This window comes from Phytohabitans sp. LJ34 (genome assembly GCF_052068095.1).
In the GTDB taxonomy this organism is placed as follows: domain Bacteria; phylum Actinomycetota; class Actinomycetes; order Mycobacteriales; family Micromonosporaceae; genus Phytohabitans.
Genome location: NZ_JBQHDG010000014.1, coordinates 1 through 56,985, shown reverse-complemented (window position 1 = coordinate 56,985; position 56,985 = coordinate 1). Strand labels below are relative to the sequence as shown.

The window sequence follows — 56,985 nt, the reverse complement described above, 5'->3', positions numbered from 1 at the left end:
ACGCCGAGGCCGTACGGCGCACGGTCGGCGACGTCGCCGCCCTCCTCGCCCAGCGGGAGTCGGGCGCGCCGGTCGACGGCCACGTCTTCCTGGTGGTGGACGGGTGGGCCACCCTGCGTGGCGACTACGACGACCTGGAGCCGATGGTCACCGACATCGCCACCCGTGGGCTCTCCTACGGGGTACACGTCGTGGCCGCCGCCTCGCGCTGGATTGACTTCCGGCCGCCGATCCGCGACCTCTTCGGCTCCCGCGTGGAGCTGCGGCTGGGCGACCCGACCGACTCGCTCGTCTCCCGGCGGGCCGCGCTGACCGTCCCGGAGAAGGTGCCCGGACGCGGCATCACGGCCGAGGGGCGCCACCTGCTCACCGCACTGCCGGCGCTCTCCGCGCTCGACGGCGACCCGGCCGCACTGGTGCGGGCCATCGCGGCCGGCTGGCCCGGGCCGCCCGCGCCCCGGGTGCGACTGCTGCCGCCGGTCCTGCCGTACGACGACCTTGACCTGTCGAGCGGGGCCGGCCTCCGGTTGCCGATCGGCATCGCCGAAGCCGACCTGCGGCCGGTCGATGTGGACTTCGGCAGCGACCCGCACCTGCTGCTCTTCGGCGACGCGGAGTGCGGCAAGTCGTCGTTCCTGCGGGCGCTGGCCACGTCGATAACCCGCCGCTTCGCGCCGGAGCAGGCCCGACTGATCCTCGTCGACTACCGGCGCAGCCTGCTCGGCGCGATCGACTCCGATCACCTGATCGGGTACGGCACGACGGCCGCCACCACCGGCCAGCTGATCGAGTCGGTCGACGGCTACATGCGGCGGCGCCTGCCCGGGCCGGACGTCACGCCGCAGCAGCTGCGCGACCGGTCGTGGTGGACCGGGCCGGAGCTGTTCGTGCTGGTGGACGACTACGACCTCGTCGCGGCCGCACCGGTCAACCCGCTGCTGCCGCTCGTCGAGCACCTGCCCCAAGCGCGCGACGTCGGCCTGCATCTCGTCCTGACCCGCCGGTCGGGCGGCGCGTCCCGGGCGCTCTACGAGCCGGTGATCCAGCGGCTCCGCGAGCTTGCGTCACCCGGTCTGGTGATGTCCGGCGACAAAGAGGAGGGTGCGCTGGTCGGCGGCGTGCGGCCGGAGCCGCTGCCGCCGGGCCGCGGCCGCCTGGTTACCCGCCGCGAGGGGGTCCGGCTGGTGCAGCTCGCCTACCTACCGACCGTTCCGTGATCCTTTGTGTCAGCCTTAGATCTTTTCGGGGTGGACCCAGTGGACACATCGACGCGGTAACCTGCGTCGTACGACTGCGCCCGGAAGAGGGACAGCGACTCGGCGGCGGCTGGCTCGTTGTCCACAACTGGAGGCCACACTGCCATGAGCCTGTCGCGCCATCAGCGAGGCGCCGCTCCGAGGTTCGCCGGGGCGGCGTTGGCGACTGTCGCGGCACTGGCTGGCGCCCCCGCTCCGGCGGGCGCGGCGGCGGCATCCCCGGCCCCCGGGGCGGCGGTGGCGGTGGCGGAAGGCCAGGCGCCGATCCCGGCCACGGCCTCCGGTGCCGGCGGCGGCGTCCCCACGACCGTGGTGCGGCGCGACCAGGTGCGTGAAGAGCAGTGGCAGCTCGGCGAGCTGCGGGCCACCCACGCGTGGCGCCACTCGACCGGTGACGGCGTGACCGTCGCGGTGGTCGACTCCGGTGTGGACGCCGGCCACCCCGACCTCACCGGCCAGGTGCTGCCCGGCATCGACCTGGTCTCCGGCGGCGACGGGCGCAACGACCCGGTGGGCCACGGCACCACGGTCGCCGGGCTGATCGCCGGCCGCAATGACGACGATGACGGTGTGGAGGGCCTCGCCCCGCACGCCAAGATCCTGCCGGTGCGGGTGCTCGACGCGGAAAACCGGTACGACGACGCACTCATCGTGGCAAAGGGCGTGCGCTGGGCGGTCGACAACGGCGCCCAGGTCATCAACCTGTCGCTCGGCGGCAGCGGCACAAGCCCCGCCCTCGCGGCCGCGCTCGACTACGCCTTCGCCCGCGACGTCGTGGTGGTCGCCTGCACGGGCAACCACTCGGCCGACCCGGCGCCAGCGGCCGGGCAGACCCGCCCGGCCACCGAGGTGTGGTACCCGGCTCGCGAGCCCGGCGTCCTGGCCGTCACCGGCCTGGAGCGCGAGACCGAGGGCCTCTGGTCCGGCTCGATCACCGGCTCCGCCACGGTGCTCTCCGCCCCGGGGACCGGCCTGGTCGGCGCCCGCCCCGGTGGCACGTGGAAGGTGCAGGGCACAAGCTTCGCGGCCCCGCTGGTCAGCGCGACGGCGGCGCTCGTCCGGGCCAAGTGGCCTCAGATGTCCGCGGCCACCGTCGTCAACCGGCTGATCACCACCGCTAGCGACCTCGGTGCGGTGGGCCGCGACGACCGCTACGGCTACGGCCTGGTCGACCCGGTCGCGGCGCTCACCGTCGGGGTGTCCACCGTGGAGCGCAACCCGCTCGACACCAACGCCCCGCACGGCGTGGCCGGCTTCGGCGCGGCGCCCGGCGTGGCGGCGACGACGACCGGCGAGACGAGCGCCGACCAGCCGGTCGGTGGGCGCGCGCAGGGCGCACACACCGACTGGCAGGCCCAGCCCGCCAGCGAGCCCGAGCACTCCAAGCGCGGCTGGGCGATTGCCTTCGGCATCCTGGTGACGCTGGTCGCGGCCGCCGCGGCCATCACCTTCCGCCGCCGCGTCCGCTCCTGACCCTCGCTTTTGACAGATTTACCCGGGTCCGCGTCACTTACGGACCGCCGCTCCCGCCGGAGACCGCGGCGGCCGGCGGCGAGCTGGCGCTCACCGAAACCCCCGACCCCCGCTGCCACCTCCGCGCGCCCAGCCCCCAAGAGGGCAGCCCTCTTGGGCGTGGCATGGGTCTGGGCCACGACGGACGTCGCGGTAGCTCAAGTCTTCCGTCTTGTTTGGAACTGGTTTACGTGCAGTCGCCTGTCGTGGTGGCGCGGGTGCGGCTCTGGCCGGCCGTCGCTACCGGGGCGGCTTCCTGGGCGGTCACCGCGAAGCCGGTGTTTCGGTCGTCGGCCGCCGCCGCGAAGATGACGCCCAGCACCTGGCCGTTGGTCGCGACAAGCGGGCCGCCCGAGTTGCCGCTGCGGACCAGCGCCCGGATCGTGTAGATCTCCCTGGTCACGTCGCCGGCGTTGTAGATGTCCGGGCCGGTGATGTCGCCGACGTCGCGTACCCGGGCGGACTGGGCGTTGTAGGGCCCGTCCAGCGGAAAGCCCAGCACGATCGCGTCCGCGTTGGTCGGGGCCTTGCGGGGCGCGAACGGCATGACCGGCGCGTCCAGGCCGGGCACGTAGATCACCGCGAGGTCGCGGTCGGGGTCGTAGACCGTGACGCGGCCGTCCAGCCGCTCGTCGCCGAGCTCGATCGTCACCGACCTTGTGCCGGCGACCACGTGGGCGTTGGTCATGACGCGTTCGGGGGCGTACACGAAGCCGGAGCCCTCGATGCGCCGCGAGCAGCTCGGCGCCGAGCCGAGCACCTTGACCACCGACTGGCGTGAGTTGACCACCACGCGCGAGTTGGCCAGGCGGGGGTCGGGTGCGGCGACCTCGCGGGCGCGGGTGGGCGCCAGGTTGCCGAAGACCTCGGGGAAGCCACGGGTGTCCACCGTGTTTCGCAGGGCGTCGGAGAGCGCCTGGGCCTGCTGCGGCATGACCCTGTTGACGCCGTCGAGGAGGGCGCTGTTTCGCACCGAGCTGGCCAGCCAAGGCAGCGACGACGAGCCGAGCGGCACCGCCACAAGCCAGGCGACCAGCAGCACCGCGACCACCGACACGAGCGCACCGCCGGCGTCGTCGAGCTTGCGGCCGGTGGGGCTGGTGATGGCGTGGCGCAGGTGCGTGCCCAGCCAGCCGGCCAGCGCCTGTCCCAGCACCGCGAGTCCGAAGATGGCGATCAGCGACACGACGACGCGCACGGCGTCGTCCGCGAACTGCCGGGCCACCAGTGGGCCGAGCTGTAGGCCGATCAGCGCGCCGCCGAAGAAACCGGCGAAGGACAGTGCCCCAATCACGAATCCCTGTCGGTATCCGCTGATCGCGAACAACACCATAAGTAGGACAAGAGCGACATCGATGGCGGACACCCGTCAAGGGTACGGGGACCCGGCCAACGCTGAGCACGACTCGCGGCCAATGCGGCGCGAACCCGGGGGTCAGCCCCAGGGCCGGCAAGGCCCGAGTGACGAGGGCCCTCCGGGGCGCCCAGCGTGCGCAGCCAGCTCAGCCGACGTCGTCTCCGGCGGACGGCGTGGGCTGCGGCGCGGGCGCGGGCAGGTCGGCGATCCGGTCGCGCGGCCACGGGCGGGCCCAGCCGCCCATCTCCAGCAGCGCCGACAACACCCCCGCGGTGAACCCCCAGACGAGCATCCCGCCCACCTGGAACGCCGGCCCCATCCAGCCGCTGGGGTGCCGCAGCATGAGCCTGTTGTCCGGGTCGACGAGCTCGGCCACCGGCAGGCGGGCCACCCGCGCCACCTCGGCCGGCTCGCGCGGGTGTACCTCGTGCGGGGTGTGCCACCAGGCGAGCACCGGCGTCACCACGAAGTCGCTGACCGGGATCCACAGCGGCGGGAGCTGGGCGAGCACGGTGACGCTCTCCGGCCGCAGGCCCACCTCCTCGTCGGCCTCGCGCAGCGCGGTCGCGGCGGCGTCGACGTCGTCGGGATCGCTCGCCCCGCCCGGGAAGGCCGGCTGGCCGGCGTGGGTGCGCAGCGTCTCGGCCCGCTGGAGCATGAGCACGTCGGGCTCGCCATCCTGCTCACCGAGGAGCACGAGCACGGCGCTGGCCCGGCCGCCCTCCTCCGGCGTGGGCAGCCGGGTGAAGTCTTCGACCCGGGCGGTGCCGAGCCGGTCGAGCAGCGGCTCCAGCCACGCCGGCGCCCCGTTGGGCTCGGGCGGGGCCGCCGGGGAAACGTGGAGCGAAGCGGAGCGTTTTTTCGGGGTGCTACTCATGGCAGCGTCACCCCGAGGTGTTTCGCGGCCAGCGTCGCGAGGGTCGCGTCGTCGAGCGCGCTGGAGTTGTAGAGGTGGCGCAGCCGGCCGTCGCGGTCGACGAAGAGGGTGGCCGGCAGGACGGTGATCCCGAGCTCAGCGCGGAGGCGCTCGTCCTCGTCGAAGAGGTTGGGGTACTTGACCCCGAGGTCGGTGGCCAGGCTGCTCGCCGCCGAACGCCTGTCGCGGGTGTCCACCCCGACGACCGTGACCTTGCCGGCGGCCCGCTCGGCGAAGCGCTGGAACGCGGGCAGCTCCTCCCGGCACGGGCCACACCACGAACCCCAGAGGTTGACGACCGCCGGGCCGCGGATCGCGCTCACGGTCACATCCTGCCCACCGGTGAAGCAGGGCAACGCCACCTCGGGCAGCGCCTTACCCTCACCGGCGAGCGTGACCGGCACGGCGGCCGGCGGAGGCACGGTCAGCGCGGCGCAGTCGGCGAAGGGCGGCGGCTCGGGGGTCGGCGGCGCCTCGTCTGACCCACCACATCCGGCGACAGCCAGCACGAGCGCCAGGGCTGCCGCTTTTAGAGAACCCCTCACGGTGTATCCGGTGCCACCATCGCCTGGGCGGGCACCAGCTCCGGGTCGACGCCGGCCGCGACGGCGAGCTCGCGGGCGCGCGGGCCCTTGAGCAGCTTGGCCGCGGCGACCGCCTCGGTCGGACCCGTCCCATACGACGGGCAGAGCTTGGCCAGCGTGCACGCGCCGCAGGCCGGCTTGCGGGCGTGGCAGACCCGCCGGCCGTGGAAGATCACGCGGTGGGAGAGCATTGTCCAGTCGCGCTTGTCGAAGAGCGCGCCGATCGCGTGCTCGATCTTGACCGGGTCGCTCTCCGCGGTCCACTCCCAGCGCCGCACGAGCCGCTGGAAATGCGTGTCGACCGTGATGCCGGGCACGTCGAACGCATTGCCGAGGATGACGTTGGCCGTCTTGCGCCCGATGCCGGGGAGCTTGACGAGCTCGTCGAGCGTGCGGGGCACCTCGCCGCCGTGCCGCTCGACCAGCGCCTGCCCGAGCTTCATCACCGAGTCGGTCTTGTTGCGGAAGAAGCCGGTCGGCTTGAGCAGCTCCTCCAGCTCCGCCCGATTGGCCGCCGCGTAGTCGGCGGCGTTGAGGTAGCGCGCGAAGAGCTTGGGCGTGACCTCGTTGACCCGCACGTCGGTGGTCTGCGCGGAGAGGATCGTCGCCACGGCGAGCTCCAGCGGGGTCTCGTGGTCGAGCTCGCAGTGTGCGTCGGGGTGGGTCTCCTCCAGGATCCGCCCCATCTTGCGCGCGCGACGCTTGCGCGAAAGGTCACTCTCTTCACGGGCCACGCGCGAAGCCTACGCCCGCCCACCGACAGCTCAGGCCGCCCCGTGCGGGGTGATCTTTCCGGTGCCGTCCACGCTCGCGCCGGTGGCCGGGAAGTCGGCCGCGCTCAGCCGGGCCACCGCCACCGCGCCGCGGTGGTCGTTGTCGATGGCGGGCTTGCCGCCGGAGTCGAGGTAGGTCGAGATGAGCTGCCCGCCGCCCCAGCTGCCGTTGGCGGTGAGCGAGACCTTGAGCACCCCGCCCAGCCCCAGCACGCCGGTCTTGTTGAGCGTGCCCGCGCCGCCGGCGAAGTTGCCCAGGCTGTACGCGATCAGGCGCCCCTTGTAGAACTCCATCGCCCGCAGCACGTGCGGCCCGTGCCCCACGATCAGGTCGGCTCCGGCGTCGACCATGGCGCGGGCGAACTTGATCGGGTCGCCCCGGTTTTCCCCCAGGTACATCTCGGTGCCCGGCTTGACGTGGGTCATGGCCGCACCCTCGGCGCCCATGTGGACCTGCACGACCACGATGTCGGCCAGGCCCGCGGCCTTCTTCACCACCTCGGCCGCCGCCTCCACGTCGACCAGCGGGTTGGACCACGGATACGAGGAGAAGCCGGCCACGCCCACCCGCACGCCCTCGACGTCCATCACGGTGATCTCGTCGGGCGCGCCGGTGTGCTCCAGCCCGTGCTCCTCCAGCGCCCGCTGGGTGTTGCGGAAGCCGGCCGGCCCGTAGTCGTGACCGTGGTTGTTGGCCTGGTTGAGCAGCTCGAACCCGGCCTCCTTCAGGTGCCCGGCGTACGCCGGCGGCACCCGGTACTGGAAGCACTTGTTGGACGTCGGACCGCACTTGCCGGCGCCGGTGTCTTCGGTGATCGGCTCCTCGAGGTTGCCCATCACGAGGTCGGCCTTGAGCGCCCCGCGCACTGCCGCGAAGAAGCCCTTGCCGCCGTTGGGCGGGAGCCTTCCGGGCGCGTTGCCCATGATGATGTCGCCGGTCGCGGACATCGAGATGGTGCGGGGCGGACCCTCGCCGCGGGGCGCCGCCGCCCGGCCGGAAGGCTCGGCGAGCGCGCTGTCCCGCCACTGCGGGGCGGGCGTGGAGTCGCCGGTCACGACGAGCGCGAGCACCCCGCCGCCGAGCAACAGCGCCCCCATCGCGAGCACGACGACGAGCGGCCACAGTCGGCCGCTCGCGGGAGTTCGCTTTCGAGGGGGCATCGCCCCGCGACCATACCCTCCCCGCGCCAGCCGGACGACCTACCGAAGCCGGTCTGACCAGGGCATTCCGGACCCCCGGCCGGTGCCGCCGCCGGCACGTACCGCCGTGTGGACGGCTCGGGCCAGCGGCGCGCCCCACTCCGAGCGCGGGCCGCCGTAGGCCGCCTCCGGACCGTCCGGCGGGCAGAGGACCGAGACCGCGTCGGTCGAGGTGCCCGTGGCGGGCAGGCCGAGGTCCCACAGTGCCTGCGCCTTCGCCTCGGTGGCCGTGGCGACGGCGTTGACGAGTGCGGCGGGCGAGAGGCGGACGGGCAGGCACACGACGATGTTGACGGTGCCCGGCCCGGACGCCGCCGCGGCGGGCGGGGCGGCCGCCCAGATCGGGTCGCCGAGCCCGACCGTGGCCCACACCCGCACGCCACCCTCTTCGGCGGAGACGACCTCGGCCACGTCCACGCCGGTGAGCAGCCCGACGCCGGGGCCGCCGAGGCGCTCCCGCGCGGCGAGCTCGGTCAGGTGGACGTCCGGGTCGTCCCGGCGGTACGACATCGGCACCGTCGCGTTGACGATCCAGTGACGCACGCCGATCCCGCCGCCGAGCGGGGCGGACGAGATCGCGAGCAGCGGCACGGCCAGCCGCCACACCAGCAGGGGAATGTCCAGCCCGTCCTCGCGGCGGGCGGTCAGCGTCGGCTCGGCGGACATCCATCGCACTCTACGGCTCGCCGATCAAGTTTCCGGGGGTGCACGCCCGATCCCCGCCCTGGTGCGCCTAGACTTACTGCGCGCGTCGACACGCTGGCGAGGCCGCTGGCGGGTGTGAGTATGCGCAGGCGGAGGTGCGGCGATGGATGAGGTGTTGGCCCGCAGCGGGATCTTCCAGGGTGTCGACCCCGAGGCGGCGGAAGCGCTCGCCAAGGAGATGGAGACGATCGAGACCCGCAAGGGCGAGGTCGTGTTCAACGAGGGCGAGCCCGGCGACAGCCTCTACATCGTGCTGTCCGGCAAGATCAAGCTCGGTCGGCGCGCCGCCGATGGTCGGCAAAACCTCATCTCCGTCATGGGTCCGTCCGACATGCTCGGCGAGCTGTCCCTCTTCGACCCCGGCCCGCGCACGGCCACGGCGACGGCGGTGACCGACACCCGCCTGGCCCGGCTGCGCAAGCAGGCGCTGCGCCCCTGGCTCAACAACCGGCCCGAGATCGCCGAGCAGCTGCTGCGGGTGCTGGCGAGGAGGCTGCGCCGGACCAACGACGCGCTGGCCGACCTGATCTTCACGGACGTCCCCGGTCGCGTGGCGAAAAACCTGCTCCAGATGGCCGGCCGCTTCGGCACCCGCGACGGCGGCGTGCTGCGCGTGACGCACGACCTCACCCAGGAGGAGCTGGCCCAGCTCGTCGGCGCCTCTCGCGAGACGGTCAACAAGGCGCTGGCCGACTTCGCCTCCCGTGGCTGGCTGCGGCTCGACGGCAAGAGCGTGATCATCCTCGACCCGGAGCGCCTGGCCCGCCGGGCCCGCGTGTAGGTACGGCCCCCGAGCCTCCTCGCATGGGGTAAGCGGAGCCAAAACAAGCAGGCTTGACTGTTTGTTTGGTACCGGGCAGGCTGTGGGTGTGCCGGTACGCATGCCGCAGCAGGAGCGCAGTCGCGCCACCCAGGCCCGCCTTCTCGAAGCCACCGTCGACTGTCTCGTCGAGCGGGGCTGGTCCGGCACCACCACCACGGTCGTGGCCGCGATGGCGGGCGTCTCGCGGGGCGCGCAGCTGCACCACTACCCGACCAAGGCGTCGCTGGTGATGGCCGCCGTCGAACACCTTGCCGAGCGCCGCGCCGAGGAGATCCGCACCGAGGCGGCCGCCCTCCCACCTGGTCCGCAGCGGCTCGACGGGGTGGTCGACATGCTGGCCGCCGCGTTCACCGGACCGCTCTACGTGGCCGCGCTCGAGGTGTGGATCGCCGCCCGCACCGACCCCGAGCTGCGCGCGGCGCTCGTCCCACTGGAGGCGCGGGTCGGCCGGGAGATGCACCGGCTGACCGTCGAGCTGGTCGGCGCCGACGAGCGCACACCCGGCGTGCGCGAGGCCGTGCAGGCCACCCTCGACCTGCTCCGCGGCCTCGGCGTGGCAAACCTGCTCTCCGACGACACCGCGCGGCGCACCGCGCTGCTCGCCGCCTGGAAGCGGCAGCTGGCCACCCTTCTGTGACGCGGAGGCACGCATGTCCATCCTCGCCGGACTCCTCGTCGACCTCGCCGACGAGTCGGCCGATCTCGACGCCCGGGTCGGTCCGCTCCCGGAGGCGCACTGGACGCGGCTGACCCCGGCCGACGGCTGGACGATCGCCCATCAGATCGCCCACCTCGCCTGGACCGACCACATGGCGAAACTTGCCGCCGCGGATCGCGACGCGTTCTGGGCGGTGCTCAACAACACCGCGTTCCAGGATCCGGAGCACTTCGTCGACCGCGGCACTGAGAGCTTCCTCGCCCCGCCGGCCGAGCTGCTCGACCGGTGGCGGACCGGGCGCGCGGCCCTCGCCGACGCGCTCGCCGCCGCGCCGCCCACCGCCAAGCTCCCCTGGTACGGCACGTCGATGTCGCGCGCCTCCATGGCGACCGCGCGGATCATGGAGACCTGGGCGCACGGCCAGGACGTCGCGGACACGCTCGGCCACCGCCGACCGCCGACCGAGCGGCTTCGGCACATCGCGTACCTCGGCTTCCGTACCCTTGAACACAGCTTCCGGGTGCACGGCCGGGAGGCGCCGGCGGTGCCGGTCCGGGTCGAGCTGGTCGGGCCTTCGGGCGTGTGGGAGTTCGGGCCACCGGAGGCGACCGACCGGGTGGTCGGGCCGGCGCTCGACTTCTGCCTGCTCGTCACGCAGCGGCGACACCGGGCCGACCTGGCACTCGTCGCGACCGGGCCGGTGGCCGACGAGTGGCTGGACATCGCGCAGGCGTTCGCCGGCCCGCCCGGCACCGGTCGCGAGCCCACCGGCGCCCGATCATGATCCGCATCGGCAACGCCTCGGGCTTCTACGGCGACCGTTTCTCCGCCTGGCGGGAGATGCTCGAGGGCGGCCCGCTCGACGTGCTCACCGGCGACTACCTGGCCGAGCTGACCATGCTGATCCTCGGCCGCGACCGGCTCAAGGACCCCGCGCTCGGCTACGCGCGCACGTTTCTGCGTCAGATGGAGGAGTGCCTCGGCCTGGCCGCCGAACGGGGCGTGCGCATCGTGACCAACGCCGGCGGGCTCAACCCCGCGGGGCTGGCCACCGCGCTCCGGTCCCTCGCCGCCCGGCTCGGCCTCTCCACCACCATCGGGTACACCGAGGGCGACGCGCTCGACCATCCCGGTGCGCTCGCGGCAAACGCGTACCTCGGCGCGTTCGGCATCGCCTCCTGCCTCGACGCGGGCGCCGACGTCGTGGTCACCGGCCGGGTCACCGACGCCTCGCTGGTGGTGGGGCCGGCGATCGCCCACTTCGGCTGGACCCGCGACGACCTCGACGCGCTCGCCGGCGCGACGGTCGCCGGGCACGTGCTGGAGTGCGGCGCGCAGGCGACCGGTGGCAACTTCGCGTTCTTCACCGAGTTGCCCGACGGCGGGCGCCGGCCGGGCTTCCCGATCGCCGAGGTGCACGCCGACGGCTCGTCCGTGATCACCAAGCACCCCGGCACCGGCGGCGCGGTCACGGTGGAGACGGTCACCGCCCAGCTCCTGTACGAGATCGGCGCACCGGCCTACGCGGGCCCGGACGTGGTGACGCACCTCGACACCGTCCGGCTCGCACAGGAGGGCCGGGACCGGGTGCGGGTCACCGGGACCCGCGGCACGCCGCCACCGCCCACCCTCAAGGTCGGCGTGGCCAGCGTCGACGGCCACCGCAACGCGATGACGTTCGTGCTCACCGGCCTCGACCTCGACGCCAAGGCCGCCCTGGTCCGCACCCAGCTCGAAGACGCGGTCGGCAAGGAAGGTCTGACGTTCACCCGAACCGGCGACCTCCTGCACGCGGCGATCCACGACGCCGACCCGAAGCGGGCCGGCCGCGCGTTCTCCAGCGCCGCGGTAGAGCTCGCCCTGGCCTCCTACCCGGGTTGCACCCTGACGTCGCCACCGTCCGACGGCACCCCCAACACGGTCTTCTCCGCCGCGGAGACTCCGCAGGCTCCTCATTGGGCGATCCACCCCGACGGCACCCGCGTGGAGATTCCTCCGCCCGCGAACACTCGGGAGTTGATCAAGGAGACGGGGCGCGTACACGACCTCACCGATCCACCGCGCGGGCCGCTGGGCACGCGGTCGGGCGACAAGGGGGCCGACGCCAACATCGGGGTCTGGGCCCGCCACGCCGAGGACTATCCGGCGCTCATAGGGTGGCTGACCAGCGAGAAGCTCGCGGAGCTCCTGCCCGAAGCAGCGGGGCATCCCATCGAGCGATACGAAATGCGTAATTTGTGGGCAGTCAACTTTGTGATCCGCAGCCTCCTCGCGCGCCGGGATCCCCTTGATCCACAAGGGAAAGCGCTGGGAGAACGGTTGCGGGCCCGGATCCGTGTCGCAGCGGGTGAGCCACTCGTTACGACGGAAGGCAGTAACGACATCGCGAGACAGATGGGGGTCTGAGCCATGGCCGTCCTGGACACCGCCATCGACCCGCGCAACCCGTCGTACTTGGAAAATCGCAGCGCGATGCTGGAGCGGCTCGCGGAGCTCGACACCGCGCTCGACGCCGCGCGGGGTGGCGGCGGCGAAAAGTACGTGACCCGCCACCACGCGCGCGGCAAGCTGCTCCCCCGCGAGCGGATCGAGCTGCTGCTCGACCAGGACGCACCCTTCCTGGAGCTGTCACCGGTGGCCGCGTGGGGCACCGACTTCCCGGTCGGCGCGAGCGTGGTGACCGGCATCGGCGTGGTCGAAGGCGTCGAGTGCGTGATCATCGCGAACGACCCGACGGTGCGCGGCGGCGCGGTCAACCCGTACACGCTGAAGAAGACCCGCCGGGCCGGCGAGATCGCGCTGGCCAACCGCCTCCCGATGGTCAACCTCGTCGAGTCGGGCGGCGCCGACCTGCCCAGCCAGGCGGAGATCTTCATCCCGGGCGGGCAGGTGTTTCGCGACCTGACCCGCCTCTCCGCGGCGCGCATCCCGACGCTGAGCGTGGTGTTCGGCAACGCGACGGCCGGCGGCGCGTACGTGCCCGGCATGTCCGACTACACGATCATGGTGCGCAACCAGGCCAAGGTCTTCCTGGCCGGCCCGCCGCTCGTGCGCATGGCCACCGGTGAGATCACCGACGACGAGTCGCTCGGCGGCGCCGCGATGCACGCCTCCCGCTCGGGTCTGGCCGACTACATCGCCGAGGACGAGCGCGACGGCATCCGGCTGGCCCGCCAGTGCGTACGGCGGCTGAACTGGCGCAAAGCCGGCCCGGCCCCGCGGATCGCCGCGCCGCCGAAGTACGACCTCGACGACCTGCTCGCGGTGCCCAGCGCCGACCTCAAGGTGCCGTTCGACCCGCGCGAGGTGCTGGCCCGGGTGCTCGACGGCAGCGAGTTCGACGAGTTCAAGCCGGCGTACGGCACCGCGCTCGTCACCGGCTGGGGCGACCTGCACGGCTATCCCGTCGGCGTGCTCGCCAACGCGCGCGGCGTGCTCTTCTCCGACGAGGCGCAGAAGGCGGCCCAGTTCATCCAGCTCGCCAACGCCTCCGACACGCCGCTGCTCTTCCTGCAAAACACGACCGGCTACATGGTCGGCACCGAGTACGAGCAGCGGGGCATCATCAAGCACGGCGCGCTGATGATCAACGCGGTGGCCAACTCGACCGTCCCGCACGTGACCGTCAACCTCGGCGCTTCGTACGGCGCCGGAAACTACGGTATGTGCGGCCGGGCCTACGATCCGCGCTTCCTGTTCAGCTGGCCCAACGCGAAGTCCGCGGTGATGGGACCGGCCCAGCTCGCCGGGGTGCTGTCGATCGTGGCGCGGCAGGCGGCCGAGGCCAAGGGTCAGCCGTACGACGAAGACTCCGACAAGGCCATGCGCACGATGGCCGAACGCCAGATCGAGTCGGAGTCGGCCGCGCTGTTCCTCTCCGGCCGGCTGTACGACGACGGCGTGATCGACCCGCGCGACACCCGGACCGTGCTGGGGCTGTGCCTCTCCGCGATCCACAGTGGACCGATCAAGGGCGCCGAGGCCTTCGGCGTCTTCCGGATGTGAGGTGGCCGTGATTCGACGACTGTTGGTCGCCAACCGGGGCGAGATCGCGCGGCGCGTCTTCGCCACCTGCCGCCTGATCGGGATCGAGACGGTGGCCGTCTACTCCGACGGCGACGCCGACTCGCCGCACGTGGCCGAGGCGGACTACGCGGTGCACCTGCCCGGCAACGCGCCCACCGCCACGTATCTGCGGGGAGACCTGCTCGTCGCGGCGGCGCGCAAGACCGGCGCGGACGCGGTACACCCGGGTTATGGGTTTCTCGCGGAGAATGCGGAGTTCGCGGCGGCCGTGGCCGACGCGGGCCTGACCTGGGTGGGTCCGCCCTCCAAGGTCATCAAGATGATGGGCTCGAAGATCGAGGCCAAGACGCTGCTGGCCGACGCCGGCGTGCCGATGCTTCCCACCTACCTCGACCCGGACGAGGTCACCGAGTTTCCCGTGCTGGTCAAGGCCTCCGCGGGCGGTGGCGGCCGCGGCATGCGGATCGTGCGTGACGCCGAGTCGCTCGGCGAGGCGGTCGCCTCGGCGCGGCGCGAGGCGGCCAGCGCGTTCGGCGACGGCACAGTCTTCCTGGAGCGGTACGTCGACAGGTCCCGCCACGTCGAGGTGCAGATCTTCGCCGATACGCACGGCAACGTGGTGCCGTTCGGCGAGCGGGAGTGCTCGATCCAGCGGCGGCACCAGAAGATCATCGAGGAGACGCCCTCGCCGGCCGTCACGCCCGCGATGCGCGAGGAGCTGTGCGCCGCGGCGATCTCGGCGGCCCGTGCCGTCGGATACGTCGGCGCCGGCACCGTCGAGTTCCTGCTGGCGCCCACCGGCGAGTTCTACTTCCTGGAGATGAACACGCGGCTCCAGGTCGAGCACGCGGTCACCGAGTGCGTTTCCGGCTTCGACCTCGTGCAGCTCCAGCTGCTCGTCGCCGAAGGCCTGCCGCTGCCGATGGCCGGCGCCGCCCCGATCCGTGGCCACGCGATCGAGGTGCGGCTCTGCGCCGAAGACCCGGCCTACGCCTGGCTCCCCTCCACCGGTACCCTCCACCGCCTGCGCGTGCCCGAGGTGGCGGCCGAGTTCCGCCCGCTCGTGCAGCCGGGGCTGCGGCTCGACTCCGGGGTGCGGGACGGCTCGGTCATCGGCGTCCACTACGACTCGATGCTGGCCAAGCTCATCGCCTGGGCACCCACCCGCCACGAGGCCGCCCGCCTCCTCGCCTCGGCGCTCACCCGCTCCCGCATCCACGGCGTCGTGACCAACCGCGACCTGCTGGTGCGGGTGTTGCGCCACCCGACGTTCCAGTCCGGCGACATCGACACCGGCTTCCTCGACCGGCACCAGGAGGTATTCGCCCCGCTGCTGTCCTCTGTGGACGCGGTCCGGGTCTCCTGCCTGGCCGCCGCGCTCGCCGAGTCGGCCGCCCGGCGCGAGTCGGCCGCGGTGCTGCGTTCGCTCCCGTCCGGGTGGCGCAACGTGCCCTCCGGCTCGCAGACCACCGTGTACGACGGACCGGCCGGACCGGTCGAGGTCGGCTACCGGCTCGACCGCGCCGGTGAGCTGGCCAACTGGTGGGTACGCGCGGTCGACCCGGAAGAGCTCGACCTCGCCGGCCTGGGCCAGCCGCCGGTCACCGACGACCACCCGCCGGTCGCCCTGGTCTCCGCCGCGCCCGGCCGCGTCATCCTCGACGTGAACGGGATCCGCCTCTCCCTCGACGTCGACCGCGTCGGCAACGTCTCCTATGTAGACAGTGCGGAGGGCTCGGTCGCCCTCACCGAGCTGCCCCGCTTCCCCGAGCCGGAGTCGGAGCTCGCCGAGGGCTCACTGGTCGCCCCGCTGCCCGGCGCGGTCAGCCGGGTCCTGGTCACGCCCGGGCAGCGGGTGGACGCCGGCGAGCTGCTCATGACGCTCGAGGCCATGAAGCTGGAACACCCCGTACACGCCCCGGCCGCCGGCGTCGTCGCCTCGGTCCCGGTGAGCGCGGGCGCGCAAGTCGACACCGGAGCGGTGCTGGCGGTCCTCACCCCGGAGTAGGTGCCATGTTCGAACTCACCCCTCAACAGGCCGACCTTCGCGACGCGGTCTCGGCGCTAGGCCGCCGCTACGGACACGAGTACTTCGTATCCAAGGCCAAGTCCGGCGCGCACACCACCGAGCTGTGGTCGGAGGCAGGCAAGCTCGGCTACCTGGGCGTCAACGTCCCCGAGGAGTACGGCGGCGGGGGCGGCGGCATCACCGAGCTGGCCATCGTCTGCGAGGAGCTGGCCGCGGCCGGCTGTCCCCTCCTGCTGCTCGTCGTCTCACCCGCGATCGCGGCCACGGTGATCGCCAAACACGGCACGCCCGACCAGCGGTCGGCATACCTGCCCGGCTTCGCGGACGGCTCGCTCAAGGTCGCCTTCGCGATCACCGAACCGGACGCCGGCTCCAACGCCCACCGCCTGGCCACGACCGCCCGCCGCGACGGCGACGACTGGCTGATCTCCGGCCGAAAGTGCTTCATCTCGGGCGTAGACGAGGCCGCCTACGTGTTGGTGGTCGCCCGCGTATCGACCGGCGACCGCTTGGAGCCCGCACTCTTCCTCGTCCCCACTTCCTCTCCCGGTCTCCAGGCCAGCAAGCTGGAGATGGAGATCGTGTCGCCGGAAAACCAGTGGCTGCTCTACCTCGATGAGGTACGCGTGCCGGCCGACGCCCTGATCGGCGGCGTGGAGGCCGGCCTACCCGCCCTCTTCTCCGGCCTCAACCCCGAGCGCATCACGGTCGCCGCGATGGCCGCCGGCACCGCCCGCTACGCCCTGGCCCGCGCCTCCACCTACACGGCCACCCGCCAGGTGTGGGGCCGCCCGATCGGCGCGCACCAGGGCGTGTCGCACCCACTCGCCCACGCGGCGGTGCAGGTCGAACTCGCCCGCCTGATGATCGCCAAGGCGGCCGCCCTCTACGACGCCGGCCGCGACGTGGAAGCCGGCGTCGCCGCCAACATGGCCAAATACGCCGCCGCCGACGCCGCCGCGCTCGCCGTCGACACCGCCATCCAGGTACACGGCGGCAACGGCATGACAACCGACTACGGCGTGGCGACCCTGCTGGGCGCGGTCCGCGCCGGCCGGATCGCCCCGGTCAGCCGCGAGATGATCCTCAACTTCGTCGCCCAACACGTACTCGACCAGCCAAAGTCGTACTAGCCCACATTCTCAGGACGCGCCTTGGCACCGTTCGCTCCTATTCGTCTGAGTGCATGCGGGTCGCCATCTACGCAAATTGCAAAGCGAACTTGCGGTCCGGATTTGCGCCATCTGATGCACTTGCATCCTGGGACAGGTCCCTGCATCCGCGAGTGTACACTTGCAGCCAGGCGCCTCTCTCGGGCGGCGCCCGCACTCCTGCCAAGCGTTCCTAGCGAAAGCGGGGAACGCGGAGATGCTGAACAAAAGAACAGCCGTGATCGTAGTGATCATCTCGGTTGTCGTTGTTGTGGCAGCCGTGTTGATCTATCCTCCAGCCGGTAACGCCTTTATCGCTGCGGGAACCATTGGCATGTTGATCTGGGTAGTCTGGGCCAGCGATAGCCAGCGGCGGCGCCGTCCTCGCCGGCCTAAGTACCAGCGGAAACAGCGGATTCGATCACACTGACCGGCAAGTCAGGGGGGTCTCCCCATCTGGGGAGGTCCCCCATTGCTGTCCTCGGAGCTATCCATCCCGCCGTCCGACCCGCCGGTCACGGAAGCGGGCCAGACGGGGGCCGGGGGTACCGGTGCGAGGCCGCAAACCGACCGGCCGTGCCGATGCCTGCTGGGTGCCGCTCGCGTCTGGCCTGACCCGCTTGGGCTGCATGCACAAGACGTTAGAGGTCGCCTTCCAGATTCTTCCAACTGATCTGGGAGAACGAAACAAGGCTAGTCTCCGATGCTGGAGACTAGCCTTGACCTGCTGTTTCTCTGTCGGGGTGGCCGGATTTGAACCGACGACCTCTTCGTCCCGAACGAAGCGCGCTACCAAGCTGCGCCACACCCCGAGGCAGTGCCCGCGTAATAGTAGCCCACGGCCACAGCCGCTCAAACTTGGTATCGGGTCAGCGGGGGATCAAGGTCAGCAGCGACGCCTCGGGTGGGCAGGCGAAGCGGACCGGGGCCGTGGGGTGGGTGCCCAGGCCCGCGGAGACGTGGAGCCAGGCCTCGGAGCCGGGCCAGCGGAAGAGGCCCCTCGCCATCGAGCGGGGCAGGTCGCAGTTGGTGACCAGCGCGCCCACGAACGGGACGCGGACCTGGCCGCCGTGGGTGTGGCCGGCCAGTAGGAGGTCGAAGCCGTCGGCGGCCATGGCGTCCAGGATGTAGGGCTCGGGCGAGTGGGTCAGGCCCAGCCGCACGTCGACGTCGGCCGAGGCGCCGCCGGCGACAGAGGCGTAGTCGTCGCGTTCGATGTGGGGGTCGTCCACGCCGACGAGCTCGATCAGGCGGCCGCCGGCCTTGAGCGTGGTGCGGGCGTTGTTGAGGTTGGCCCAGCCGGAGCCGGCCAGGAGCTCGCGCAGCTCGGCGGCGGGGAGCTCGGCGCCGTGGCGGCGGTCGGACGTGCGTTCGTGCGTCGCGAAGTATCCGAACGGGTTTTTCAGCACGGGGCCGGTGTAGTCGTTCGAGCCGAAGACGAAGGCGCCCGGGTAGTCGAGCAGCGGCTGGAGCGCGTTGAGCACGCCCGGCACGGCGTCGGGGTGGGCCATGTTGTCGCCGGTGACGATGACCAGGTCGGGGTCGGTGCCGGCGAGGGCGGCCACCCACTCCTGCTTGCGCCGCTGGCCGGGCATCATGTGCAAGTCGGACAGGTGCAGGACGCGCAGCGGCTCGGCGTCGAGCGCGAGCACCGGCACGTCGTACCGCCGGAGGGTGAACATGTTTCGCTCAATGAGCGAGGCGTATGCCAGCGTGGCGGCGCCGGCGGCGGCCGTGCCCGCGGCGAGACCGAGCAATGTGCGCTTCCGCATGCCGCCCAGGGTAGTTTGACCCACCATGGGCACGCTCAAGGACACCCTCACGGCTGACATGCGCTCCGCGCTCAAGGCGCGTGACGAGGTCACCACGTCCACCCTCCGGATGGCGCTGGCCGCCGTCGGCAACGCCGAGGTCGCGGGCGACAGCAAGCGCGAGCTGTCCGACGAGGAGGTGCTCGCGGTGCTCGTCAAGGAGGCGAAGAAGCGCCGCGAGGCCGCCGTCGCGTTCGCCGACGCCGGGCGCGCCGAGCAGGCCGCGAAGGAGACCGCGGAGGGCGACGTGCTGGCGCGCTACCTGCCCAAGCAGCTCGGCGACGAGGAGCTGGCCGAGCTTGTCTCGGGGGCGCTCTCCGCCGGCGGGTTCAGCGGGATGGGGCAGATGGGCCCGGCCATGAAGGCGGCACAGGCCGCGGTGGCCGGTCGGGCCGAGGGCGGTCGGGTGGCCGCCGAGGTACGCCGCCAGCTGGCTGGCTGACGGTCCCCGCGGACAGAAGAGCGGGCGCCCCGCGAGGCGCCCGCTCGACAAATACTCGCGTCTAGTTTCTGGGTGGCGGGAAGATCGGCCCTCGTCCTGGGCCGCGGGTCCCCGGCGGGTTGCCGGGCTGCTGGCCGCCCTTGCCATTGCTGACCTGGATGCTCACGATGCCGCCCTTGATGGTGCGGCCGTCGGGGCTGGTGCCGGCGGCGGTGCCCGCGGGGCAGGTGGAGTTGACCTGGACGTTGTCGACGAAGACCTCGAAGCCGGCGCTGCGGAGCGTCGAGCGGGCGTCGTCGAGCGTCTTGCACTTGACGTCCGGGATCCTGCGCTGGTCGCCCTCGACGATCTTGCCGGTCGGCGGCGTGAACTGCTGCGACGGCTTGCCCTTCATCGCGTCGCGGACGGTGCTCCAGACCGCGTCGTTGACCTCGTCGTGGGTGAAGTGGGTGCTGGTCTGTGCCCAGTCGGGGTCGGCGATGATGCCGGCGACCATGAGCTGCTTGGTGCCGACGATCAGCGAGGCGGTCTTGGCGCTGTCGGTGGTGCCGCTCTTGCCCATGATGGGCTTGCCGATCTCGGTCTTCGCCTGCCGGGCCGTCGCGCCCTGGCACTTGGAGGTCGAGGACCGGTCGCCCACCGGGCACCGCGCGGCGTCGGCCGCGGCCCGTGCGGCCTCGGTCTTGATCCGCTGCTCGCAGCGCGGGTTGGCGATGTCGAGCTTGTTGCCATCCTGGTCGACGATCTCTTGCACCGGGATCGGCTCGCAGTACTTGCCGTCGGCGGCGATCGTCGCGTACGCGTTGGCCATCTCCAGCGGGGTGGCCGAGGAGACGCCGAGCGTGAAGGCGCCCCACTGGTCGGCCGCGGCCTTGTTGTTGGCGATCGCGGCGTCGCTGCTGGCCCGGAACTGGATGCCCATCTTCTTGGCCGTCTCGACCACGTTGGCCGCGCCGGCGCGCTCCTCCAGCGGCACGAAGTACGTGTTGATCGACTGCCCGAACGCGGCCCACATGTTCATCGGGCCGTAGCCCTTACGACCGGCGTTTTCCGGGCAGTACTTGTTGGAGTTGGGTGGTGGGCAAGCCGCCGGTGAGCTGGAGTCGATGATGTACTTCGACGGGTACGGCGAGACCGTGTTGATCGTCGTCTCGAGCGGGTAGCCACGCTCCAGCGCCGCCACCATCGTGAACAGCTTGAACGTCGACCCGAACTGATAGCCGCTGATGTCGCCACCACCGCTGAGCAGCGGGTTGGTGGTGTTGGGATAGGTGCCGCGGATGCCCTTCCTCTTCTTCGCCGGGTTGGAGGAGATCTTGTTTTGCGGCTTGGCGGGGTCGTCGAGCTTGAACACGCGGTTGACAGCGAGTGCGCGCACCCGCCCACTGCCTGGCTCGATGCCGGCGAGCATCAGCGCGTTCTTGTTGTTGGTCTTGAGATGCTTGTCGATATTGGCCCTGGCCACCTGCTGGGTCTTCACGTCGAGCGTGGTGACGATACGGTAGCCGCCGCTCTTGAGCCGCCGCTCCCGGTCGTACGACGTGGCGCCGAACGTCTCCTGCTCCATCCACCAGCGGTAGAAGAAATCGCAGAAGAAGCCCCAGTGGTTTTTGCTGGTGGCGACGCAGCCGTTGGGCGTGCGCTTGTCCTTGACCTTGAGCGGCACCTTCTTCGCGGTGGTGGCCTGCTCGGGCGTGATGGCCTTGGTCTCGACCATGTTGTCGATCACGTAGTTCCGCCGGTCGAGGGCCTGCGGCTTGCCGGCGGGCGTGGTGGGGTCGAACGCCGACGGCGCCTTGACCATGCCGGCGAGCAGCGCGGCCTCTTCGACCTTCAGATCCTTGGGGTACTTGCCGAAGTAGACCTGGCTGGCGGCGAAGATGCCGTAGGCGCCCCGGCCGAAGGGTGCGATGTTGAGGTAGCGCTCCAGGATCTCGTCCTTGGTCATCTCCTTGTCGAGCTGGAGCGCGTACTTCATCTCGCGCAGCTTGCGCGCGTTGGTGTCTTCGGTGGCGGCGACGACGTCCTGCGGGTGGGTCGCCGAGTAGGCGATCAGCATGCGGACCAGCTGCATCGTCAACGTGGACGCACCCTGGGTCGTCGCACCGGCCGAGTTGTTGGCCACGAAGGCGCGGGCGATGCCCTTGGCGTCGACACCGTTGTGGGTGCGGAAGGTGTGGTCCTCAGCCGCGATGATCGCTTCCTGCATGATCGGGGCCACGTCCTTGAGTGGGACGTCCCGCCGGTTCTCGTCGTACATCGTGGCGATCAGCGTCTTGTTGTCCGACGCGTAGACATATGTCATCTGCGGCGACCGCTTCACGGTCAGCTCGCTGGGCAGGCGGTCGAAGGTCTCCGCCCCAGCCTTGGCCGCCAGGCCCGACATCGCAACCGCGGGGAAGGCCGCGGCGGCCACAACCACGCCCGCCAGGAGCCCGCAGATCAGCAGCGATGCGGCGTTCGCAAAAATGTTGTGATCACGCTTCCGCATCCAGGTCACCTCGCCAGGGTACGGGACCTCGCAACGATCGGCCGTCCCGCGTGTCAGCCCCCGACCTACGCCGAAACTTGTCGGACTTTCGGGCATGTCCTGCGGGCACTGGCCTCGTTGTGCTAGACGCATGACCCCCTGCGTGCGGATGCGTTCTGCCGATGTTGAGTTTGACCCACGTGCGGGACACTTAGCTCGCGTTTTCGCAGATCGCCGCCGGGTAAGCCTGATCTCGGTCGCCTGGAAACAGACGGACCGTCGTGGTTTTGATGGATTTGCCAGACAACGTTGCGTAATCGTACGACTACAGAGCATGATGGTCCGGCGAGTACTGCACGTCACTCGCTGGAGTTCCGGGGGGAGTGCCAGCGAGTGGCCGGGGGGAATCCGGCCGGGCACGGGTCGGGGAAGCGGACTGCAAGGGGGGACGTGGACAGATGGGGATGATCACAGACTGGCCGAGCATGGCTGCGTGCCAGAGCGGCGACCCTGACGCACTCTTCGTACAGGGCGCAGAGCAGAACGTGGCGAAGCGGATTTGCCGCAGCTGTCCGGTGCGTTACGAGTGCCTAGCCGACGCGCTCGACAACCGCATCGAGTTCGGTGTGTGGGGTGGCATGACCGAGCGTGAACGCCGGGCGCTCCTGCGCCGCCATCCGCAGGTGGACAGCTGGCGGAAGATGTTCGAGGCGGCGCTGCGCGACAAGGAAAAGGTGCTGGTCACGGCCGGCTGAGAGCGTCACCAACCGTACGCAGCCCGTCGACGTCGTGCACGTCGGCGGGCTGCGCTGTCACCTCCACGGTCGGCACCGCGGGGTAGGCGTCGGTGAAGACGGCGGCCACCCGCCGCTCGCGTACCCCCTGCTCGGCGAGCGCCGCGTGGACCCGCAGCGCGTCGGCGGTGGCCTCGTGGCCGCCGGCCTGGTCGAGCTTGCCGGCCGCGGCCAGGCTCTGCTGCGCGGACAGCCCTTCGACGGCGGTGCGGTGCACCCTGTTGAGCACCAGCCCGGCGAGCGGCATGCGCTCCTCGCCGAGCCGCCCGGCGAAGTAGGCGGCCTCCCGGATCGCGTCTGGCTCTGGCGCCGCGACCAGCAGAAACGCGGTCTCGCGTGCCTGGAGGATGCGGTACGTCTCCTCGGCGCGCTGGCGGAAGCCGCCGAACATCGAGTCGAGCGCCGCGACGAAGCCGGACAGGTCGGTCAGCAGCTGCGCGCCGAGCACCTTCTGCACGACCCGGGAGAACATCCCGAACGAGGCCGTGACCAGGCTGAACATGCTCCGACCGCCGGCCCGGGCGGGTGCCAGCAGCAGGCGCAGCATGCGGCCGTCGAGAAAGCGGGAGAGCCGCGCGGGCGCGTCGAGGAAGTCGAGAGCCGAGCGGGACGGCGGGGTGTCCACCACGATCAGATCCCACTCGCCGCGGGCGTGCAGCTGGCCCAGCTTTTCCATCGCCATGTACTCCTGGGTGCCGGAGAACGTGGAGCTCATGGCCTGGTAGAAGGGGTTGGCGAAGATCTCCGTGGCGCGGGCCGGGTCGGTGTGTGCGAGCACGACCTCGTCGAAGGTCCGCTTCATGTCGAGCATCATGGCGTGCAGCTCGCCACCGCTCTCCTCGGCGTCAATGCCCTTGACCTGCCGCGGTGTGTTGTCGAGCTCGGTCAGGCCGAGCGACTGGGCGAGGCGGCGGGCCGGGTCGATCGTGAGCACGACCGTGCGCCGCCCGTGGCGCTCGGCGGCGCGCAGCCCGAGCGCGGCCGCCGTGGTGGTCTTTCCGACTCCGCCCGAGCCGCAGCAGACGATGATCCGCACGTTGCGGTCGGCCAGGATGTGGTCAACGTCCAGCCGCCGGCCCGCGTGATCGGAAGACACCGACCGAGCGTATCCGGGCTGCCTCAACGCGTGCCCAGTAACTCAGCCGCCAGGGTGTCCAGCGCGGCGCGGTCGATCCCCCCTGGGAGGAGGGGCAGCTCCACCGTCGGCTGACCCACCTCGGCCAGCTCGACGCGGAGCGACTCCTCCAACTCACGGCGGGTGAGGTGTGCCTTGGCCTCGGCGTAGAGCCCGGCGACCGTCGCCCGGTCGGCGGGCAGGCCGGCCGCGGCCAGCCCTCGGCGCAGCTCGGCCTGACTGACCTTGGTGCCGGTGAGCAGGGGCGGGCGGGTCGCGTTGACGATGACCTTGCCGATCGGGATGCCGAGGCTGTTGAGCTCGCCGATCGCGTCGACAGTCTCCTGCACCGGCATCTCCTCCAGCAGCGTCACCACGTGCACGGAGGTCATCGGCGAGCGGAGGAGCGCGGCCACGTTTTCGCTCTGCGTCTTGATCGGGCCCATCTTGGCCAGCCGCGCGGTCTCGGCCGTCACGTTGAGGAAGCGCCCGATCCGGCCTGTGGGCGGCGCGTCGAGCACGACCGCGTGGTACACCCGGCGGCGGTCGGCCGTGCGGGTCGTGGCCTCCTTGACCTTGCCGGTGAGCAGTACGTCCCGCAGGCCGGGCGCGATGGTCGTGGCGAAGTCGATCGCGCCGAGCTTGCGCAACGCCCGGCCGGCGGCGCCGAGCTTGTAGAACATGTCGAGGTACTCCAGGAGAGCCAGCTCGGCGTCGACCGCGAGCGCCCGCACCTCGCCGCCGTCCGGGGTGCCGGCGACCCGGCGCTCCTCGTACGGCAGCGGGCCGAGCCCGAACAGCTCGGCGATGCCCTGCCGCCCCTCGACCTCGACGAGCAGGGTGCGGTGTCCGCCGGCGGCCAGGCCAAGTGCGAGGGCGGCGGCGACCGTCGTCTTACCGGTGCCACCCTTGCCGGTCACGACATGGAGACGCGCCGGCCAGGCCGGATTGACCTGGCCGGGGACATGTTCGCTCGCCCGCACGCTCCGAGCGTAGTCCGATCACCTAACGGGTGATCAGCTGCCGATCTCGCAGACGAACCAGCCGGTCTTCTGTACCACCGTGAACTTGAACTGCTGCTCGGCGACCTTCTCGTCGCTGGTGGTCATCGTGACCTTGACCGAGACGGTGGCGCTTTCGGTGTCCTGGTTGTCCACCTTCGGCTCGTCCCACTTGTAGCGGGGGCTCTTGTACTTGGTGGAGTTGGCCTTGACCTCGTCGACCTTGGCGGTCAGCGCCGGCTCGTCGCGGGACTCGGCGCACACCGAGTCGTTGGCCTTGGTGGCGTCCTGGTCCTCGTAGACGGCCTTGAGGAAGTTTTGCACCGCGGCCACCGGCTCGGCCGCGCCGTCGTTGGGCTCGGTGTTTCGCATGAGCAGCACCGCGGCCGTCACGCCGCCGCCGCAGAGCACCACGGCGATCGCCGCCACTACCAACAGGATCATCGGCGTGCGGGACTTCTTCCGCGGCGGTGCCGGCATGCCCGGGTAACCCGGCTGGGCGTACGCCGGGTCGGTCGGGTAGCCAGGAGGAGCCTGTGGGAACCCGGCGTTCGGCGCGTACGGCTGGCCGGAGGTCGGTGGCGCGTACGGCCCGCCGGACACCGGTGCGGGGTAGGGCTGGCCGGGCACCTGCCCGGGGTAGCCGGGCTGCTCCGGCGGCGGCGCGTACGCCGGCTGACCGGGCGGGGGATAGCCGGGCTGGCCGGAGACCGGCTGCCCCGAGACCGGCTGGCCGGAGACCGGCTGACCAGGCACGTAACCCGGCTGGCCGGACACGGGCTGACCGGGCACATAACCCGGCTGCGGCGCCGGGGCCCCGTAGCCGGGCTGGGCGGGCGGGTAACCGGGCTGCGGATAGCCGGGGTCGGGTGCGGGGTAACCCGGCTGCGCCGCCTGCGGGTATCCGGGCGTCGGCGGGTAGCCCGGCGTCGCGGCGGGCGTCGTGTATCCGGGCGGCGGGTAACCGGGCTGCTGCTGCGGCACCACCGGCTGCGCGGGAGGCGGCGGCACGATCGGGTGCGCCGGTGGCGGCGGCACGGCCGGCTGCTCCGGCGGATCGGTGGGTGCGGCGGCGAACGGGTCGACGGGTGCCGGATATCCGGGCGCCGAACCTTCCTGATGCTCTCCGGCGCCACCGTTCGGCGGTTGCGTCATTGGTATCCCCCAGGCCCACGGTCGCAGTGTGCCCGTCAGGGTAGCGCCCGCTGGCGAACCGCCGAAGACCCACCGGGAGTGCCCAGCGGAGAGCGCCGCCAGTCCGCCGGTTAGGGTGCCGGCATGCAGAAGTGGGAGTACGCCACCGTGCCGCTGCTGGTCCACGCCACCAAGCAGATCCTCGACAACTGGGGTGAGGACGGCTGGGAGTTGGTGGCCGTCGTGCCGGGCCCCAATCCGGAGCAGCTCGTGGCTTACCTCAAGCGCCCGAAGGCAGCCTGACGTGAACGACCCGTACGCGAAGCTGGCCGAGCTGGGCCTGACGCTGCCCGAGGTCGTGCCCCCGGTGGCCGCCTACGTGCCCGCGGTGCAGTCGGGCAAGCACGTGTACGTCTCCGGTCAGGTGCCGATCGCGGACGGCAAGATGCTCGCCACCGGCAAGGTCGGCGGCGGTGTCTCGCCCGAGCAGGCCAAAGACCTGGCCGAGCGGTGCGCGCTCAACGCGATCGCCGCGATCGACGCGCTCGTCGGCCTGGAAAACGTGGCCAAGGTCGTCAAGGTGACCGGCTTCGTGGCGTCGGCGGAGGGCTTCACCGGCCAGCCCGGCGTGGTAAACGGCGCCTCCGAGCTCTTCGGCGCCGTCTTCGGCGAGGCCGGCCAGCACGCCCGCAGCGCGGTCGGTGTCGCCGAGCTGCCGCTGGGCGCGCCCGTCGAGGTCGAGGTCATCGTCGAGGTCGCCTGAGCAAGGGCACAGGTGTAAGCGCCCGAGGCTGAGCGTTACCTGAGTGAAAGCCCTCCCTGTCACACTCGCGCCGTACGATCGCTGGCATGGTGGGGCATGTCACCGCGCCCGCGGCGGCGCTGGCCGACCGGTTGCCGGAGTGGGTCACGCTGGTGCGCGCCCCCAACCCGGGGCCGATGACCCTCGACGGCACCAACACCTGGGTGCTGCGGGCGCCCGGCGCCGAGCGTTCCGTGGTGATCGATCCGGGCCCGCTCGACGAGGGGCACCTGCGCGCGGTCGCCGATACGGGGCCGGTCGGCGGGGTGCTGGTCACCCACGGCCACCCCGACCACGTCGAGGGGCTCGCCCGGTTCGTGGAGATCACCGGCGCGGGTGACGACCCCGGAGATCTTCGCATCACCCACTTGCCTACGCCCGGTCACACCGCCGACTCGGTCTGCTACCTCGCGGAGGCTGAGGGTGAGCGGGTGATCTTCACGGGCGACACGATCCTTGGGCGCGGCACCACGGTGGTGGCATGGCCCGACGGCGATCTCGGCGACTATCTGGCAAGTCTGGAGAAGCTGTCCGGGTACGACGGCGTCGCGGCCCTGCCCGGTCACGGCCCGGCGCTGGCCGACTGCGGCGTGGCCGCCCGGTTCTACCTGGCACACCGCCGCGCCCGCCTTGACCAGGTCAGACAGGCGGTATCAGAGGGCGCGCGGAGCGCGCAAGAGGTCGTGGCGAAGGTCTACGCGGATGTGGACCCGTCGCTGTGGCCCGCCGCCGAATGGTCCGTGCGCGCCCAACTCGCGTACCTCGGACACGGCGACGGGGAATCGACTTCGGGCTCGGTGTGGTTGGACTCACCGTGACTTGCCCGGTGTGCGGCACCGTTGCGGTGCCTGGCGCGCGTTTCTGCCACAACTGTGGCGCGGCGTTGCCGGCCGCTGCCTCGCTTCCGGCCGCCGAGCGGCGCGTGGTCACGGTCCTTTTCGGCGACTTGTCCGACTTTACCTCCTGGTCCGAAGACCTCGACCCGGAGCGAGTCGGCGCGGTAACCGACCGTGTGCTCGCCGCGCTGGCCGGCGCGGTGAAGACGTTCGGCGGGCACGTCGACAAGCTCACCGGCGATGGGATCATGGCGGTCTTCGGCGCGCCGGTGGCTCACGAAGACGACGCCGAGCGGGCGGTCCGGGCCGCGCTGAGCATGCAGCGGGCGGTCCGCCGGGTGCTCGACGACGAGCGGGGCGGCGGCGCGCCGCTGGGCCTGCGCGTCGGGCTCAACACCGGCGAGGTCGTCGCCGGCATCCAGGCCGCGATCGAGTACACGGTCATCGGCGACACCGTCAACACCGCCGCCCGCCTGGCCGACGCCGCCGCGGTGGGCGCGGTCTACGCCGGCGCCCGCACCTCCGCGGCCACCCGCCACGTCGCGTCGTGGCGCGAGCTGCGGCCGCTGCGGCTCAAGGGCAAGCGCGAGCCGGTCGCGGCGTACGAGCTGCTGGGTCTCCACGACGCCCCGGGCACCCGCTCCGGCGTCGGCGACGAGGCGCCGTTCGTGGGGCGCGAGGCGGAGCTGGGCCGGGTGGCCGGTCGCCTCGCCGAGGTGATCGAGAGTGCCGAGCCGCGCGTGCTCGTGCTGACCGCCGAGGCCGGCATCGGCAAGAGCCGCTTCGCGTCCGAGGCCGAGCGGTTCGCCGCGGGATACGACGTGAGCGCCGGGCGATACACGACCACGACCGGCGCCCGGGTGCTCTCGGTGCGCTGCGCCGCGTTCGGCGAGCGCCGCCGCCTGGCACCCCTCGCCGATCTTGTGCGCGCCGCGATCGGCCTGCCGCGCGACTCGGCCACCGCGGTCACCCGCCCGGTCGTCGAGGAGCGGCTCAAGAGACTTGGCCAGCGCCTCGGCCGGTTCCGGTCCGATCCGCCGCCGGTCGCCGTCGAGCTCCTGCTCGCATTGATGGGGTACGGCGAGACGCCCACCGCACACGGTGTGCCGGCCGGGGTCGCGGAGTGGACGCCGGACACCGCCGCCCCCGACGTCGAGGCCACGCCGATCGCGGTCGCCCAGCTGCTCAGCGGGTTGGCCGGCGAGGTGCCGCTGCTGGTGATCGTCGACGACCTGCACGACGCCACGCCGGAGACGATCGAGGCGCTGGGCGTGACGCTGTCCCACCTCACCGGCCCGGTGCTGGTGCTGGTGCTGGGGCGGCCCGAGCTGGTGCGCACGGCCGGCGCGCTGACCCGGCTCGCCGACGCCGAGGTGCACCCGCTGCCCCCGCTGCGCGGCGCCGACGCGGCCCGGCTGCTCACCTCGTACCTGCGCGGCGGGCGGCTGCCGCAGGCCGACACCGACCGGCTGCTCTCCACCGCGCAAGGCAACCCGTTCTACCTGGCCGAGCTGGTCACGCTGCTCATGGAGCGCGGGGCGCTCACACCGGTGGCCGGGGCCAGCGGCACCTGGCGGCTGGCGCCTGGCTCGCTCGGCAGCCGGCTGCTCTCCCGCGACCTCGCGGCCGTGCTGGCCGCCCGCATCGACGCGCTGCCGGCCGACGCGCGGGCCGTGCTCCGCGACGCCGCGGTGATCGGCGACAACGTGCCGGAGGGCACCCTCGAGGCGCTGCGCGAGCGGCGGGCCGGCCGCGACGGGCGCCCGACCGCGGTGGCCGCCGTCGAGCTGGAGCGGGCCGTCGACGAGCTGCTTCAGCGGCGCATGCTGCGGCGCACGCGCGACGGGTTCGCCTTCCCCACCCCGCTGATGCGCGAGGCGGCGTACGCGGGTATCGGCAAGGCCGACCTCGCCGAGCGGCACGCCACGTTGGCGCAGTGGGCCGCACCGGCACCCTCCGCGCTCCCGGCCGGGCGGGTCGCCCGGGTGGGTGGCTTCGGCGGGATGACCCCGGCTGACCGCGACGCGTTCGTCGCCGCGCATGTCGAGCGGGCCACGGCCCTGGCCGACGCGGTAAGCCTCCGGCCCGACGCGGTGGCCCGCATGGTGATGCCGCTCGGCGTCGCCGCGCTGGGCCGGGCGGCGCGCCGCTCACTTGCTATGGGCGAGCCGACGCTGGCCGTCGAGTACGCCGAGCGGGCGGTCAAGCTGGCCGGTGACGGGCTGCCGGCCGCCGACCGCCTCGTGCTGGCCCGGGCCCTGCTCCAGACCGGGCGGGCCGGCGACGCGCTGGCCTACGCGGAGAAGCTCTCCGCCAACTCCAGCGACGACGCGGCCGTCCGGGCCGGCGCGCTGCTGGTCATCGGGCGGGCCCAGCGCGTGCTCGGCGAGCCCGACCGCGCGCTGCAGGCCTGGCAGGAGGCCATGCAGGTGGCCACCGAGGCCGGCCTGCCGGGCCCGCGCGCCGAGGCGATGCGGCGGCTGGGCATGGCCGACTACCTGCGCGGGCGGCTGGGGCAGGCGAGCAGCCGCTTCGCCGGGGCGTACCAGGTGGATCTCGCCTCGGGTGACCGCCTCGGCCAGGCCTGGTCGCTCCAGGATCTGGCCTGGGTGACCACGACGCGGGGCGACTTCGCCGGCACCGACGCGGTGCTCGGGCGGGCGGCGCGGCTCTTCGCGGAGCTGGGCGACCCCACCGGGCGGGCGTGGCTGCGCGGCACGACGGCCTTCGCCCGGCTGCTGGCCGGGCGGCTGGGCGAGGCGCGGCGGCTGGCCCGGGTCTTCCTGCCGTTCGGCGAGCGGGTCGGCGAGGCGTGGGCGGTGGGCACGCTACGGGCGGTCGAGGCGTTCGCCGCGGCCGAGCTGGGCGACCTCACCGAGGCCGACCGCGGCGCCCGCCGGGCCTACCGCGACTTCGACGCGGTCGCCGACGACTGGGGGCGCGGCTTCGCGCTGGTGGTGCGCGGGGCGATCGCCCGCGGGCTGGGCGAGTTCGAGCACGCGATCGACCTGCTGACCGACGCCCTGTCGTATGCGGACCGCATCGGGCACCCGCTGCTGACCGGCATGGCCGGCACCACGCGCGGGTTCGTGGCGCTCGACAGCGGCGACGTCGAGGCCGCCGCCCGTGACGCCCAGGCCGTGATGACGAAGGTCGAGCCCAACAACCCGCTCGCGCCGGCACAGGTCGGCCCGCGCGTGCTGCTGGCCCGCGCCCGGCTCGCCGAGGGCGACGCGGCCACCGCGATCGGGCTGCTCGCGCCGATCGCCACCGCGGCCACGCGCCCGGGAGTGGCGGGATCCGACGCGACTGGCGCCGGCCGCTCGGGGCGCCCAGCGAGCGCGACCAGCACGGCGCCGGGGCTCCTTTTCTCCCGGCGGCAGGCCCTCGCGGCGTACGCGGCGGCGCTGCTCGCCGAGGGCCAGCAGCCCCAGGCGCTCGACTGGGCCCGGCGGGCGGTGGCCGCGCCGGCCGAAGACGTGCGCAGCTGCGTGGTCGCCGCCGAGGTGCTCGCGGAGTCGCTCGCCGCCAGTGGCCAGCGCGAAGAGGCACTCGCGGCGGCCGACGAGGCGGTGCGGCACGCGTACGGGACGCAGCGGGTGGCCGAGCGAGCGGGAGCGGACGCGGTGCGGGAGCGGCTCGGCCGAGTGTCTTCGGTACCTTCTAACCCGTGACCGAGAGGGCTCCGAGTGCGCTGCCGCTGCCGGTGGTGCCGGGCCTGTCCGGATTGTCAGTGCTTGCCCGCGGTGGGTACGCCACCGTGTACCGCGCGATCCAGGAGTCGGTCGCCCGCGAGGTCGCCGTCAAGGTGGAAAACCGCACGCTCGACAACGAGCGTGACCAGCGGCGCTTCCTGCGCGAGGCGCGGGCGGCGGGTCGCATGTCGTCGCACCCGCACGTGGTCGACCTCTTCGACGCCGGCGTGACCGCCGACCAGCACCCATACCTGATCATGGAACTGTGCGACGGCTCGTACGCCGACCGCATGCGCGACGCCCCGCTCGAGCCGTCCGAGGCCCGCGAGGTGGGCATCAAGATCGCCGACGCGCTGGCTGACGCGCACCAGCTCGGCGTGCTCCACCGCGACGTCAAGCCGGCCAACATCCTCCGCTCCCGCTTCGGCGAGCCGGCGCTCGCCGACTTCGGCCTCGCGATCCTGGCCGAGACCCGCGACTCGTCGGTCACGCTAGAGGTGCTCACGCCGGCGTACGCGCCGCCGGAGATGTTTCGCCACAGCGCGCCGTCGCCCTCCGTCGACGTGTACGCGCTCTGCGCCACCCTGTACGCGGTCATGCGCGGCAAGCCACCACGCTGGCGCGAAGACCGCAACCCGAGCCTGATCACGCTGATGGAGCTGTTCAACCAGCCCATCCCGGACCTTCCCGGCGTGCCGCGCGGGCTGATGGAGGTGCTGCGGCACGGCATGGCCAACGAGCCGGAGTCGCGCCCGTCGGCCGAGCAGCTGCGCGACATGCTGAGCGGGGTGTCGCTGACCGAGCCGCCACGCGGTGTGTACGTCTCGCGCTCGTACACCCCGCCGGTGGCGCCCGCCTCGCCCGCCGTCCCCGCCTCGCCCGAGCTCGCCTCGCCGAGCCCGGCGTATCCGGTTTCGCCCGGTGTCGGGACCGGGCACGCCGGCCACTCCGGGCCACCGCCGAGCCATATGCGCGCGCCGGCATTCGTCCCGCCGCACGACAACACCCCGACGGTCGGCACCAGCCGGCGCCGCGGCCTTCAGTGGATCATCGGTGGGGTCGCGGCGTTCGCCCTGCTCGCGGCGGTCAGCGCGACCGCCTGGTACGTCGCCGGCCGCCCCGACCCGAACCCCAGCCCCACGGCCCAGTTGCCGACAAGTGGCGCCCCGCTCCCGTCGCTGGCCGGCGGTGCGCTGCCGGGCTGCCTGCTACCCCTCGCCGGCGGCCGCTGCCCCGAAGAGCTGGAGTGCTACGGCCCGGCCGACTCCGACGGTCCAGGCATCCGGGCGCAGCGCGTCGACTGCAACAGCCGGCACACCTGGGAGGCGTACGCGGTGGGTGACCTGCCCGCCGGCGCCGACCCGGGCGAAGTCGCGGACCAGCCGGCGGTCAAGGCGCTGTGCACGGACAGCACGTTCCTGCGCACGACGCTGCTCATCTCCGCACAGGGCTGGGAGTTCGAGGTGCTGCGACCGGACGGTGACCGTACGTTCCGCTGCCTGGCGGGCAAGGGCCGAAACGCCCTCCAAGGCCCGACGCTGGCGCGGTAGCCGAGGACGGTTGATGGGTCGACTGTCGCGCCCGCGCGCGTTCGAGCTGCTGCCCTGGCTGCCGACGGTCGTCGGCGTGGTCGTGTTGGTCGGCCTGCTCGTGTTCGCGCTCGTGAGCCTGCGCCCGGACGACCGGGAGCCCGCACGACCGCCGGCACAGGCCGACACGCCCCCGTTCCTGGCCGGGCCGAGCGTGCCGGACACGCCGACGAGCACCCCCGCCGTCGCGACCCCGGAGGCGACGCTCAACTCGCCGCGACGCCCGACCCCGTCCCCCTCGCTCTCCCGGGCGATCGAGACTCCGGCGCGGCGCCCGCCCGCCCCAGCCCCCGACCTCACCGGTCGCTACCGGACGGTGCAGACCTTCGACGGCGGCTTCATCGGCGAGGTGCTGGTGACCAACTCGTCCAACGCCGGTCGCAAGTGGACGGTACGGCTGCGCTTCCCGCCGACGATCGGTCCGATGCGCACCTTCTGGGTGGAGAGCGCACCGCAGGCGACGCTCAAGCAGGAGGGCGAGGTGTTCGCCTTCACGGGCAGCGTGCCGGTGGGCGCGCGGGGCTCGGTCGCGCTCCGCTTCCAGTTCGACCGCAGGAACGCCGTGACCACCCCGCTGACCTGCGACGTGAACGGGACGGCCTGCACGGCACTTCCGGCCGAGTGACAGTGACCCGGATCACTGTAGACTCGCGCCATCGTCATACCTCGATCGCGAGGGCAGACCCATGCGCCTGTTGCCAGCCGCCATGGCGGCCACTCTCGTCGCACTGACTCTCACCGCCGGGCCGGCAGCCAGCGCCGACCGCTCCGGAGTCCGGGTGACCGACGCCGGACCGGCCCGCTTCTGGACCGGCAGCGTGCGGGCCGACGGCCCCACCAACCCCAAGGTCCCGGAATGCGCCGCGGTCCACTGTGACCGGCTGCGGCTCACCGTGGCCCTGCCGCCGGGCACCTGGCGCCGCCCCGGCGGCCTCCAGGTCGCCATCCGGTGGGCCGGCGTCACGGAGGGCGCGCTCGGCCTCTTCGTCTACCGGGGCAACCGGCTCGTCGCCAAGTCCAACGCGGGTGTGGGCATCGCCCAGTCGCTGCTGATCCCGTCCGCGGCCAACGGCACATATCACGTGTACGTGGCGTACGGCGTCACCTTCGGCGCGGTCGACCCAGACCCCGTCATCTCGTACGAGGGCCTGGCCGAGGTGGAGTACCCACCGTCCGCCCGGCCGCCGCGTGACCTGCTGCCCGACCTTCAGGCGCTGCCCCAGGAGAACGTCACCTACGACAACCCGGGGAGCATCTTCGGCGACACCTCCGAGCCCGGACAGTCCTGTTTCGACAGTGAGCGGGCAGAGCAGGGCGCGGTGCAGTGCCTGCGCTTCGACCAGGTGCTGGAAAACGTCGGCGAGGGCCCGGTGGAGCTGAGGTTCACCCGCGAGACCGGCGTCTTCCAGGACGAGCCGGTCGCCCAGCGGATCCACCACTCGAGCGGCACCTACACCGACCGCCCGGCCGGTCTCGTCGAGTTTCACCCGGTGCACGGCCACTACCACTTCAAGGCCTTCGCCCAGTCGGAGCTCTGGCGCGCGGACGCCAACGGCGCACCGGTGGGCACCGCACCCGCGGCGGTTGGCGACAAGGTCAGCTTCTGCGTCGCCGACACCGACCTCGTTTCGTTCGGCCGCAAGGGCGACGCGCCACTGTCCTACCCGGCACCCGACTGCCTCGACCCGAAGCAGGTCGTCGGCACGACCGAGTACTTCTGGTACGGCATCTCGCGGGGCTGGGCCGACCGCTACAACTGGTACCTACCCGACCAGTACATCGACACGGCGGGCTTGACCGACGGGACGTACGTGCTGTTTACCCGCGTCGACCCGGAAGACAAGCTGCTCGAAGCCGACGACGCCAACAACTGCGGCACCGTGATCGTCCAGCTGACCGGCCTGGCGACGTCCACCCCACGCGCCGACCTCCGCGGCACCGGCCCGGCCTGCACATAGGAGACCGCAGGGCGGCGCGTAGCCGGTAACGCGGCGTAGACAGACAGGTGAGAGGGCCCCGTCGTCGCGAGGGTCAGCCTTCGGGGCGGTTGAGCAGAGCTACCGCGATCGTGTGCACCGCGGCCAGGTCGGCTGGGTTGCTCAGGGTGGCCCGGCCGCCGGTCACGGTGTACCACTCGTCGGCGTCTTTGTACTGCACGCGGAGGGTGACGATGCTGCCGGAGACTTCGCTGCGTAGCGTCAGGTCGCCGGTGACGACGCCGACCTCGTCGGTCATTACGCCGCCGGGACCAGCGGTGATGTCAGTGGTCTGATCGGCCATCACCGCAGTCTAGGGACGCTACTCGCGGGCGGCCGGGCAGGTGTCCAGCATGTCCGACAAAGCGGCTTTCTCCGCCGTGGTGATCCGCAGCCGCCAGAAGTGCTTCACCGCGATCCAGTCGGCCGCGTACTCGCACCAGAAGTCGCGGTTTGCGGGCTTCCACTGTGACGGGTCCTGGTCGCCCTTGGCGCGGTTGGACGTGGCGGACACCGCGCGCAGTTGAGGGCGGCTGAGGTCGTTCGCGAAGTCGCCGCGGCGGTCGTCGTTCCACTTGTCGGCGCCGGAGCGCCAGGCGTTTGCCAGCGGCACCATGTGGTCGATGTCCACGTCGGACGGATCGCTGAAGGTGCGCCCGTCGTACGCGCTGACCCATCGACCGCCGACCACGTTGCAGCCGCTCAGCTTGATGTTCTTGCCGTCGCGCTTGAGGACCGTGTCGCGCACGTCGCAGTTGCGGCCGGCGTCGCGCCAGTGTGGAAAGCGGTCGCGGCTGTATCCACGCATCGAGCTCGACTTGGTGACCGTGAGCTGGCCGAGCAGGCGGGCCGAGTCGGCGGCGGCGGGTGGCGTGCCGGTCGCGCCCGTGGTGTCCTCGACCGGCACGCAGCCGGCCAGGGCCAGGACGGCGACGCAGAGCGTGGAGATCAGGCGCACCTCTTCAGCTTGCGGGTTGCGCGGCGATCCGCACGGCAACCCGGTGTGGTTTCGGCGTTTCGTGGCTTAGGCCGCATCTCGCTGGGAAGCTGTAGCGGTGAGTGGCAGCCTCCGGCTCGGCACCGGGGCGGACGTACATGCTCACGCTCGCCGCGTTCGTACTGCTCGGCGGCTCGCGCTGGGTGACCGGTACGGGCGGCGGCGGATCTTCATGGTCGGCGTGCTGTGGTTCACGGCCGCGTCTGTCCTGTGTGGTCTGGCCGTTGGCGTGGGATGGCTGGTGGCGGCCCGCGCGCTACAGGGTCTCGGCGCCGCGCTGCTCGTGCCGGGCTCGCTCGCGCTGCTCCAGGCGAGCTTTCACCCGGACGAGCGGGGCAAGGCGATCGGCGCCTGGACCGGGCTGTCCGGCGTGGCCACCGCGGCCGGCCCGTTCGTCGGCGGGTGGCTGATCGACGCGCTGTCCTGGCGTGCCATCTTCTTCCTCAACGTGCCGCTGGCGCTGGTCGCGTTGTTCGCCGCGATCCGCTGGGTGCCGGAGAGTCGCACGCCGCGGGTGGAACGGTTCGACGTGGTGGGCGCGCTGCTCGCCGCGGCCGGGCTGGCCGGCGTCACGTACGCCCTGATCGAGAGCGCCGACCGCGGCTTCGGCTCGTGGTCGGTGCTGCTCTCCGTCGCCGCCGGTGTGCTCGCGTCGACCGCCTTCGTGCTGGTCGAGCGGCGGCGCGGGCCGGCGGCGATGCTGCCGCTGTCGCTCTTCGGGTCGAGGCTGTTCAGCGCCCTGAACGTGTACACGGTCGCCGTCTACGCCGCCCTCGGCGGGCTGTCCTTCTTCCTCGTCGTCTACCTACAGAACGTGGCCGGCTTCTCGGCCTTGGCCGCCGGCGCGTCGATCCTGCCGGCCACGCTGCTGTTGCTGATCGGCTCGTCGTGGTCGGGCGCGCTCGCGACGCGGCTTGGCCCGCGCCCGCAGCTCACGGCCGGGCCGCTGGTCGCCGCTGCCGGGCTCCTGCTGTTGCGCGGCGCGGAGCGAGACGCCAACTTCTGGACCGACGTGCTGCCGGGCACCGTCGTCTTCGGCGCCGGCCTCACGCTGCTTGTCGCGCCGCTGACCGCGACCGTGTTGGGCGCCGTCAGCGACGAGCACGCCGGCGTCGCGAGTGGCGTGAACAACGCCGCCGCGCGCGCTGGCGGGCTGCTCGCCGCCGCGGCCCTTCCGCTCCTCGTGGGACTTTCGGGCACGGCGTACGAGCAACCCGACGAACTGGCCGCCGGTTTCCTGGGCGCGATGTTGTGGTGCGCCGGGCTCCTAGCGGCCGGGGCGGTGCTCGGTCTTGTGTTGGTGCACCGCCCCGAAAACCAGCGCGTCGCTCCTAGCGGGCGCGGTTGACTGCGCTTGTCACGGCCTTCATCGAGGCGGTGACGATGTTGGCGTCGAGGCCGACGCCCCACACCGTGCGGCCGTCCACTTCGCACTCCACGTACGCGGCGGCCTGGGCGTCGCCACCCGCGGACATCGCGTGCTCGGCGTAGTCGAGCACGCGTACCTGGATGTCGACGGTCTGAAGCGCGTTGACGTACGCGTTGATCGGGCCGTTGCCGACCGCCACGAGCGCGCGCCGCTCGCCGCGGAAGGTCACGTCGGCCTCGATCTCGACCTTGCCCTCCACAGTGGACGTGGCGTACGTGTGCATGCCCAGCGCCGGCTCCTCCTGGTGGTCGACCAGGTACTCCGTCGCGAAGATGTCCCACATGCGGCCGGGCTCGACCTCGCCGCCCTCGGCGTCGGTGAACTGCTGCACCACGCCGGAGAACTCGATCTGGAGCCGCCGGGGCATGTCGAGGTGGTGCTCTTCCTTCATGATGTACGCCACGCCGCCCTTGCCGGACTGCGAGTTGACCCGGATCACGGCCTCGTAGCTGCGGCCCAGGTCCTTGGGGTCGATCGGCAGGTAGGGCACCGCCCACTCGTGCTTGTCGATCGTCACGCCGGCGGCCGCCGCGTCGAGGGCCAGCGCGTCGAAGCCCTTCTTGATCGCATCCTGGTGTGAACCGGAGAACGCCGTGTACACAAGGTCGCCCGCGTACGGGTGGCGCTCGTGCACCGGCAGCTGGTTGCAGTACTCCACCGTCCGCTTGATCTCGTCGATCTCGGTGAAGTCGATCTGCGGGTCGATGCCCTGGGAGAAGAGGTTGAGGCCCAGCGTCACCAGGTCGACGTTGCCGGTGCGCTCACCGTTGCCGAAAAGACACCCCTCGATGCGATCCGCGCCGGCCAGCAGGCCCAGCTCGGCGGCGGCCACGCCGGTGCCGCGGTCGTTGTGCGGGTGCAGGCTCAGCACGACGCTGCTGCGCCGGGGCAGGTGGCGGTGCATCCACTCGATCGAGTCGGCGTACACGTTGGGGGTGGCCATCTCGACGGTGGCCGGCAGGTTGACGATCAGCGGGCGGTCGGGCGTCGGGTCGACGACGTCGATGACCGCGCCGCAAATCTCCAGCGCGTAGTCGAGCTCGGTGCCCGTGTACGACTCCGGCGAGTACTCGTAGAAGATCTCGGTGTCCGGGGTGTGGATCTCGGCGTACTTCTGGCACATCCGCGCGCCGTCGGTGGCGATCGCGGTGATGCCCGGCCGGTCGAGGCCGAAGACCACGCGGCGCTGGAGCGTGGAGGTCGAGTTGTAGAAGTGGACGATCGCCCGCTTTGCCCCGCGCAGTGACTCGAAGGTGCGGTCGATCAGGTGCTCGCGGCACTGGGTCAGCACCTGGATCGTGACGTCGTCGGGGATCAGATCCTGCTCGACGAGCTGGCGTACGAACTCGAAGTCGGTCTGGCTGGCCGCCGGAAACCCGACTTCGATCTCCTTGTACCCCATCTGCACCAGCAGCTGGAACATCCGCCGCTTGCGCTCGGGGGACATCGGGTCGATCAGTGCCTGGTTGCCGTCGCGGAGGTCGACCGCGCACCAGCGGGGCGCTACTTCGACGCGGCGGGTGGGCCACTGGCGGTCGGGCAGCTCGATGGAGAACTGCTGGTGGTACGGCTGATAACGCTGGTATGGCATGCGGCTGGGCCGCTGCCGAGCGATGGGATTTTGATCTTGAACGCTGCCGGCAGACATTGCGAAACGCTCCTGGGAGTCATGGGCGGTGGAGGATCCGGACAAGAAAGCCGGCGCACACGCCAAACTCCGCGACGAGGTGCCGGCCTAGAGGGCCTCGTCGCGGCGGCGAAGAAGGAGCGCCTGCCACATGACAAACGACACTCTAGGTGATGGGAACCTGGTTTACCAAGAGCTCGGCGACGGGGACGCGGGTGCGCAGGGCCGTCTCCCAGACTCGAAGCTCGGGCGGGAGCATGGCCGGGTCACCCACCCGCCCCACCGCTACGACGACCGAAGGGCGCAGGTCATCGGCGAGTTCGAGGTCGGCGCGGAGGCCGGCGGCATCGAAGTCGGTGATCTGGTGGACGTGCAGCCGCAGCGCCGTCGCCTGCACCGTGAGATGCGCCACGGCCTGCCCCAGGTCGTACACCGCGTGGGGCAGCGTCGCGTGATCGAGGTGAGCCGCGACGAGGAGCGCCGAGGCGTTACCGGCCCAGTGCTGGCACTGGGTGGAGAGGTTTTCCAGGATCCGCTTGTACGTCTCCTCGTTACGCCGGCCGACGGCGAACCGCCACGGCTGGCTGTTGGCGACCGATGGCGCCCACCGGGCCGCCTCGAGCAAAGAGCTGACATCGTCGTCGGACAGCACGGCGACCGGGTCGAAGGCGAGCGGGCTCCACCGGGTCGCGAGCAAGGGGTGTAGCTCGGACATGGCGCCGAGTGTGCCGTATCGGACGCTCCGTCACCACTTGGGGGGTCACCCGGCGTGTCCGGTGATCCACTCAGAGTTCACGCGGACGGAGTCACCGATGGGGTGACGGTTGGCGACGGTGGGGCCGCCATCCCCAGCGGCTCCTGAGCCACCACCGGGCCGGGCAAGGCGATCGCCGGCGGCGCGGCGGATGGCGCGCCGGCGAGCAGGAGCGTGCCGAAGCTCACCTTCGCCCCGGTGAGCGTGCCGTCCGGGGCGTAGCAGTAGATGCCGGCGTCGATGGGCGCGTCGACCGACGCGGTGGTGGTCTCGACGGAGAAGCACGCGCCGCTGGCACCCGGCAAAAGCTGCGCGGTCGAGACGGACAGCGGCGCGGTGCGGTCGGTCAGCACCTTTCGCCAGTCGGTGAACGGGTGCTGCACCCGCGGGTCGATGCCCCGGTCGAGCGCGCCGTCCGGGTCGGCGACCCGCACGCAGGCCGGCTGCACGGGCCGCTCGGCCGAAGGGAGCGCGCACTGGAAGAGGCCTTCGGCGTTTTGCGCGATCGAGACGTCGGCCGTGCCGCCGAGCGCGCCGGACGGCACGTCTACCCGCCAGCTGCCGTCGGCGGCGGAGGTCAGCACGACCGTGCGGTCTGAGCGGCCCGGCGCCGACCAGGTGTAGAGCGCGGTGATCTTGCGGTCCTGTGCGGCCGCCGCGAGCCCGGCGAGCTGCACCCGGGCGTCCGGTGCGCCGGTGGGCGGCGTGGTGATCGGCGCCTCCTGCTCGGGCGCCGGCTCGTCGGAGCCGCACGCGGTCAGTGCGACGAGCCCGAGGAGGGCCGCGGTGCCGGCGATTCCGCGCGTATACACGTTCACATTCTCGTGTCCGGGCCGGGGCGGAGCGGGTGACACGCCGGGCGCGCGCGTGTCCTGCCGGCCGGATGCTGGGATCGCGTGTTCGTACCGTCACAGGGCGCCGGTAACCTGGTGTCGTCTTACGCGGCGCCGCCGGCCTCGGACCGGCGGCGTTGGCACGTAGATGACGATGTGGAAAGGAGCGCGGCTGCCGTGGCACTCGTCGTGCAGAAGTACGGCGGTTCGTCGGTCTCGGACGCGGAGCGGATCAAGCGGGTCGCTGAGCGGATCGTGGCCAGCCGCAAGGCGGGCGACGACGTCGTCGTGGTCGTTTCGGCGATGGGTGACACCACCGACGAGCTGCTCGACCTCGCTCACCAGGTGAGCCCGGTGCCGGCCGGCCGCGAGCTCGACATGCTGCTGACCTCGGGCGAGCGCATCTCGATGGCGCTGCTCGCCATGGCGATCCACAATCTCGGCTTCGAGGCTCGGTCCTACACCGGCTCGCAGGCTGGCGTGATCACCACATCGGTGCACGGCAAGGCGCGGATCATCGACGTGACGCCGGGCCGCCTGCGCGGCGCGCTCGACGAGGGCGCGATCGCGATCGTCGCCGGCTTCCAGGGCGTCTCGCAGGACACCAAAGACATCACCACGCTGGGGCGGGGCGGCTCCGACACCACCGCGGTCGCGCTGGCCGCCGCCCTGCGGGCAGACGTCTGCGAGATCTACACCGACGTCGACGGCGTGTTCACGGCAGACCCGCGGATCGTTGCCAACGCTCGTCACATCAAGCAGATCACGTACGAAGAGATGCTGGAACTGGCCGCATGCGGTGCGAAGGTGCTGCACTTGCGCAGCGTGGAATACGCACGGCGGGCCGGATTGCCCATACATGTCCGCTCGTCGTACTCGCACAACACCGGCACCATGGTCACCGGATCGATGGAGGACCTTCCCGTGGAGCAAGCACTGATCACCGGGGTCGCTCACGACCGTAGCGAGGCGAAGATCACGATCGTCGCCGTTCCGGACGAGCCTGGCGCCGCCGCCCACATCTTCCAGACGGTGGCCGACGCCGAGACCAACATCGACATGATCGTGCAAAACGTCTCTACCGAAGGGACCGGCCGCACCGACATCTCGTTCACCCTGCCGAAGACGGACGGGCCGACCGCGATGGCCGCGCTGAGCAAGGTGCAGGAGAAGGTCAAGTTCAAGGGCCTGCTGTACGACGACCACGTCGGCAAGGTGTCGCTGGTCGGCGCCGGGATGCGCTCGCACCCGGGCGTGGCCGCCAAGTTCTTCGCGTCGCTCGGCGAGGCCGGCGTCAACATCGAGATGATCTCCACATCGGAGATCCGGGTTTCCGTGGTCTGTCGCGACACCGACCTGGACGCCGCCGTGCGCGCTGTGCACGCCGCGTTCGACCTGGGTGGTGCGGAAGAAGCGGTCGTGTACGCCGGGACGGGGAGGTAGGCATGCCGATGCCAACGCTCGCCGTTGTCGGCGCCACCGGTGCGGTCGGCACCGTGATGTGCGATCTGCTCTCCTCCCGCCGCAACGTGTGGGGCGAGATCCGCGTCATCGCCTCCGCCAGGTCGGCCGGCCGCAAGCTCCAGTGTCGTGGCGAGGAGCTGACCGTCCAGGCCCTCACACCCGAGGTGTTCGACGGTGTCGACGTCGCGATGTTCGACGTGCCCGACGAGATCTCCGCCGAGTGGGCGCCGATCGCGGTGTCCCGCGGTGCGGTCGCGGTGGACAATTCCGGCGCGTTCCGGATGGACAAGGACGTGCCGCTGGTCGTCCCGGAGATCAACCCGGAGCAGCTGCGTAACCGGCCCAAGGGCATCATCGCCAACGCCAACTGCACCACGCTCAACATGATCGTGGCGGTCGCTCCGCTCCACCGCGAATATGGCTTGCGCGAGCTGGTGCTCGCCTCGTATCAAGCCGTCTCCGGTGCCGGCCAGGCCGGTGTGGACACGCTGCACGACCAGCTTGCGAAGGTCGCGGGAGATCGGGTGTTGGGAGGGCGTCCGGGCAATGTGCGGCAGGCGGTCGGCGACGACCTCGGCCCGTTCCCGGCGCCGCTCGCGCTCAATGTGGTGCCGTGGGCCGGTTCGCTCAAGGAGGCCGGCTGGTCCTCCGAAGAGCTGAAGATCCGCAACGAGTCGCGCAAGATCCTCGGCCTGCCCGACCTCAAGGTCTCGGCCACCTGCGTGCGGGTGCCGGTGGTGACCGGCCACTCGGTGGCCGTGCACGCGGTCTTCGGCACCGAGGTCGACGCCGAGGGTGCCCGCGAGGCGCTGCGCAACGCGCCCGGCGTGATCCTTGTCGACGACCCGGCGGCGGGCGAGTTTCCGATGCCGATCGACGCGGTCGGCACCGACCCGTCGTGGGTGGGGCGGCTGCGCCGCTCGATGGACGACCCGCGCGCGCTCGACCTCTTCGTCACCGGTGACAACCTGCGCAAGGGCGCCGCGCTTAATACCGCCCAGATCGCCGAGCTGCTCGCCGCCGAGCTGGCGAGCCGCTGAGCAGGGTGCGCGTCACCGGTCGAAGGTAAACAGTCGCTCGCCGGCCGGCAGCTCCGCGGGCGGGCCGTTGTAGACGTGCGCACCGGCGCCGAAGCCCGCTTCGCGGTCGGAAACCCAGAGCGCGCTGAAGCCGGCGGCCTCGAACCAGTCGCAGATCGTCGGCACGAGGTCGGGTGGCTCGCGGTGGCGGGTCCAGACGACGGTGGCGCCCGCCGCGCAGAAGCCGGGCAGGTGGTCGATCGTGCGGTGTATGTCGCCGTCGCTGATGTTGCCGAAGACGCCGCAGACCAGCACGATGTCGGCGGGGACCGCGCCCGCGTAGTTGGCGGTGTCCGCCGCGTCGCCGACGAGCACCTCGATGCCGGCGGGTGCCGGGCGCCGGGCGGCTTCCGCGTTTTGCGGATCGAGCTCGACGAGGCGTCCGGTGACGTCCGTGCGGCGCGGATGGTCGGCGAGCACGCCGAGGATGTCGCGCCCTTGACCGGCGCACATGCTAACCACGCGGATCGGCCCGGGTGGGCGCCGATCGAGGGCAGACCGGATCTGCTGCTGGACGGCATCGAGGCGTCTGGACAGCGACGACGCCGGATCCTCGTACGCCTCGTGCCACCGGACCCAGTCCCTCCCCGCCATAACCCACGACACTAGTGAGCTTTCGCGGTCGGGGGTTGGCGAGCCTGGCCACAATGCACGGTCAAATCCGAGACAGAATTTTTCCCAGGTCCCCGTCAGCTGCGGACCGCATGCTCCCGCGGGCACCGTTCCCGGCCGGCGGCTCGCCAGGGCGAGCCGAAATCCCCGGCCGTCCACTGCCAGGTCCGCGCGACAAGTCCCCCAGGTGAGTTCCACGCCCCTACCTGCAACATCCTGACGCAGCGTTACCAACGTCGGGGGCCGGACTTCGAGATCCACGCCGTGTCACCAAGCGGCGCACCGACCCCGCGGCAGCCATCCGGGAAGGTCCGACCCCCGGTGGGCTTGCGACGCGGACCTGGCAGCGGCCCGCAGCTGACCCGGGCCCGGGGCAAACTCCATCTCGAGGCACACCACGACTGCGTCACCCTCGCAGATCTTGCCCACCGCCAGCTCCCGCAGACACCGCTCCCGGCTCGCGGGGGGAGCCGAAATCCCCGGGCTGAGACCAGCGTCAATAGCGGGATGCGCAATTGGACTATCGTTTGCGGTGACATCGTCGATCATGATCGCGGCCTCGCGGAGAGGAGCAGTGGTTGCCCGCCGACCCGCCTCCTCCGCTGAAAAAGGCCCTCTATTTGCTCGCCGGGGTCTTGGCGACGGTCGCGGTCACGATTTCCACGGGCACGCCCTCCAACCCGTTTCGGTGGGTCGCGCTGGTCATTGGCGCGTTGATTCTGGTCCTTTCCACGACCGGCTTTGTCAGCGCCGGCAAGCCGCCTTCCGAGGGTCCGCCGCGACGGCGGATCGTGACCCGGCGGAGGATCGTGCTGGCCGGGCTGGCCGTGCTGATCACCGGCACCCTTGTCTGGACGGTGGTGCCGCGCGCGCCGGGCTGGGCCGATGCGGCCGGCGTGTGGTGGTCGGGCTGCGACCACCCCACGATGGTGCGGGTGCTCGCGACCCCGGAGGGCCTCGAGTCGACCAGGCGCCTCGCCGACGAGTACCAGCGGCACACGGCGCACGAACACCACGGCTGCCCGGCGGTGCGGATGCACGTCTACGCCGAGCCGCCTGACGAGGCACGCGAGCTGCTCCACAACGGTTGGCCCACTGTGGACGGTGGCGCGTATCCCCGGCCGGACCTCTGGCTGCCCGGCTCCGCTCTGCACGTGAGCGAGGCTCTCGCCGGTTCCACGGATCGTCTCGTGGCAGTGACCACGACGGTGGTGGCCTCGACCCCGATCGTCTTGGCCGTGCCCGCCGGGGAGGCGGCACGCGAGGTCGACGGTGCGCGCCACGGCCGCACATGGTCCGAGCTGATCGAGATGGCGGGCGATCGGGATTGGGGGCTGGCGCGGCCCGACCCGGGCGTCTCGACGGTCGGCCGGCTCGCCACCGTCGCCCTGTACACGAAGGAGGGTCAGCCCGATCGCCTGGCACCCCTCGGCCGGCTGCGGACGGTGGAGCAGCAGCTGGCCCGCGGTCTCGACGAGGGCCACTACACGCTCGGCACCGAGGCGAGCCTGCTGTGCCAGCACCGCAGGGAAGGGGTGTCGCCCACCGCGGTGATCGTGACCGAGCAGGCGATGGTGCGGTTCAACCAGGGCGCCGCACTCGGCGCGCGATGCACCTCTGCCGGCGCCCCGCTGCCCGAGGAGCGGATCCTGACGGCTTTCTACCCGGCCGACACGTTCACTCTCGACCATCCGGTGGTGGCGATCCGCTGGGCCGACACCTCATCCGCCCAGCGGGCGGCGGCGGACGCGTTCACGGCGTGGCTGAAGTCGCCCGGCGGCCGATCCGTCCTCCTCGCGCTGGGCCTGCGCCCGCAGCGCACCACGATCAGCGACCCGGTGAGCCGGCGGTTCGGAGCCGTGCCCGCTCTCGGCTCGGCGCCTAAGGCCCGGGCGCTGCCGGCGGAGCCGACCGTCGAGGCGGTGCTGGAAACCCAGCGGCGCGCCGCCCGCCACAGCCGCGTGCTGCTGGTGCTCGACGCCTCCGGCTCGATGGGCCTCGCGGTGCCCGGCGCCAGAGCGACGCGTTTCGGGGTCGCCGCCGAGGGCGCCAACACCGCGCTGTCCTATCTGGGCGAACGCGACGAGTTCGGCCTGTGGGTCTACCCGGGCACCCCGGGCACCGCGCGCACTCTCGTGCCGATCGGCCCGGCCGGCGCGCCCGCTCGTCGCGACGCCGCCGCCCGCGCGCTCCGCACCGTGCGCCCGGGCGGTCCCACCCCGCTCTACGAGGTGATGCGGCAGGCGGTACGGTCCGTTGGCGCGAGCGACGACAACCGCGCCGCCGCGGTGGTCGTCCTGACCGACGGCCAGGACCAGAACGCGACACTCACCGAGGGCAAGCTCCGTGACGACGCCCGCGCCCGGCAGGTACGCGTCTTCGTGGTGGCCGTCGGCGCGGCGAGCTGTTCGCGTCAGGGCCTGGCCGACCTCGCGGACGGCACCGGCGGCGCCTGCTTCGACTCCGAGCTGAGGAGCATGGACACGGTGCTCGAAGACCTCTTCAGGTCGCTGTGGGGAGGGTCCTGACATGTCGCCCTTTGGCTGGCTGCGGCCCGCCGTACGCAGCGGCCGGCTCTGGTCCGGCTTCGCCGCCGGCGTGGCCGCGGGCACGGCCCTCACGCTGGTCGGCGCCAACTACCTGGCCGATCGCGGCGGCGGCAAGCCGATGGAAGACGGCACGATCGTCATCCTCAGCAGCTTCGACGAGAGCATCGGCAAGCAGCAGCTCGCGCTCGTGGAGCAGTGGAACGCGACGCATCCGAAGCACAAGGCGGAGTTTCGGGAGCTGCGCGGAGTCGCCGACGACCACTACAGCCAAATTGTGGGCCAGGCCGAGGCGAGCAAGAGCGACGTGGACATATTCAGCCTCGACGTGCCCTGGGTGGCCGAATTCGCCGACCGCGGTTTCATCCACGAGATGCCGGTATCCGATGATGAGCTGGACGGCTTTCTCACGCAGCCGTTGGAAACGTGCCGCTGGGCCGGAAAGCTGTGGGCACTGCCCTTCTACACGAATGCCGGCCTGCTCTATTACCGCTCCGACCTCGTCGACGACCTCGAACCGCCTACGGGCTGGTCACAGCTCACCAACTACATCACCGAGGCGTTCGACGCACTCCCGGACGACAAGCAGCCCGCCGCCGGATATGGCGGCCAGCTAGCCGACTACGAAGGCCTCACGGTCAACGCGCTCGAAGCGATCTGGGCGGCCGGCGGAGACGTCGTCGACCGCGGCGGAAACGTGGTCGTCGACTCACCCGAGGCCCGCGAGGGACTGCGCGGTCTCGCCACCGGACTGGCACGCACGAATCCGCAACTCATCGACCGCGAGGCCCGCTCCTACGACGAGGCCGAAACCACCCGGACGTTCCGCGAAGGCCGCCTCCTCTTCATGCGCAACTGGCCGCTCGCCCTCCGCGACCTGGAGACGAGCGAGACCTCGTCCATCAAGTACGACGTGGTGCCACTGCCCGGCCCGAGCGTGCTCGGCGGCCAAAACCTCGCGATCGCCAACAGCACCGACCAGCCGGTGGCCGCCAAGGCGCTGATCCGGTTTCTGACCAGCCCTCGCAGCCAACAGATCCTCTTCGAACGCGGAGGCTTCGCCGCGACCCGCGAGCTCGTCTATCACGACGGCAGCGTCAAGGAGCGGTACCCGTACGCGCAGACGCTGCTGTCCGCCCTGCGCATCGCCCGCCCCCGCCCGGTGACACCGCATTACGCGCAATTCAGCAGGACGTTCCGGGCCGGCGTAAACGAGGCGCTGGACAACGACGGCGAGCTGCCCGACGACTTCACGTCGCGTCTGGACGCCGCGCTCGACGGCCGCAGTTAGGCCTCCAGGGCGGCGAGGTCGCGCTCGGCGTAGCGGCGGTGCTCCCACTCCTCGTTGAGCACCACCAGCAGGCATTCGCGGACCGGGTAGCTGCGCGGCTCCGGCCAACCCGGCCCCTCGACCGGCTTGGTGTGGCCATCCAGCGTCTCGGCGGTAAGCCCGTCGACGAACCGGCGGACCGACGACATCCGATCGCGACGCAGCTCCAGGACCGTGTCGAGTGAGGGCCGGACGGTACGGTCACGCGGCACGCCAGGTGTGTCAGGCATCTCGTCCCACGGCAGATCGAGCGGATGCCAGGGCGACGGATCGCCGAGGATCGCCCGCCGGACCCAGGAGTCGGTGGCAAAGGCAAGGTGGCGCAGCGTCTCGATGAACGACCACTCGCCGCCGACCGACTCGTGCAGCAACGCCGGATCGAGCTTGCGCGCCCGCTCCACGGTGCCTTGCCACAGCCGCTCGACGATGTCCCACGCCTCCCGGAAGCCGGCCGGATCGGTGGGCCGCATCTTGGCGCGTTCCGGGTCGCGGCGGTCCAACTCCGCGTCCACCAACGGGGCGATGTCGACACCGTTGATCGTCAGGCCCTGGATGTCGCCGTAGATGTCCGCGTCGACAAGGTCGACATTCTTCATCTCGACCCTGCTGAGATCGACGGCGCGGAACCGGGCGCCGCTCAGGTCGACGGTGCGGAAGTCAGAGCCGCTGAGGTCGACCCGCCCGAAGCGCGAGTCACGCATGTCGGCGCGCTGGAAGTCAGCCATGGAGGCACGCTAGCCCTGGTTTAGGACGAACGACTGCCGGAAAGGTCCAGAACAGGGCTTCATTGCCCGCGTCCGCGTCAGCTGAAGACCGTTCGCTCCCGCGGGCACCGCTCCGGCCGGCGGCTCGCAGGGCTCGCCGAGATCCCCGGCCTCCGCTGCCGGGTCCGCCGTTCAAGCCCGTCCGGGCAGAGCCAGGATCGTGACCACGGGTCGCGGTCCCGTCACGTCTGGCCATGAAGGCTTTGGTTCGATAAGAAATTGGCTACCGCGATGTTCGTCGTGGTCCAGGCCTCTGGTCCGCTGCTCCCGCGGCTCACCCTCGCGTTTGGACGCGGTCACCCCTCTGCCTCGGCGGATGCGCGGGCCCGTCGCGACGCGGTGCAGCGGTGTTTGTCCACAATGCCTGTTGCTGAACAGGCGACGAGAGATCGAGAACAGGGCTTCGTCCCCCTGGGTAACCGCCGCCGCCGTGCGCGCCGCTCAAGATTCGAGAATTTCTCACCTGAGCCTGCTGACGCTGCGTCACAGACAGCGGCCGGCGAGGCCGGCCCACCCTGTGCGGGCGGGCATGGTCTTGCACCGCGGGCCCGGCAGTGGACGGCCGGGGGTTTCGGCTCGGTCTACGAGCCGCCGGTCGGGAGCGGTGCCCGCGGGAGCAAACGGCCTACAGCTGACGCGGACGTGGGCAAATCTGTCTCCGGGTGTTTCACGAAGGGCGAGACACACTGACCAACCGCTCCCCCGGGGCCGGCAAAGCCCGCCAACGTTTGTAGACGCCCGGCTAGACGTACGACCCGGGTTCGCTTGGTGCGGAGACCACGCTTGGGGCCTCGCCCTCGTCGCCGGGGCGGACCAGCTGCACCTTCACCTCGTGCGCCCGCAGTGCGCCCGAGGCGATCTGCTCCGCCCAGTGGCAGGCCACCTTCGTGCCGCCGATGTCGCGCAGCACTGGCCGCTCGTCGGCGCAGCGGGTGGGCTGGGCCCATGGGCAGCGGGTGTGAAAGCGGCAGCCGTGCGGTGGGTTGGCCGGGGAGGGGAGATCGCCGGCGAGCAGGATCCGTTCGCGGCGGTCTTCGATCTCCGGGTCGGGCACCGGCACGGCGGACATCAGCGCGCGCGTGTACGGGTGCAGCGGCTCGCGGTACAGCCGGTCACTCGGCGCCTCCTCGACCAGCGCGCCAAGGTACATCACGCCGACCACGTCGGAGATGTGGCGCACCACGGCGAGGTCGTGCGCGATCACCAGGTAGGTCAGGCCCAGCTCCTCCTGGAGCTCGTCGAGGAGGTTGATGACCTGGGCCTGGATCGAGACGTCGAGCGCGGAGACCGGCTCGTCGGCCACGATCAGCTCCGGTCCGAGCACCAGCGCGCGGGCGATGCCGATCCGCTGCCGCTGGCCGCCGGAGAACTCGTGCGGGTAGCGGGACAGCGCCCAGTGTGGCAGGCCGACCGCGTCCAGGGTCTTGTTGATGATCTCGCGTCGCTCGGTGCGGCCGGCGCCGATGCCGTGTGCGCCAAGGCCTTCGGTGAGGATCGACTCGACGTTTTGCCGGGGGTCCAGGCTCGACATCGGGTCTTGGAAGATCATCTGCATGCGCCGCCGCATGCCGCGCATCTTGGCGGCCGGCAGCTTGGTCAGCTCCACGCCGTCAAACCGCACCTCGCCCGCGGTCGGCGGGGTGAGCTGGAGGATCGCCCGGCCGAGCGTGGACTTGCCGCAGCCCGACTCGCCGACGAGGCCGTACGTCTGGCCGCGCGGGACGGTCAGGTCGACGCCGTCGACGGCCTTCACGTGGCCGACCACCCGGTCGAAGAACACACCCGTGGTGATCGGGAAGTGCACCTTGAGGCCGCGCACCTCCACCAGCGTTTCGGTCATGACTGTGCCTTCTCTGGCGACGGCGGAGGGACCGGGTTGACGCACCGGTACTCGTGCCCGGTGTGCGTGGGGATCATCGGGGGCGGCTCGCCGACGCAGGCGTCGACCCTGCGGTCGCAGCGGGGCGCGAAGGCACAGCCGTCCGGCCACGGCAGCACGTCGCGCACGGAGCCGCGGATCGGCGTGAGTTTTTCGCCGCGGCCCGCGTCGAGACGCGGGATCGACCCCAAGAGGCCCACCGTGTACGGGTGCCGCCGCTCGGCGAACAGCTCCTTGCGGCGCGCGGTCTCGACCACCCGGCCGGCGTAGAGCACATTGATCGTGTCGCACATGCCGGCGACCACGCCCAGGTCGTGCGTGATCATCATGAGCGCGGTGCCCGAGTCGCGTACCAACTCCTTGAGCAGCTCCAGGATCTGGGCCTGGATGGTGACGTCGAGCGCGGTGGTGGGCTCGTCCGCGATGAGCAGCCGGGGCTGGCAGGCCACCGCCATCGCGATCAGCGCGCGCTGCCGCATACCGCCGGAGAGCTGGTGCGGGTACTCCTTCAGGCGCCGCTTCGGGTCGGGGATGCCGACCCGGTCGAGCAGCTCCGCGGCCTCCTTGCGGGCGGCGTCGCCACTCATGTCGCGGTGGCGGACCAGCACCTCGGTGACCTGGATGCCGATCGGGAGGACCGGGTTGAGCGAGGAGAGCGGGTCCTGGAAGACCATCGCGATGTCGCGGCCGCGCACGTCGCGCATCGACCTCTGGTCGAGCGCGAGCAGGTCGGTGCCGTCGAAGTCGGCTGATCCACGGACCTCGACGCCGCGCTGCCGGGGCAGCAGCCCCATCAGGGCCAGCGACGTCACGCTCTTACCGCAGCCGGACTCGCCGACCAGGCCGACCACCTCGCCAGCGTCCACATTGAACGAGACGCCGTCGACCGCGTGCACGGTGCGCTGGCCCCGCCGGGCGAAGGTGACCGACAGGTCCTTTACATCGAGAAGCGCCATCGGTCACCTCACCTCCGCAGCTTGGGGTCGAGGGCTTCGCGCATCGCCTCGCCGAGGAGCGTGAAGCCCAGCGCCGTGATGATGATGCCGAGTGCGGGGTAGATCGCCAGCCCGGGGCGCACGTCGAGATAGACCTGCGCGTCGGCGAGCATCAGGCCCCACTCCGGCTGGGTCGAGTCGGGGTTGCCGAGGCCGAGGAACGACAGCGCCGCGACCTCGATGATGGCCGTGGCGAGCGTGAGGGTCGCCTGGACGATCACCGGCGCCAGGGAGTTCGGCACGATGTGGCTGATCGCGATCTTCGAGTTGCGCACACCGAGCGAGCTGGCCGCCAGCACGTAGTCGCGGTTGGCCTGCGCGATCATCGACCCGCGCAGGAGGCGGGCGAAGATCGGCACCGACACCATGCCGACCGCGATCATCACGGTGACGAGACTCGGCCCGAGCAACGCCGCCACGCTCACCGCGAGCAGCAGGCCCGGCAGCGAGAGGAGCATGTCGATGAACCGCATCAGGACGCTGTCGACAAGCCGGCCCCACCGGCCGCCGAGGCCGGCCGCGGCGCCGGCGACGCCGCCGATCAGCACGCCGATCGTCAGGCCGATGAGCGTGGAGATGATGCCCACGATCAACGTCTGCCGGGCGCCCACGATCAGCCGGCTGAACTCGTCGCGTCCCTGGTGGTCGTACCCGAGCCAGTGCTCCGCCGACGAACCCGGGATCGAACCAGGCTTGATCACGCCTTCGCGGATGCCCGACTGGTCGACCGGGTCGTACGGAACCAGGAACGGTCCTACGACGGCGACCAGCACGAAGATCGCCAGAATCGCGGCGCCCACGATGGCCGCGGGGTTACGCCGCAGCCGCCGCATCGCCTCCCGCCAGAGGCTGACGCCCTGCTCGTCGTCACGTACGGCGGACAGCTCGGAGAGCCGGTCCAGCTTTTCTTTCTTCTTGCCGGGAGCAAGTGTCATCGGACCCTCACCCTCGGGTCGATCAGGCTGTACGAGATGTCGACCAACAGGTTCACCAGCGCGAAGATCACCGCGATGATCATGATGAAGCCCATCAGCACCGGGTAGTCCAGGTTGCTGATCGCGTCCTTGATGAACGAGCCGATCCCGCTGAACGCGAAGACCGTCTCGGTCAGCACCGCGCCGGAGAGGAGGAGGCCGGTCAGGAGGCCGATCGAGGTGGCCACCGGCAGCATCGCGTTGCGCAGCACGTGGCGGCGGCGCACGGTGCGCTCGGTCAGGCCCTTTGCCTCAGCGGTGCGCACGAAGTCTTCGCCGAGCACCTCGAGCACGCTCGCCCGGGTGATCCGCACGATGATCGCGAGCGGGATGCTCGCCAGCGCGATGCCGGGCAGGACCAGATGCCAGATCGCGTCGCCGGCCGCATCCCACTCCCGGGTGAGGAGGCCGTCGAGCACGAAGAAGTTTGTGATGTGGGTGGCCTCGATCGTCGGGTCCTGCCGGCCGATCGTGGGGAACCAGCCGAGGTTTTCCGCGAAGATCGCCTTCAGCACGTACGCCAGGAAGAAGATCGGTATGCAGGTGCCGAGCAGCGAACCGCCCACCGAGGCCTGGTCGAGAAACGAGCCGCGGCGGCGGGCGGCGAGGTAGCCGAGCGGGATGCCCAGGCCGATCGCGATGACCATGGCCGTGACGGTCAGCTCGACGGTGCCGGGGAAGCGCTGTAGGAATTCGGTGGTCACCGCGCGCTTCGTGGAAATCGACGTGCCCAGGTCGAGCTGGACGAGCCGTTTCACGAAGCGGCCGTACTGGATGAATATCGGCTCGTTCAGACCCAGGCTTTCCCGGATCGCGGCGCGCGACTCGGGTGTGCCGCGCTCACCGAGGAGCGCGGTCTCCGGACCGCCCGGCAGGCGGTGCAGCCAGATGAAGAGCAGGATCGAGAGGCCGAACAGCGTGGGTACCAGCTGCAACAGCCGTCTGACGATGAATCGGAACACGGGCGCCTCGGCGGTTGAAGAGGGCCGCGCGGGCGGGCACCTGGTGAGTGCCCGCCCACGCGTTCCTATCTATATGTTTCAGGACTTGAACTCGGCGGTGGCGTACCGCTCATCCGTGAGCGGGCTGGCCTTGACGCCGGTCACGTCCTTACCGAGGACAAGGGCGGGAGGCGAGTGGGAGATCGGCACGCCGGGCAGGAAGTTCATGATGTCGGCGTTGAGCTCCTTGTAGAGCGCGTACCGCGCGGTCGCGTCCGCGGTGCTGTCAGCCTGCGCGAACTTGTCGAACAGGGCCTTGTTGTTGAAGCCCCACTCGTCCTTCGGGCGGCCGAAGAAGGTGCCGATGAAGTTGTAGCCGTCGCCGTAGTCACCGGTCCAGCCCAGCAGGTGCAGGTCGTGCTTGCTGCCCGAGGTGGTGGTGTTGAGGTAGTCCGGCGTCCACTTCAGCGGGATGCCCTCCACCTTGATGCCGGCGGCCGTCAGGTCGGCCGAGAGGAGCTCGAAGATGTCCTTCGGGTTCGGCATGTACGGCCGGGTGACCTCGGTCGGGTAGTGGAAACGCAGCGTCAGGTTGGACGCGCCGGCCTCGGCCAGCAGCTGCTTGGCCTTGTCCAGGTTGTAGTCGTACTTGGTGACCTGGTCGTTGTAGCCCTCCACCGTGGGCGGCATGAAGTTTGCCGCCACCTCGGCGCCCGGCGGCATCTTCGAGTCGACGAGGGCCTTGCGGTTCAACGCGTACGCGATCGCCTGGCGCACCCGGAGGTCAGCGAGCTTCGGGTTGCCCTTCTGGTTGATGGCCAGATAGAGGATGTTGAACGCCGGCCGGGTCAGCACGTTGAAGCCCTCACCCTTGAGCGGCTCGACGTCGGCGGGACCGACCAGGTCGTAGCCCTGGATGTCGCCGGAACGCAGCGCCTGCTTGCGCGCGTTTTCGTCGGAGATCGTGCGGAAGACCAGCGTCTTGAGCTTCGCCTTGGTGCCCCAGTAGTCGTCGTTGCGCTCGATCGTCAGCGTCTTGTCCGCGACGTTCCACGACTTGAACTTGAACGGCCCGGTGCCGGTCGGGTGCTCGGTCGCGTACGACGGGTACTTGATGTCGTCGGCGGTGCCGCTGATGTTGCTGGCGTCGAACTCCTGGAGCGCCTTCGGGCTGCTGATCGAGAACGAGGGCAGCATCAGGGCGGCCGGGATCTTGCTGGACACCGCCGTGAACGCGAGGTCGACGGTCGTCGCGTCCTTGGCCGTGCACGACTTGAAGAGGCTCGGCGGAAGGTCGGGGTTTTCGTTCTTGGCGAAGCCGCCCATGACGTCCTGCCAGTAGGCGGTGACGTCCGCGCTCTGCATCAGGCCCGTGGAGTTGTACCACCGGTTGAAGTTGACGCAGACGGCCTCGGCATTGAAGTCCGTACCATCGTGGAACTTCACCCCGGACCGGAGCTTGAAGGTCCAGACGGTGCCGGTGGAGTCCGGCGTCCAACTCTCGGCCAGACCGGGGGTGACCTTCGTGCCGCCCTCCTCGGGCTTGACCAGGGTCTCGTACATCTGGCGGGCGACACGCAGCGACTCACCGTCGCTGGCGAGGGCCGGGTCGAGCACCTTGGGATCTCCGGCGGTGCCGAAGACCAGGGTGTCTTTGGTGCTCTGGCCAGAGCCCTCATCGCCGCGATCGCTCTCGGCACAGCCGGCTACCGCGAGGGCCGCGACCGCAACGACCGCGATAGCGGCCTTGGGCCTTGCTGCACGCATGGTGCTTCACCTCGTCCTTGGGGTACGGACATACGCGGTGACGGGGGTCACCGATGGCGCGACACTAGCGGGCTGTCTCACTAGCCGGAAACCAGCCGATAAGGGGTTGGTACCGGATCGTGTCCTTGCGGCCACGCTCGACGCACAGAAGATCGACATCGTGTAAGCAAACGGGCCGTTTGTCCTGGTTTACTCGATGCCAAGTTGTTACATGCCGAAAGCGTTTCGGCGGCGCGGTGTCAGATGGCGCGGCACGGTGCGAGATGGCGCAGCGGGGGTGTCAGATGGCGCGGCGCCCTTCGAATGCTCGGCCCAGAGTGATCTCGTCTGCGTACTCGAGGTCGCCACCGACCGGGAGGCCGCTCGCGAGCCGGGTGACCGAGATGCCCATCGGCTTGACCATCAGCGCGAGGTAGGTGGCCGTCGCCTCGCCCTCGGTGTTGGGGTCGGTGGCGAGGATCAGCTCCTTGACCTCGCCACTGCTCAGCCGCGCCATCAGCTCGCGGATGCGCAGGTTGTCCGGACCGATGCCCTCCAGCGGATTGATCGCCCCGCCGAGCACGTGGTAGCGCCCGCGGAACTCACCGGTCCGCTCGATCGCCACCACGTCTTTGGGCTCCTCGACCACGCACAGCACCTCGTCGGTGCGGCGCGGGTCGCGGCAGATCCGGCACTGCTCGGACTCGGCCACGTTGTAACAGGTCGTGCAGAAGCGCACGAGCTCCTTGACCTTCCGCAGCGCGGTGGCCAGGCGGGTGACGTCCGCCGGATCGGCGGAGAGGATGTGAAACGCGATCCGCTGGGCACTCTTCGGACCCACGCCGGGGAGCCGACCCAACTCGTCGATCAGGTCCTGGATAGCGCCTTCGTACATGCTGCCCTGGTCTTAAAAGCCCGGCAGGCCGAGGCCGCCCATGCCGCCCGCGACCGGTCCCATCTTCTGCTCGGTCAGCTTGCGCACCGCGTCATTGGCGCTGTGCAGAGCCGCCAGCACGAGATCTTCGAGCGTCTCGACGTCGTCGGGGTCGACCGCCTTGGGGTCGATCTTCACCGACTTGACCTCACCGGAACCGGCGATCGTGACGGTCACCAGGCCACCGCCGGCGGTGCCCGTCACCTCGGCCTCGGCCAGCTCCGCCTGTGCCTCGGCGAGCTGCTGCTGCATCTTCTGCGCCTGCTGCATTAGCTGTTGCAGGTTGGGCTGTCCACCGGGACGCATCGCCGTCTCCTCGTGTGTTCGACTGCGTGTCAGCCTAATGCGGCCCGCGGCCGCCTCGTGGCGGCGGGCTCTAGACCTCGCCGATCTTTTCGGCGCCGAAGGTCTGCTGTAACAACTGCATGGCCTGCTGCTCACTGCTCTGGCGGGCGGTGCGCTCGTCGACGACCTCGTCGGTCGGCTCGTCGCCGGGGTCGAAACCCTCGTACGCGGCCGCCGCCGGGGGCGCGCTCACTGCCGCGGCGCCCGGCCGTGGGCTGTCGTAATCCGGGTCGTAGGGAGGCTCACCCGCCCAGGTGGTGTCGGCCGTCGGAGCCGCAGGGGTACGCGCGCCACGTCCCGCCGCCGCGGCGCGTGCCGCGGCGAGCCCGTTGGACTCCGCCCGTGCCGCGGGCGACGGCGCCTCCGGCGCGTTGTCGGCTTTGGCGGCTCCGCCCCCGGGGCGCGCCGGCTCGGGCCACTCTTCGGTCTGGGCGGGCTTTGGGGCTGGGGCTGGTTTTTGGTCCACGGGTGCGGCGGGTCGAGTGGGCTGCGGCGCGGCGGCGGGGCGCGAATCGCCGGCGACCTCGCAGCGCAGCTCCCAGCGGACGCCGAGCACCTCGTAGATGGCATCGCTGAGCACGCTGGTTTCCTTGGCCATCATCGACGCGAGCGCCGACGACTGGAACGTCAACACCAGCACGTCACCGTCGAGGTCGCGCACCGTCGCATTGCGGGCGAGCGCGGCGATCCGCTTCTTACGGCTATTGACCATGCCGAGGATCTCGTCCCACGCCCGGCGCACGCCGGCGACGTCGAGCTGGGCGGGCGGGCTGCTGCCCGGACGCTCCGGCTCGGGCGTGGCCGGGTCGTCCATGACCGCCAGAGGCCTTTCCACCTCTCGCGCTGGTGGGGTGGCTTCTGACCGGGGTGGTGTGGCGGCGGGCCCGGTTGGGGTTGCGGCTGGCACGGGTGCCGTCGCGGTCGGCGCGGCGGCTGGCCGGGGTGGCGTCGCGCTCGGCGTGGCGGCCGGCGCGGGTGGCGTCGCGGTCGGCGCGGGTGGCGTGGCGGCCGGCGCGGGTGGCGCTGAGGCCGGCGCGGGTGGCGCTGAGGCCGGCGCGGGTGAGATCGGAAGAGGGTCGTGT

At 71.3% G+C, this 56,985-nt stretch carries 48 protein-coding genes, 1 tRNA gene and 2 pseudogenes (1 of these 51 only partly in view); 24 read left to right on the top strand and 27 right to left on the bottom strand.

Going from position 1 to position 56,985, the window contains the following annotated elements; all coding sequences use genetic code 11:
* Both eccCb and mycP read left to right on the top strand, forming a co-directional pair.
* On the top strand, positions 1–1,217 hold the end of the coding sequence (eccCb, locus tag ACTMTJ_RS24380) for a type VII secretion protein EccCb (protein WP_441220032.1). It extends 2,647 nt beyond the left edge of the window; the window shows 1,217 of its 3,864 coding nt (coding positions 2,648–3,864); its start codon lies off the left edge, out of view; the stop codon is at positions 1,215–1,217.
* Positions 1,218–1,361: 144 nt separating this feature from the next.
* Positions 1,362–2,729, top strand: coding sequence for a type VII secretion-associated serine protease mycosin (gene mycP, locus ACTMTJ_RS24375; RefSeq protein ID WP_441220031.1), 1,368 nt, complete (start codon positions 1,362–1,364; stop codon positions 2,727–2,729).
* Between the two features lie 226 nt (positions 2,730–2,955).
* On the opposite strand, the gene ACTMTJ_RS24370 is transcribed toward mycP, so the two are convergent.
* The 6 genes from ACTMTJ_RS24370 to ACTMTJ_RS24345 form a co-directional block, all read right to left on the bottom strand.
* Positions 2,956–4,134 (bottom strand): MarP family serine protease, encoded by a 1,179-nt coding sequence (locus tag ACTMTJ_RS24370; protein WP_441220030.1) that lies wholly within the window; start codon positions 4,132–4,134, stop codon positions 2,956–2,958.
* A 136-nt stretch (positions 4,135–4,270) separates the two neighbouring features.
* Complete coding sequence (locus tag ACTMTJ_RS24365) at positions 4,271–5,002, bottom strand: NUDIX hydrolase (RefSeq protein WP_441220029.1); 732 nt, start codon at positions 5,000–5,002, stop codon at positions 4,271–4,273.
* Positions 4,999–5,586 carry a TlpA family protein disulfide reductase gene (locus ACTMTJ_RS24360; protein ID WP_441220028.1) on the bottom strand — a complete coding sequence of 196 codons (588 nt, stop codon included), beginning with the start codon at positions 5,584–5,586 and terminating at the stop codon, positions 4,999–5,001. The genes ACTMTJ_RS24365 and ACTMTJ_RS24360 overlap by 4 nt, the downstream gene beginning before the upstream one ends.
* Positions 5,583–6,359 carry an endonuclease III gene (gene nth / locus ACTMTJ_RS24355; protein WP_441220027.1) on the bottom strand — a complete coding sequence of 259 codons (777 nt, stop codon included), beginning with the start codon at positions 6,357–6,359 and terminating at the stop codon, positions 5,583–5,585. Before nth ends, ACTMTJ_RS24360 begins: the two co-directional genes overlap by 4 nt.
* Before the next feature lie 30 nt (positions 6,360–6,389).
* A complete protein-coding gene (locus tag ACTMTJ_RS24350; protein WP_441220026.1) occupies positions 6,390–7,559 on the bottom strand; it encodes a CapA family protein in 1,170 nt (389 codons plus the stop codon).
* Between the two features lie 39 nt (positions 7,560–7,598).
* Positions 7,599–8,264, bottom strand: a complete 666-nt coding sequence (locus ACTMTJ_RS24345; protein ID WP_441220025.1) for an adenosylcobinamide amidohydrolase — start codon at positions 8,262–8,264, stop codon at positions 7,599–7,601.
* 142 nt (positions 8,265–8,406) lie between these two features.
* Between ACTMTJ_RS24345 and ACTMTJ_RS24340 the strand changes: the two genes are divergently transcribed.
* From ACTMTJ_RS24340 to ACTMTJ_RS24310, 7 genes are all read left to right on the top strand, one after another.
* Positions 8,407–9,084, top strand: coding sequence for a Crp/Fnr family transcriptional regulator (locus ACTMTJ_RS24340; RefSeq protein ID WP_173057568.1), 678 nt, complete (start codon positions 8,407–8,409; stop codon positions 9,082–9,084).
* A 100-nt stretch (positions 9,085–9,184) separates the two neighbouring features.
* Positions 9,185–9,763 (top strand): TetR/AcrR family transcriptional regulator, encoded by a 579-nt coding sequence (locus tag ACTMTJ_RS24335; RefSeq protein ID WP_441220214.1) that lies wholly within the window; start codon positions 9,185–9,187, stop codon positions 9,761–9,763.
* Positions 9,764–9,776: 13 nt separating this feature from the next.
* Positions 9,777–10,568: a TIGR03084 family metal-binding protein gene (locus ACTMTJ_RS24330; protein WP_441220024.1), complete on the top strand. Its 792-nt coding sequence runs from the start codon at positions 9,777–9,779 to the stop codon at positions 10,566–10,568.
* Positions 10,565–12,190: an acyclic terpene utilization AtuA family protein gene (locus ACTMTJ_RS24325; protein ID WP_441220023.1), complete on the top strand. Its 1,626-nt coding sequence runs from the start codon at positions 10,565–10,567 to the stop codon at positions 12,188–12,190. The genes ACTMTJ_RS24330 and ACTMTJ_RS24325 overlap by 4 nt, the downstream gene beginning before the upstream one ends.
* A 3-nt stretch (positions 12,191–12,193) precedes the next feature.
* The gene (locus ACTMTJ_RS24320; protein ID WP_441220022.1) at positions 12,194–13,789 is read left to right on the top strand and encodes an acyl-CoA carboxylase subunit beta; all 1,596 of its coding nucleotides are present in this window, start codon (positions 12,194–12,196) and stop codon (positions 13,787–13,789) included.
* 7 nt (positions 13,790–13,796) lie between these two features.
* Complete coding sequence (locus ACTMTJ_RS24315; protein ID WP_441220021.1) at positions 13,797–15,818, top strand: ATP-binding protein; 2,022 nt, start codon at positions 13,797–13,799, stop codon at positions 15,816–15,818.
* 5 nt (positions 15,819–15,823) lie between these two features.
* Positions 15,824–16,972 carry an acyl-CoA dehydrogenase family protein gene (locus ACTMTJ_RS24310; RefSeq protein ID WP_441220020.1) on the top strand — a complete coding sequence of 383 codons (1,149 nt, stop codon included), beginning with the start codon at positions 15,824–15,826 and terminating at the stop codon, positions 16,970–16,972.
* A gap of 756 nt (positions 16,973–17,728) precedes the next feature.
* Here ACTMTJ_RS24310 and ACTMTJ_RS24305 read toward each other — a convergent pair.
* Together ACTMTJ_RS24305 and ACTMTJ_RS24300 are read right to left on the bottom strand one after the other, a co-directional pair.
* Positions 17,729–17,802: transfer RNA gene (locus tag ACTMTJ_RS24305), tRNA-Pro, on the bottom strand.
* 57 nt (positions 17,803–17,859) lie between these two features.
* Positions 17,860–18,762, bottom strand: coding sequence for a metallophosphoesterase (locus ACTMTJ_RS24300; protein WP_441220019.1), 903 nt, complete (start codon positions 18,760–18,762; stop codon positions 17,860–17,862).
* A 25-nt stretch (positions 18,763–18,787) separates the two neighbouring features.
* Here ACTMTJ_RS24300 and ACTMTJ_RS24295 point away from each other — a divergent pair, with 25 nt between their 5' ends.
* Entirely contained in the window at positions 18,788–19,243 is a 456-nt protein-coding gene (locus ACTMTJ_RS24295) for a GatB/YqeY domain-containing protein (protein ID WP_441220018.1), read from the top strand.
* A gap of 61 nt (positions 19,244–19,304) precedes the next feature.
* On the opposite strand, the gene ACTMTJ_RS24290 is transcribed toward ACTMTJ_RS24295, so the two are convergent.
* Entirely contained in the window at positions 19,305–21,734 is a 2,430-nt protein-coding gene (locus ACTMTJ_RS24290) for a penicillin-binding protein (protein ID WP_441220017.1), read from the bottom strand.
* Positions 21,735–22,171: 437 nt separating this feature from the next.
* On the opposite strand from ACTMTJ_RS24290, the gene ACTMTJ_RS24285 reads away from it, so the two are divergent.
* Positions 22,172–22,468, top strand: a complete 297-nt coding sequence (locus ACTMTJ_RS24285) for a WhiB family transcriptional regulator (protein WP_173040558.1) — start codon at positions 22,172–22,174, stop codon at positions 22,466–22,468.
* Here the strand turns inward: ACTMTJ_RS24285 and ACTMTJ_RS24280 are convergent.
* The 3 genes from ACTMTJ_RS24280 to ACTMTJ_RS24270 are packed head-to-tail and all read right to left on the bottom strand — an operon-like array spanning position 22,455 to position 25,777.
* Entirely contained in the window at positions 22,455–23,603 is a 1,149-nt protein-coding gene (locus ACTMTJ_RS24280) for an ArsA family ATPase (protein ID WP_441220016.1), read from the bottom strand. The two genes, ACTMTJ_RS24285 and ACTMTJ_RS24280, sit on opposite strands and share 14 nt — an antisense overlap.
* 23 nt (positions 23,604–23,626) lie before the next feature.
* Entirely contained in the window at positions 23,627–24,604 is a 978-nt protein-coding gene (locus tag ACTMTJ_RS24275; RefSeq protein WP_441220015.1) for an ArsA-related P-loop ATPase, read from the bottom strand.
* 33 nt (positions 24,605–24,637) lie between these two features.
* Entirely contained in the window at positions 24,638–25,777 is a 1,140-nt protein-coding gene (locus ACTMTJ_RS24270; protein ID WP_441220014.1) for an Rv0361 family membrane protein, read from the bottom strand.
* Between the two features lie 123 nt (positions 25,778–25,900).
* Between ACTMTJ_RS24270 and ACTMTJ_RS24265 the strand changes: the two genes are divergently transcribed.
* The 7 genes from ACTMTJ_RS24265 to ACTMTJ_RS24235 all read left to right on the top strand — a co-directional run bounded on the left by ACTMTJ_RS24265 (position 25,901) and on the right by ACTMTJ_RS24235 (position 34,636).
* On the top strand, positions 25,901–26,059 hold the full coding sequence (locus ACTMTJ_RS24265; protein ID WP_265247995.1) for a DUF4177 domain-containing protein: 159 nt from the start codon (positions 25,901–25,903) through the stop codon (positions 26,057–26,059).
* Between the two features lies 1 nt (position 26,060).
* Positions 26,061–26,519 carry a RidA family protein gene (locus tag ACTMTJ_RS24260; protein ID WP_441220013.1) on the top strand — a complete coding sequence of 153 codons (459 nt, stop codon included), beginning with the start codon at positions 26,061–26,063 and terminating at the stop codon, positions 26,517–26,519.
* Positions 26,520–26,605: 86 nt separating this feature from the next.
* Positions 26,606–27,376, top strand: a complete 771-nt coding sequence (locus ACTMTJ_RS24255) for an MBL fold metallo-hydrolase (RefSeq protein ID WP_441220012.1) — start codon at positions 26,606–26,608, stop codon at positions 27,374–27,376.
* On the top strand, positions 27,373–31,068 hold the full coding sequence (locus ACTMTJ_RS24250) for an adenylate/guanylate cyclase domain-containing protein (RefSeq protein WP_441220011.1): 3,696 nt from the start codon (positions 27,373–27,375) through the stop codon (positions 31,066–31,068). Before ACTMTJ_RS24255 ends, ACTMTJ_RS24250 begins: the two co-directional genes overlap by 4 nt.
* Positions 31,065–32,639 (top strand): protein kinase domain-containing protein, encoded by a 1,575-nt coding sequence (locus tag ACTMTJ_RS24245; protein ID WP_441220010.1) that lies wholly within the window; start codon positions 31,065–31,067, stop codon positions 32,637–32,639. The genes ACTMTJ_RS24250 and ACTMTJ_RS24245 overlap by 4 nt, the downstream gene beginning before the upstream one ends.
* 13 nt (positions 32,640–32,652) lie before the next feature.
* Positions 32,653–33,303: a cellulose binding domain-containing protein gene (locus ACTMTJ_RS24240; RefSeq protein ID WP_441220009.1), complete on the top strand. Its 651-nt coding sequence runs from the start codon at positions 32,653–32,655 to the stop codon at positions 33,301–33,303.
* A gap of 61 nt (positions 33,304–33,364) precedes the next feature.
* Positions 33,365–34,636, top strand: coding sequence for a lysyl oxidase family protein (locus ACTMTJ_RS24235; protein ID WP_441220008.1), 1,272 nt, complete (start codon positions 33,365–33,367; stop codon positions 34,634–34,636).
* 73 nt (positions 34,637–34,709) lie between these two features.
* On the opposite strand, the pseudogene ACTMTJ_RS24230 reads toward ACTMTJ_RS24235, so the two are convergent.
* Positions 34,710–34,949: pseudogene (locus tag ACTMTJ_RS24230) on the bottom strand (hypothetical protein); the annotation flags it as partial.
* Positions 34,950–34,976: 27 nt separating this feature from the next.
* Complete coding sequence (locus tag ACTMTJ_RS24225) at positions 34,977–35,612, bottom strand: HNH endonuclease family protein (RefSeq protein ID WP_441220007.1); 636 nt, start codon at positions 35,610–35,612, stop codon at positions 34,977–34,979.
* A gap of 134 nt (positions 35,613–35,746) precedes the next feature.
* Here ACTMTJ_RS24225 and ACTMTJ_RS24220 point away from each other — a divergent pair.
* Positions 35,747–36,999, top strand: a pseudogene (locus tag ACTMTJ_RS24220) (MFS transporter); the annotation flags it as partial.
* Here the strand turns inward: ACTMTJ_RS24220 and leuA are convergent.
* The 3 genes from leuA to ACTMTJ_RS24205 form a co-directional block, all read right to left on the bottom strand.
* Positions 36,983–38,728 (bottom strand): 2-isopropylmalate synthase, encoded by a 1,746-nt coding sequence (gene leuA, locus ACTMTJ_RS24215; RefSeq protein ID WP_441220006.1) that lies wholly within the window; start codon positions 38,726–38,728, stop codon positions 36,983–36,985. The pseudogene ACTMTJ_RS24220 and the gene leuA sit on opposite strands and share 17 nt — an antisense overlap.
* Positions 38,729–38,873: 145 nt before the next feature.
* Positions 38,874–39,422 carry a nitroreductase family protein gene (locus ACTMTJ_RS24210; RefSeq protein ID WP_441220005.1) on the bottom strand — a complete coding sequence of 183 codons (549 nt, stop codon included), beginning with the start codon at positions 39,420–39,422 and terminating at the stop codon, positions 38,874–38,876.
* Between the two features lie 77 nt (positions 39,423–39,499).
* Complete coding sequence (locus ACTMTJ_RS24205; RefSeq protein WP_441220004.1) at positions 39,500–40,273, bottom strand: hypothetical protein; 774 nt, start codon at positions 40,271–40,273, stop codon at positions 39,500–39,502.
* Between the two features lie 198 nt (positions 40,274–40,471).
* Here ACTMTJ_RS24205 and ACTMTJ_RS24200 point away from each other — a divergent pair, with 198 nt between their 5' ends.
* On the top strand, positions 40,472–41,737 hold the full coding sequence (locus tag ACTMTJ_RS24200) for an aspartate kinase (RefSeq protein WP_441220003.1): 1,266 nt from the start codon (positions 40,472–40,474) through the stop codon (positions 41,735–41,737).
* 2 nt (positions 41,738–41,739) lie between these two features.
* A complete protein-coding gene (locus ACTMTJ_RS24195) occupies positions 41,740–42,798 on the top strand; it encodes an aspartate-semialdehyde dehydrogenase (RefSeq protein ID WP_441220002.1) in 1,059 nt (352 codons plus the stop codon).
* Between the two features lie 12 nt (positions 42,799–42,810).
* On the opposite strand, the gene ACTMTJ_RS24190 is transcribed toward ACTMTJ_RS24195, so the two are convergent.
* Entirely contained in the window at positions 42,811–43,431 is a 621-nt protein-coding gene (locus ACTMTJ_RS24190; protein ID WP_441220001.1) for an SAM-dependent methyltransferase, read from the bottom strand.
* A 596-nt stretch (positions 43,432–44,027) separates the two neighbouring features.
* Here ACTMTJ_RS24190 and ACTMTJ_RS24185 point away from each other — a divergent pair.
* On the top strand, positions 44,028–45,977 hold the full coding sequence (locus ACTMTJ_RS24185; RefSeq protein WP_441220000.1) for a substrate-binding domain-containing protein: 1,950 nt from the start codon (positions 44,028–44,030) through the stop codon (positions 45,975–45,977).
* Position 45,978: 1 nt separating this feature from the next.
* Positions 45,979–47,286 carry an extracellular solute-binding protein gene (locus ACTMTJ_RS24180; protein ID WP_441219999.1) on the top strand — a complete coding sequence of 436 codons (1,308 nt, stop codon included), beginning with the start codon at positions 45,979–45,981 and terminating at the stop codon, positions 47,284–47,286.
* On the opposite strand, the gene ACTMTJ_RS24175 is transcribed toward ACTMTJ_RS24180, so the two are convergent.
* The 9 genes from ACTMTJ_RS24175 to ACTMTJ_RS24135 form a co-directional block, all read right to left on the bottom strand.
* Positions 47,283–48,050, bottom strand: a complete 768-nt coding sequence (locus ACTMTJ_RS24175; RefSeq protein ID WP_441219998.1) for a DinB family protein — start codon at positions 48,048–48,050, stop codon at positions 47,283–47,285. The genes ACTMTJ_RS24180 and ACTMTJ_RS24175 overlap by 4 nt on opposite strands.
* A 781-nt stretch (positions 48,051–48,831) precedes the next feature.
* Positions 48,832–49,929 carry an ABC transporter ATP-binding protein gene (locus tag ACTMTJ_RS24170; RefSeq protein ID WP_441219997.1) on the bottom strand — a complete coding sequence of 366 codons (1,098 nt, stop codon included), beginning with the start codon at positions 49,927–49,929 and terminating at the stop codon, positions 48,832–48,834.
* Positions 49,926–50,924, bottom strand: coding sequence for an ABC transporter ATP-binding protein (locus ACTMTJ_RS24165; protein WP_441219996.1), 999 nt, complete (start codon positions 50,922–50,924; stop codon positions 49,926–49,928). The genes ACTMTJ_RS24170 and ACTMTJ_RS24165 overlap by 4 nt, the downstream gene beginning before the upstream one ends.
* An 8-nt stretch (positions 50,925–50,932) precedes the next feature.
* Positions 50,933–51,898, bottom strand: a complete 966-nt coding sequence (locus ACTMTJ_RS24160) for an ABC transporter permease (protein WP_441219995.1) — start codon at positions 51,896–51,898, stop codon at positions 50,933–50,935.
* Entirely contained in the window at positions 51,895–52,899 is a 1,005-nt protein-coding gene (locus tag ACTMTJ_RS24155) for an ABC transporter permease (protein WP_441219994.1), read from the bottom strand. The genes ACTMTJ_RS24160 and ACTMTJ_RS24155 overlap by 4 nt, the downstream gene beginning before the upstream one ends.
* Before the next feature lie 78 nt (positions 52,900–52,977).
* Positions 52,978–54,645, bottom strand: a complete 1,668-nt coding sequence (locus tag ACTMTJ_RS24150) for an ABC transporter substrate-binding protein (RefSeq protein WP_441219993.1) — start codon at positions 54,643–54,645, stop codon at positions 52,978–52,980.
* Between the two features lie 280 nt (positions 54,646–54,925).
* Positions 54,926–55,519 carry a recombination mediator RecR gene (gene recR, locus ACTMTJ_RS24145; protein ID WP_441219992.1) on the bottom strand — a complete coding sequence of 198 codons (594 nt, stop codon included), beginning with the start codon at positions 55,517–55,519 and terminating at the stop codon, positions 54,926–54,928.
* A 12-nt stretch (positions 55,520–55,531) separates the two neighbouring features.
* Positions 55,532–55,864 carry a YbaB/EbfC family nucleoid-associated protein gene (locus ACTMTJ_RS24140; RefSeq protein WP_441219991.1) on the bottom strand — a complete coding sequence of 111 codons (333 nt, stop codon included), beginning with the start codon at positions 55,862–55,864 and terminating at the stop codon, positions 55,532–55,534.
* Positions 55,865–55,934: 70 nt separating this feature from the next.
* Positions 55,935–56,717, bottom strand: coding sequence for a hypothetical protein (locus tag ACTMTJ_RS24135; RefSeq protein WP_441220213.1), 783 nt, complete (start codon positions 56,715–56,717; stop codon positions 55,935–55,937).
* Between the two features lie 37 nt (positions 56,718–56,754).
* Between ACTMTJ_RS24135 and ACTMTJ_RS24130 the strand changes: the two genes are divergently transcribed.
* Positions 56,755–56,985: hypothetical protein (locus tag ACTMTJ_RS24130; protein WP_441219990.1), on the top strand; the 231-nt coding region annotated here is incomplete at its 3' end.

Excerpts from the sequence above, each read along its gene's own strand:
- ACTMTJ_RS24170 (WP_441219997.1), bottom strand. The coding sequence starts at position 49,929 with ATGACCGAAACGCTGGTGGAGGTGCGCGGCCTCAAGGTGCACTTCCCG.
- ACTMTJ_RS24345 (WP_441220025.1), bottom strand. The coding sequence starts at position 8,264 with ATGTCCGCCGAGCCGACGCTGACCGCCCGCCGCGAGGACGGGCTGGAC.
- ACTMTJ_RS24140 (WP_441219991.1), bottom strand. The coding sequence starts at position 55,864 with ATGCGTCCCGGTGGACAGCCCAACCTGCAACAGCTAATGCAGCAGGCG.
- ACTMTJ_RS24195 (WP_441220002.1), top strand. The coding sequence starts at position 41,740 with ATGCCGATGCCAACGCTCGCCGTTGTCGGCGCCACCGGTGCGGTCGGC.
- ACTMTJ_RS24180 (WP_441219999.1), top strand. The coding sequence starts at position 45,979 with ATGTCGCCCTTTGGCTGGCTGCGGCCCGCCGTACGCAGCGGCCGGCTC.
- ACTMTJ_RS24270 (WP_441220014.1), bottom strand. The coding sequence starts at position 25,777 with ATGACGCAACCGCCGAACGGTGGCGCCGGAGAGCATCAGGAAGGTTCG.
- leuA (WP_441220006.1), bottom strand. The coding sequence starts at position 38,728 with ATGTCTGCCGGCAGCGTTCAAGATCAAAATCCCATCGCTCGGCAGCGG.
- ACTMTJ_RS24320 (WP_441220022.1), top strand. The coding sequence starts at position 12,194 with ATGGCCGTCCTGGACACCGCCATCGACCCGCGCAACCCGTCGTACTTG.
- ACTMTJ_RS24210 (WP_441220005.1), bottom strand. The coding sequence starts at position 39,422 with ATGTCCGAGCTACACCCCTTGCTCGCGACCCGGTGGAGCCCGCTCGCC.
- mycP (WP_441220031.1), top strand. The coding sequence starts at position 1,362 with ATGAGCCTGTCGCGCCATCAGCGAGGCGCCGCTCCGAGGTTCGCCGGG.
- ACTMTJ_RS24340 (WP_173057568.1), top strand. The coding sequence starts at position 8,407 with ATGGATGAGGTGTTGGCCCGCAGCGGGATCTTCCAGGGTGTCGACCCC.
- ACTMTJ_RS24365 (WP_441220029.1), bottom strand. The coding sequence starts at position 5,002 with ATGAGTAGCACCCCGAAAAAACGCTCCGCTTCGCTCCACGTTTCCCCG.
- ACTMTJ_RS24165 (WP_441219996.1), bottom strand. The coding sequence starts at position 50,924 with ATGGCGCTTCTCGATGTAAAGGACCTGTCGGTCACCTTCGCCCGGCGG.
- ACTMTJ_RS24330 (WP_441220024.1), top strand. The coding sequence starts at position 9,777 with ATGTCCATCCTCGCCGGACTCCTCGTCGACCTCGCCGACGAGTCGGCC.
- ACTMTJ_RS24190 (WP_441220001.1), bottom strand. The coding sequence starts at position 43,431 with ATGGCGGGGAGGGACTGGGTCCGGTGGCACGAGGCGTACGAGGATCCG.
- ACTMTJ_RS24160 (WP_441219995.1), bottom strand. The coding sequence starts at position 51,898 with ATGACACTTGCTCCCGGCAAGAAGAAAGAAAAGCTGGACCGGCTCTCC.
- ACTMTJ_RS24240 (WP_441220009.1), top strand. The coding sequence starts at position 32,653 with ATGGGTCGACTGTCGCGCCCGCGCGCGTTCGAGCTGCTGCCCTGGCTG.
- ACTMTJ_RS24255 (WP_441220012.1), top strand. The coding sequence starts at position 26,606 with ATGGTGGGGCATGTCACCGCGCCCGCGGCGGCGCTGGCCGACCGGTTG.
- ACTMTJ_RS24335 (WP_441220214.1), top strand. The coding sequence starts at position 9,185 with ATGCCGCAGCAGGAGCGCAGTCGCGCCACCCAGGCCCGCCTTCTCGAA.
- ACTMTJ_RS24235 (WP_441220008.1), top strand. The coding sequence starts at position 33,365 with ATGCGCCTGTTGCCAGCCGCCATGGCGGCCACTCTCGTCGCACTGACT.
- ACTMTJ_RS24175 (WP_441219998.1), bottom strand. The coding sequence starts at position 48,050 with ATGGCTGACTTCCAGCGCGCCGACATGCGTGACTCGCGCTTCGGGCGG.
- ACTMTJ_RS24325 (WP_441220023.1), top strand. The coding sequence starts at position 10,565 with ATGATCCGCATCGGCAACGCCTCGGGCTTCTACGGCGACCGTTTCTCC.
- ACTMTJ_RS24295 (WP_441220018.1), top strand. The coding sequence starts at position 18,788 with ATGGGCACGCTCAAGGACACCCTCACGGCTGACATGCGCTCCGCGCTC.
- ACTMTJ_RS24290 (WP_441220017.1), bottom strand. The coding sequence starts at position 21,734 with ATGCGGAAGCGTGATCACAACATTTTTGCGAACGCCGCATCGCTGCTG.
- ACTMTJ_RS24350 (WP_441220026.1), bottom strand. The coding sequence starts at position 7,559 with ATGCCCCCTCGAAAGCGAACTCCCGCGAGCGGCCGACTGTGGCCGCTC.
- ACTMTJ_RS24285 (WP_173040558.1), top strand. The coding sequence starts at position 22,172 with ATGGGGATGATCACAGACTGGCCGAGCATGGCTGCGTGCCAGAGCGGC.
- ACTMTJ_RS24265 (WP_265247995.1), top strand. The coding sequence starts at position 25,901 with ATGCAGAAGTGGGAGTACGCCACCGTGCCGCTGCTGGTCCACGCCACC.
- ACTMTJ_RS24135 (WP_441220213.1), bottom strand. The coding sequence starts at position 56,717 with ATGGACGACCCGGCCACGCCCGAGCCGGAGCGTCCGGGCAGCAGCCCG.
- recR (WP_441219992.1), bottom strand. The coding sequence starts at position 55,519 with ATGTACGAAGGCGCTATCCAGGACCTGATCGACGAGTTGGGTCGGCTC.
- ACTMTJ_RS24310 (WP_441220020.1), top strand. The coding sequence starts at position 15,824 with ATGTTCGAACTCACCCCTCAACAGGCCGACCTTCGCGACGCGGTCTCG.
- ACTMTJ_RS24300 (WP_441220019.1), bottom strand. The coding sequence starts at position 18,762 with ATGCGGAAGCGCACATTGCTCGGTCTCGCCGCGGGCACGGCCGCCGCC.
- ACTMTJ_RS24150 (WP_441219993.1), bottom strand. The coding sequence starts at position 54,645 with ATGCGTGCAGCAAGGCCCAAGGCCGCTATCGCGGTCGTTGCGGTCGCG.